We start from the raw sequence: 57,671 nt of genomic DNA, 5'->3' as shown, positions 1-57,671 counted from the left end.
GCCCACCTGCGGATCGCCCGCGCCTTCGGCGCCGCCCTTGTCGGCGGTCACATCCTCGCGCGGCAGCCACCCCAGTTTGTCCGCCTTCTCGCGCGGCACCAGCCGGTTGTAGTTGGGCATGTCGTTGTAGTTGGCAACGATCACGCCACGGCGCGGATCCACGGCCACGCTGCCCCAGTCCGAGCCCCCGTTGTAGCCGGGATACTCGATGGAATGACGGTCCGCGGTCGGCGGCGTGTAGAAACCTTCGTAACTGGCCTTGCGGAACTGGATGCGGCAGACCAGCTGGTCGATCGGGGTCATGCCCCACATGTCGCGCTCGGTGAGGTCCGGCTTGCGCAGCGTGTGATACAGCGAGAACAGCTGGGTGGGCGAGCGCTGTTCCGGCTCGACGCCGCCCGTGGGCACCTTGCGCTCTTCGGCTGGGGTCAGCAGCCTGCCGGTGCGACGGTCGAGGATGTACATGTCGCCCTGCTTGGTCGGCAGCAGCAGGGCCGGGACTTTGCCGGCGGCGGTCGGATAATCGATCAGGGTCGCCTGCGAGCCCATGTCGTAATCCCAGACGTCCTTGCGCACCGCCTGGAAGTGCCAGGCCGGCTTGCCGGTGTTGACGTCGATCGCCACCAGCGAGGTGGCGTAACGGTTTTCGTTTTTGGTGCGCGAGCCACTCCAGTAATCGCCGGCCGAGTTGCCCATCGGCAGGTAGACCAGCCCAAGTTCGTCGTCGCCGGTCGCAGTGGTCCACATGTTGGGGGTGCCGCGGGTATAGGTCTCACCCGGCGGCGGTGCGCCGTTGCGCTCCGGGCGGACCATGTCCCAGGCCCAGCGCAGTTTGCCGGTGACGGCATCGTAGGCCTGGATCACGCCGGACGGCGCGTCGCGGCGCTGACCGTCCAGCACCTGGTGGCCGGTCACGATCACGCCCTGCACGATCGCCGGCGGCGAGGTGATGGAGACATAGCCGGCCGGGCTGTCGCCCATGCCCACGGTGATGTCGACCTGGCCGTTGTTGCCGAAACCGGCGCACGGCTTGCCGGTGGCGGCATCGACCGCGATCAGGCGGCCATCCAGGGTGCCTTCGATGATGCGCGCCGCACAGGCGCCACGCGGCACCTGGGTCAGCACGGGCACGCCGCTGGGGACGGCGAGATCCGCTGCGACGTCATTGAATGCAGCATCCTGCGCGGTGGCCGGCACTTCGTAATAGGAGACCCCACGGCAGGCGGCGGTGTACGGGATCGACTTGTCCTTGATCTTCGGGTCGTAACGCCAGCGCTCGGTGCCATCGGCGGCGTTGAGCGCGACCAGTTGGTTGCGTGCGGTGCACAGGTAGAGGCTGTCGCCGACCTTCAGCGGCGTGGTTTCCGCACCCCAGCGCTTCTCCGGCAGGTCGCCAGTGCGGAACAGCCAGGCCTGCTCAAGCTTGGCCACGTTGTCCGGGGTGATCTGCTGCAGCGGCGAGAAACGCGTTGCCGCGTTGTTCCGACCATAGGCGGCCCAGTCGCCGTCCACCGGGCGGTCGGCCGGTTGCAGGGGCGCGTCGGCCGTGGGTGCCAGGCCGGTGCTGGTCATCGGTTCGGGGAAGGCGCCCTGTGCCTCGGTAACACCATGTGGCACGAAGGCCAGGGTGAAGGCCGCAACGAACACCAGCGCCAGCACGCCGGCGATGCCCCGCGAGACCTTGCGCGACACCGGACGATCCAACGTCGGCAGCAGCAGCGACAGCACGAAGCCGATCGCCACGATCAGGCCCAGGCGCGGCACCCAGCGCCAATAGTTGCTGCCCGACTCCCACCACGTCCACAGCAGCGTGCCGACGAACACCAGCGCGAACCACAGCGCGCCGCTGTAGCGGCCCCGCCACAGCTGCACGCCGGAGATCAGCAGGCCGACGCCGGCCAGGACGTAGTACCAGGAACCACCGAGGCTGGCGAGCCAGGCGCCGCCCGCGGTGAATACAACGCCCAGCAACAGAATGACAATTGCCAGCACAGCCACCAGCCAATGGCGGGGGCGGCGGGTCTGCGTCGTGGTGGACATCGGTTTCTCCTGAAGCGCGAAGATCGCCGACGTTGCCGCCGGCCCCGCGGCTCTTATCCCACCGGGGTCGTGAACGTTGCGCGTTCTTTGCTGCAGCCGCCAGCGTCGGCACAGCCGACGATGAAAGCGTGCAATCTCCCTGCCCCACAACGAAAAACGCCGGCATCTGCCGGCGTTTTCCGTGTCACTGCCGCAGGGGCTTACGCCTCCGGCGGTGCCACCACCGGGCTGGCCTCGACGGCCGCCGGTGCATCTTCTTCCACACCCTCATCCAGCGAGGCATCCATGCGTTCAACCGCCTGGAGCTTCTCTTCCTTGGACAGACGGATCAGGGTCACGCCCTGGGTGTTGCGGCCGACGCGCGAGATTTCCGAACCGCGGGTACGCACCAGGGTGCCACCATCGGAGATCAGCAGCACTTCGTCGCGCGGGCCCATCAGCACCGCACGCACCAGCTTGCCGTTGCGCTCGGTGGTCTGGATGCCGATCACACCCTGCGTGCCACGGCCCTTGCGCGGGTAATCCGGCAGCGGGGTGCGCTTGCCGTAGCCGTTCTCGGTCGCGGTCAGGATGTAGAGCGCGTTGTCATCGTCGGCGCCGTTCTCGATCACGGCATCGCCGCTGTCGATCACGGTCTCGTCGACCTGGCTCTCATCCTCGTTCTCGTCTTCGCTGCCGCCGGCACTCTCGGCCACGATCAGGCTGACCACTTCCTCACCCTTGGGCATCTTGATGCCGCGCACGCCGGTGGCGGTACGGCCCATCGAGCGGACCTTGTCCTCACCGAAGCGCACGGTCTTGCCATTGGAGGCGAACAGCAGGATGTCGCGCTCGCCATCGGTCAGGCCGACGCCGACCAGCGCATCGCCCTCATCGAGGTTGATCGCGATCTTGCCGCGCGCCAGGCGGAAGGCGAATTCGCTGAGAGGGGTCTTCTTGACCGTGCCGTTGCGGGTGGCGAAGAACACGAACTGGCCTTCGGCGTACTCGCGTACCGGCAGCACGGCCTGGACCCGCTCACCGGCTTCCAGCGGAATCCAGTTGATGATCGGGCGGCCACGGGCGTTGGAGCCGGCCTCCGGCAACTGGTGGACCGGCAGCCAGAACACCTTGCCCGCACTGGTGAAGGTCAGCAGCGTGTCATGCGTGTTGACCAGCCACAGCTGTTCGATGAAATCCTCTTCCTTGGTCGAGGCAGCGCTGCGGCCACGGCCACCGCGGCGCTGGGCCCGGTAGGCACTGACCGGCTGGCGCTTGGCATAGCCGGCGTGCGACAGGGTGACCACCACGTCTTCCGGGGCGATCAGGTCGAGGATGTCCAGGTCTTCTTCGCTGTGGCGGATCTCGGTGCGGCGCTCGTCGCCGAACTCCGTACGCACGTTGATCAGCTCTTCGCGGATGACCTGCAGCAGACGGTCCGGATCTTCCAGGATATGGATCAGCCCGGCGATCGTTTCCAGCAGCAGCTTGTACTCGTCGGTCAGGCGGTCCTGCTCCAGCCCGGTCAGGCGATGCAGGCGCATTTCCAGGATCTGGGTCGCCTGGATCTCGGTCAGCTGGTAGCCGCCCGCAAGCAGGCCCACACCCTTGGGCAGATCATCCGGACGCGAGGCTTCGGCACCGGCGGCGCCCAGCATCGAGCCGACCAGGCCCGGCTCCCACAGGCGGGCGAGCATGCGTTCGCGCGCCTCGGTGGGGTTCGGCGAGGTCTTGATCAGTTCGATCATCTCGTCGATGTTGGCCAGCGCGACGGTCAGGCCTTCCAGCACGTGCGCACGCGCACGCGCCTTGCGCAGTTCGAACACGGTGCGGCGGGTGACCACTTCGCGGCGGTGGCGCACGAAGGCCTCGAGCATCTGCTTGAGGTTCATCAACTGCGGGCGGCCATCGACCAGCGCCACCATGTTGATGCCGAACACCGACTCCATCTGGGTCTGCTGGTAGAGGTTGTTCAACACAACTTCCGCCGACTCGCCGCGCTTGATCTCGATGAAGATGCGCATGCCGTCCTTGTCGGACTCATCGCGCAGTTCGCTGATGCCTTCGAGCTTCTTTTCCTTGACCAGCTCGGCGATCTTCTCGATCAACCGGGCCTTGTTCACCTGGTACGGGATCTCGGTGACGATGATCGATTCGCGGCCGTTGTCAGCCACTTCGACCTCGGCCTTGGCGCGGATGCGCACACGGCCACGACCGGTCCGGTACCCGGCGACGATGCCGGCGGTGCCATTGATGATGCCCGCGGTCGGGAAGTCCGGGCCCGGGATGAACTCCATCAGGCCGTCGACGTCGATCTCGGGGTTGTCGATCAGCGCGATGCAGGCGTTGATCGATTCGGTCAGGTTGTGCGGCGGGATGTTGGTCGCCATGCCCACCGCGATACCGGCCGAACCGTTGACCAGCAGGTTCGGGAACCGGGTCGGCATGACCGTCGGCTCCAGTTCCTTTTCGTCGTAGTTGGGCTGGAAATCGACCGTTTCCTTGTCGATGTCGGCCATCAGCTCATGGGTGAGCCTGGACATGCGGGCTTCGGTGTATCGCATCGCCGCGGCGGAGTCGCCGTCGACCGAACCGAAGTTACCCTGGCCATCGACCAGCATGTAGCGCAGCGAGAACGGCTGTGCCAGACGCACCAGCGTGTCGTACACCGACTGATCGCCATGCGGGTGGTACTTACCGATGACGTCACCGACGATACGCGCCGACTTGAAGTAAGGCTTGTTGGCGTGCGCGTTGAGTTCACTCATCGCGAACAGCACGCGGCGATGCACCGGCTTGAGGCCATCGCGCGCATCCGGGAGTGCGCGCCCCACGATCACGCTCATCGCGTAATCGAGGTAACTCTTGCGCATCTCGTCTTCCAGGTTGACCTGGATGATTTCCTTGGCGGTTTCTGCCATTCGGGTTCCGTTGTCTGGTAGCGGTCCAGTCCGTCACGACCGCCCTTTCGGGGCGGTTGCGCCGGAATCTCGATTAACCGTTGGATTCTACCACAGCGGGCCATTTTCCGCCCGCTTTTACGGGGGTTTTACCGGCAAGAATCAGGAACTTACGGGGGCGTTGGCGGGCGCTTGGGCAGGCCACGACCGTCGGTCGTGGCACGCGCCGCAGCCGGCCTCAGCCGAACGCGGCCTGCATGTTGGCCATCGTCGGGTTCAGGATCACCCCGCGCTCGGTCACGATGGCGTCGATCAGGCTGCCCGGGGTGACGTCGAACACCGGGTTCCAGGCGGCGATGCCCTCGGCCACGGTGCGGGTGCCGCCCACGCCGTAGAGCTCGCCAGGATCGCGCTGCTCGATCTCGATCTGCTCGCCGTCGGCAGTGTCCATGTCCACCGTGGAGGACGGCGCCACCACCATGAACTTCACGCCGTGGTGGCGGGCGGCGATGGCCAGCTGGTAGGTGCCGATCTTGTTGGCGGTGTCGCCGTTGGCGCAGATGCGGTCCGCGCCCACGATCACCCACTGGACCGCACCAGTCTTCATCAGGTGCGAGGCGGCCGAATCGGCGATCAGGGTGGCATCGATGCCATCCTGCTGCAGCTCCCATACGGTCAGGCGAGCGCCCTGCAGCCACGGCCGGGTCTCGCCGGCGAACACGCGGGCGATGCGGTGCTGGGCCATGCCGGCGCGGATCACGCCCAGCGCGGTGCCGAAGCCGGCAGTGGCCAGCGAGCCGGTATTGCAGTGGGTGAGCACACCGCTGCCGGCCTCGATCAGGCCGGCGCCCAGCGCGCCCATGTGGCGGTTGGCGGCCAGATCTTCCTCGGCGATTGCCTGGGCTTCGGCGGCCAGCACCTGCTGCCAGTCGGCACCGGCCGGGGCCAGCGCGCGGCGCATGCGGGCCAGCGCCCAGGCCAGGTTCACGGCGGTCGGGCGCGAGGCGTTCAGGCGTTGCAGGGCCGGCTCCAGCTTCAACAGCGCTTGGGCGCCATCGTCGGCCTGGACCTCATTGGCCGCCAGTACCACGCCCCAGGCGGCGGCAATGCCGATCGCCGGTGCGCCGCGCACGGTCAGCGCATGGATGGCCTCGGCAACCGCGTCGCTGTCGCGGCACTCCACGTGCTCGACGATGAACGGCAGTTTGCGCTGGTCGAGCAGCTGCAGGCTCTCGCCGGTCCACAGGATCGGGCGGATATGGTCGTAACGGGCGTAGTCGATGTCGGTGGATGCGTTCATCGGGCCATTGTAGCGGCGTGCCGATGCAGGCGGAATCGCGCGCTCAGTTGACCGCGAACTCGGCGCGGCAGCCCTTGTCGACCCAGACCCCACGGCTGTCCCAGCCCCAGCTGCTGCCCTGCTCGCAGGGGGTGCCGGAGAGCTGCTTGTTGAGCGTGACACCGTGGGTGATCCCGGCGCCACAGAAGCGGCGCTGGCGCGACTTGGATTCGCAGACCAGGATGCGTGGCACGTTGAGGAACCCGCTGCCATCGGCGGCACCGACCTCGAACTCGCCCTGGCAACCGCGGGTCACCCAGATCTCATTGCGGCGATAGCCCCAGCTGTGGCCTTCGCGGCACGGCAGCGAGGTGAGCTGGCGCAGCAGACGCACCGGCGCGCCCTGCAGCACAACCGGGCAGCTCTGCGGGCGCCCGTTGGATTCGCAGCGCACCACCCGCCGCGTGCGGCGTTCGCCGTCGGCACGCGGCGCGGCAGCCGCGGTACGCGCGCGGAACTCGGCGCGACAGCCCAGGGTCACCCAGACGCCGGAACGGTCGGTGCCCCATTCCGAGCCTCGCACGCAGCTGTTGTCGGAGAGCTGGCGGATCAGATCGACACCGCCTTCGGTGGGGACATCGCAATGCACCCACCCCATGTCGCGCGATTCGCAACGCACCACCTGACCGGCATAGCCGCCGGCCTGCGCGAGCGCCGTTTCAGGCATCAGCGCAGTCCACAGCAACACCGGCCACAAGGGCATGCCCGCGCCTACCAACAGCTTCATCAACACGATCCCCGCCACGCCTGAACAATCACATGACCCACCTTCGGACATCCGGTGTGATCAGAGCATCATCATGCAGCCCGTGCAAGACGCGGATGCGTCAAAACGCCTCAGGCGTGGGCGAAATCGAAGGCCAGCACATCGGCGATGCGGCCGGTGCGGTTCATCGCCATCAGCAGCCGGTCCACGCCCACCGCCACCCCCGCGCAATCGGGCAGCGCCGGCAGGGCCGCCAAGAGGTGTTCATCCAGCGGGGGCAGCACGTCGCCGCGCGCGGTACGGATGGCATGGTCGCGCTCGAAACGCGCGCGCTGTTCAGCCGCGTCGTTCAGCTCGTGATAGCCGTTGGCCAGCTCCACGCTGCCCAGGTACAGCTCGAACCGTTCGGCCAGCGGCGGCGTGCCCGGCCGAATTCTCGCCAGTGCCGCCTGGGTGGCAGGCCAGTCATGCACCACCGTCATGGTGTCGTCACGGAAGTGCGGTTGGATGCAGTGGGTCATCAGCAGATCGAGCCAGTCATCCCGGGTCAATCCGTCCGCATCGATGCGGACCTCGGCCAGCGGTACCTGCAGGTCTTCCAGGCTGGCCTGGAACGGGTCCAGCCCGACGTGCTGCTGGTAAAGACCACGGTAATCGATGACCTCCAGCGTCGCCTCGCGCTGAACCAGTTGCAGCGCATCGCGCACGAGAGCGGCGGTCTCGTCGATCAGGCGACGGTGGTCCCAGCCGACCCGGTACCACTCCAGCATGGTGAACTCGGGATTGTGGCGGCCGCCGGCTTCGCCGTTGCGGAACACACGACCCAGTTCGTAGCAGTCCCCCACCCCTGCCGCGAGCAATCGCTTCAGCGGGAACTCCGGCGAGGTGCGCAGCCAGCGTTGCGCAGTGCCCGCATCCACGTGCCCGCTGAAGCGGGTATGGAAGCTGTCGATGTTCGGCTCGGTATTGCCCGCTGCGGACAGGATCGGCGTTTCGACCTCGAGCACGTCGCGTGCGGCGAAGAAGCGGCGGATCAGTGCGTTGAGCGCGGCACGCTGGCGCAGCGCGGCGATCACGCGCGCGCGTCCTTCAGGCGCTTCGCCAGCGGCAGGGTCAGCAGATCGCGGGTGTCATCGACGTAGCCGGTGGCCAGGTACAGGCGTCGCGCCAGTTCGTTGTGATGGTTCACTTCCAGGCGCATGCGCTCCACGCCACGTGCGTTGGCGCGCTGTTCGAGGATGGCCAGCGCCTGCTTGCCGCGGCCCCGCCCACGCGCGGCATGGCTCAGGTACAGCTCATCGAGCAACGCAAAGTGGCCGCCCTGCTCCAGGCTGAAGCCCATCGCCAGTGCTCCATAGCCCACCACCGCGCCGGCCTCGTCCAGCCACAGCAGCACTTCACCGTTGCGCGGATCTTCCAGCAACGCGGCCAGCGCGTTCCGCACACGGGTGTCTTCGAAGTCGAGGTTGTCTTCGGCGTAGAAATCACGCATCAGCCCGATCAGCAACTCGGTGTCGGCGACGGTGGCCAGGCGGAAATCGAGGGGAACGGTCTGCATGCGGTTTCTCTTGTTCAGTGCTGCGCGAGGAAGGCGATCAGCTGGTCTTCGTCCCAGACCGGCACGCCCAGCTCCTGCGCCTTGGTCAGCTTGGAACCGGCCTCGGCACCGGCAACCACGAAGGAGGTTTTTTTCGACACACTGCCAGCCACCTTGGCGCCGAGCGCTTCCAGCCGGGCTTTGGCCTCGTCGCGGTTCATCTGCGTCAGCGTTCCGGTCAGCACGGCGGTCTGGCCGTCCAACGGGCCGGCGACCTGGTCGGCCTGCTCCGGCGCCAGTGCCAGCAGCTTCTGGCGGTACTCCTCGGCCTTGAGCAGCATCGGGCCGTGGCCTTCGCTGTCGAGCCAGTCGGCCAGCCCGAGGGCTACCTCGTTCGGCAGGCCGGCGGCCACGAACCGCACCGGCTCGGCATCCAGCACCGAGGCCGCATCCGGCAGCATCGCCACCAGCTTCTCCGCGCGCAGCCGGGTGATGCCCGGAATCTCTGCTTCGACCAGCAGCTGCGCGAAATCCAGCCCCTCGCGCAACTTGGCGATCGGTGGATGCACATCGCTGATGCGCACCTGCCCGACCTGCAGCAGCGCGTCGATCGCCTCCTGGTTGCCGGCCTGTTCGAAGAAGTGGCCGAGCGATCGCGCCACTTCGCCGCCGATGTCGGGCACGCGCTTGAACAGCGGCCACGGCAGATGACGGATCAGTTCGAGATCGCCGAACCAGGTCGCCAGCGCCTTGGCGGTGCTCTCGCCGACATGCTCGATGCCCAGCGCGAACAACAGCCGCTCCAGCGTGGTGGTGCGGCTGGCGTCGATCGCGGCGATCAGGTTGTCGGCCCACTTGGTCGCGATCTTTTTCGTGTTCCAGGCGAACGTGGCCGGCATCGCCAGCGCCTGCGCGCGCCATGCCTCGTCGCTGCCATCGAGCTTGAGGATGGCCCTCAGGTAATCGCCGCTGCCTTCCGGCGGCAGGTGCAGGCCGATCTGGCTGGCCAGCGCCTCGGGCGATTCGGCATCCAGCACCAGCTTGAGCTGCAGCAGTTGATCGCGCTGCAGGCGGTACAGATCGGCCACGCCGCGCACGATACCGGCGTCGACCAGGGTCTCGATGTACTTGCTGCCCAGGCCGTCGATATCCATGGCACGGCGCGAGGCGAAGTGCGCGATGGCTTCCTTGCGCTGCGCCGGACAGCTCAGCTCACCCGAGCAGCGCCAGGCGGCCTCGCCCTCTTCGCGGACGATCTCCGAGCCGCACACCGGGCACTGCGAAGGCATCTGCCACGGCGTGGTGCCGGCGGGACGACGGTCGGCGATCACGCTGACCACTTCCGGGATCACATCACCGGCGCGGCGCACGATCACCGTATCGCCCACGCGCACATCCAGGCGCGCGATCTGGTCGGCATTGTGCAGCGTCGCGTTGGACACGATCACGCCGGCCACGGCGACCGGCGCCAGACGCGCGACCGGGGTCGCCGCACCCGTGCGGCCGATCTGGATCTCGATCGCCTCCACAGTGGTGGTCTGTTCCTGCGCCGGGAACTTGTGCGCGATCGCCCAGCGCGGTGCGCGCGCGACGAAGCCCATCTGTTCCTGGCCGGCGCGATCGTCGAGCTTGTAGACCACACCGTCGATATCGAAAGCCAGACCGTCGCGGCGTTCGCCGATGTCGCGGTAATAGGCGAGCAGCCCGTCGGCGCCCTCCACCACCTGGCACAGGTCACTCACCGGCAGCCCCCACGCGCGCAGCTGCGCCAGCGTGGCCGAATGCGTGGGCGGCAACTCGCCGCCTTCAACCTGGCCGGTGCCGTAAGCGTAGAAGCTCAGCTTGCGCCTTGCGCTCATCTTCGGATCGAGCTGGCGCAGCGAGCCGGCGGCGGCGTTGCGCGGATTGGCCAGCACTTTGCCGTCATGCAGGCGCGCATCGGCGTTGTAGGCCTCGAAGTCGGCACGGGCCATGTAGACCTCGCCGCGCACTTCCAGCACCGCTGGCCAGCCCTCACCCTTGAGCACCTGCGGGATCACACTGATCTGGCGGAGGTTCGCGCTGACATCCTCGCCGGTGGCGCCATCGCCACGGGTCGCCCCCTGCACGAAACGGCCCTCCTCGTAGCGCAGGCTGATCGCCAGGCCGTCAAGCTTCGGTTCGGCGGAAAAATACAGCGTGCTGCGACGCAGGCGCTCGCTGATGCGGCGCACGAAATCCTGGACTTCCTCATCATTGAAGGCATTGCCCAGCGACAGCATCGGCACCGCGTGACGGACCTCGGCGAAACGGGAGGACGCCTTGCCACCGACCTGCCGGGTCGGCGAATCGGCCGCGGCCAGCTCCGGGTGTGCCTGCTCGATCGCCTCCAGCTCGCGCACCAGCAGGTCGTACTCGACGTCGGGGATCAGCTGCTCGTCGCGCTCGTGGTATGCCTTGCCGGCATCCTCGATCTGGCGGCGCAGGACGTCGGCACGTGCGGCGGGGCTGGGGGTCATGCGGGAGGCGATCCTGGTGGGGCATTCAATTTTACCCCTCCCCCCGCTCCTGCGCGCAGTGAAGAACGCTTGCCGCCGATCCGCCGTGGCGCTAGCGTGCGCCGAACCCCTTGTTTCCGGTGCCCCGTGACGCCTGCCCCCACCACTTCCCGTCGCTCGTTCCTGCAGTTGGCCGGTGCCGGCCTGGCGTTATCCGGCCTGGGCGTGCTGCCTGCATCCGCCGCGCCGTCGCGTGCGCTCCCCGCCAGCACAGGACCGGTGCTGCTGAACTTCAACGAATGCCCGTATGGGCCATCACTGGCTGCGCAGGCGGCGGCGCGCGACATCATCGCCAGCAGCGGGCGGTATCTGTTTGCTCTGGCCGGCGAGCTGCGCGATCTGTTCGCCCAGCAGGAAGGCATCGACAAGGATCACGTGCGGCTGTATCCGGGCTCGAGCGAGCCACTGAACCGGGCGGCCGTGCTGTGGACCTCGCCTGGTGCGGGGCTGGTGGTCGCCGATCCCACCTTCGAGGCGCCGGGCGATCTTGCCGCGGCGCGTGGGGCCACGGTGGCCAGGGTGCCGCTGCGCGCCGACGGGGCACACGACGTGCATGCGATGGCGGCGGCTGCCGCGACGGTCAATGCCGGCCTGCTGTATCTGTGCAACCCCAACAATCCCACCGGTTCGATCACCCCGGCGGCCGACATTGCCTGGCTGCTGGCCAACAAGCCGGCCCAGACCCGCGTGCTGGTGGACGAGGCCTACCTGCAGTACAGCGAGCAGCGCTCGGTGATCGGCCAGGTGATGCAGCGCGACGATGTGATCGTGCTGCGCACCTTCTCCAAGCTCTACGGCATGGCCGGCCTGCGCCTGGGGGTGGCGGCCGCGCATCCGGACCGGCTGAAGGAACTGGCCAGCCTGGGCGACAACCCGCTGCCGGTCACCGCGATGGCGGCGGGACTGGCGAGCCTGCGTGATCCGGGATTGATCGCGCAGCGCAAGGCGGAGAATGCCCTGGTACGGCAGGAGACCATCGGCTGGCTCGGTAAGCGCGGCTTTAGCTGTGTGCCGTCGGAAGCAAACTGTTTCGTGGTCGATGTGCAGCGCGACGGCGCGGCGTTCTCTGCGGCGATGGCCGAACAGGGCGTGGTCATCGGGCGCAGCTGGCCGATCTGGCCGCAGCGGGTGCGCGTGACGGTGGGCACCGCGGCCGAAATGGCGCGGTTCCGTGCGGCCTTCGACACGGTGGTCAGCCAGAACAGGTAGAGCCGACCGTTGGTCGGCTCTACGGCAATCACCAGCGCGGGGCCTTGGTCAGCGGCGGGGCCTGGTGCTGGCGGTCGTAGGCGCGCAGCTCATCACGGATGTGCGCGATGCGCTGGCGACCCAGGGCATTGCGGCTGTCATCGAGCACGACGCCATCGAGCAGCTCGCCCATGCGCTGCACGGTCGGCAGCATCTTTTCCCAGGCGTCCAGCGCGGTCAGCGGCGCCGGCAGGGTCAGGAAGAAGGCGATCGCCGGGGTTTCCATCTCGCGGATGTTGGCCATGTCGAAACTGCCCGGCTTCATGATGCTGGCCATCGAGAAGATCGGGCCGCGCTCGGGGTGGCCTTCGACCAGGCGGTGGAAGACATTCATGTGGCCGAACACCAGGCCGGTCTTTTCCGCAGCAACGACGATGTCCTCGCCACGCAGCTGCTCGCCCGCGCGCGCAGCGACGAACAGCGAGACGATCTTGTCGAAATCCTGCGTCGCACGCTTGCCCAGGTCGCTGGCCGGCGCGGCGTCCACGTCCGGCAGGCCCAGCTCGGGCTGGGTGACGCCGTCTTCGCCGACAACGGGAGCAGCGCCCTCGGCCGGGCTCTCGCCCTCGCCCAGCACGGGCTCACGGCGCTGGCCGCTGGTGCTCTCGGCACCTTCGACGCGACGGCCCTGCACTTTCTTTTTCGGACGGCCAAACAGGAAGATCGCAGCGATCAACAGCAGGCCGGCGGCCAGGATGCCGATGCGGAGCAGTGCCATGTCGGACATTCGGGGGGGTCTCCGGCTAAATCATTCAGGTACTTAAGGATGGCACGTCAAGCCGCGCCCGCCAATCGTGCGGCTTCCTCCAGGTCGACACTGACCAGTCGGCTGACGCCCGGTTCGCGCATGGTCACGCCGGAGAGCTGGTGTGCAGCTTCCATCGTGGCCTTGTTGTGGCTCACAAACAGGAACTGAACCTTCTCGCTCATTTCCTTGACCATGTTGGCCAGGCGACCGACGTTGGCTTCGTCCAACGGCGCGTCCACCTCGTCCAGCAGGCAGAACGGTGCCGGGTTGAGCTGGAAGATCGCAAACACCAGCGCCACCGCGGTCATCGCCTTCTCGCCACCGGAAAGCAGCGAGATGCTCGACACCCGCTTGCCCGGCGGCCGCGCCATGATCGCAACACCGGTGTCGAGCAGGTCTTCACCTGTCAGCTCGAGGTAGGCGTGGCCACCACCGAACAGGCGCGGATACAGCTGCTGCACACCGGCGTTGACGCGGTCGAAGGTGTCCTTGAAGCGGCCGCGGGTCTCGCGGTCGATCTTGCGGATCGCGTCCTCCAGGGTTTCCAGCGCGGTGGTGAGGTCGGTGTTCTGCGCATCCAGGTACTCCGAACGCTGCGACGCCTCGCCGTATTCCTGGATGGCGGCCAGGTTGACCGGCTCCAGCCGGCGCATGCGGCCATCGATCTGGTGCACGGCCTGCTCCCAGTCGGTGACCCGCGCATCCTCGGGCAGGCTGTTGATCACATCCTGCAGCACGAAGCCGGCCTTCTCCACCGAGGCCGACAGCTGGTCGGCACTGAGCACCAGTGCCTGCTGGTCGAGCTTGCGCTGGGAAATGCGCTCGCGCTGCGCCAGCGCCTGTTCGTCGCGCTGGTGGCGGGTCTGCTCGAACGTGCGCAGTTCGGCATCGATGCCATCGAGCAACGTACGGGCTTCGCCCAGCACGCGGTCGGCACGCACGCGCTCGCCCAAGGCGTTCTGGTGTTCGGCTTCGAGCGCCTTGACCGGCGAATCACCTTCGTCCAGCTGCGAATGCAGTTCACCCAATCGCGTATCCAGCTGCCCACGCTGGGTACTCATGCGCTCCAGCGCCTGGCTCAGCGAGGCGATCTGCGCGCGCTGCGATTCCAGCGTCAAGGCGAGCGAGTGCGCCGCCTCGCGCACGTTGCGGGCCTGGTCGCGGGCCTGGTCGCGGGCATCGGTAAGCTGGCGACGCTCGCCTTCCAGCGCGGCGCGGACCGATTCCAGGTCGCCCATGCTGGTGACCGCATCGTCCAGCCGCGAACGTGCTTCGCGCACCTGCTCGCGACCGGCATCCAGCGTCTCCAGCAATTGCACCAGCTCGCCTTCGATGCGGTCGATGCGGGTGCGTGCGGCCTCCACCTTGCCCTGCTGGCTCTGCAGCTGGCCACCGAGCTCGGAAACGCTGCGATGGGCCAGGTACAGCTGGCGCTGCGCGTCTTCGCGTTGCTGCTCACCGGCCAGCAACTGGTCACGGAAGCCGGCCAGCTGCTCTTCCAAGGCCGCTTCGCGGTCCTGCAGTGTTTCAATCTGCTCGCGCAGGGTGACTATCTCGCGTTCGCGCAGCAGCGCGCCCTGCTTGGCCGCGCCGGAGCGCGACACGCGCACCCAGCCCTCGCCCAGCCGCTCGCCACCGCGGGTGATGACCGAGTCGCCCTCGCCCAGCGTCGCCTGCAGCGCACGGGCGGACGCGAGATCCTCGGCGGCATGCAGGCGTGCCAGCAGCCGACGGATCGCAGTGGGGCCCTGCACTTTCGCCGCCAGCGAGGTTGGCGCGACATCCAGCGCGTCCTGCTCGGCCGAGACCAGCGCGATACGGCCTTCGCCCAGTTCGCCCAGCGCGTCCACCAACGATGCCGGGGAATCGACCAGCACGCCCTCGATCAGCTGGCCGAGCGCGCTTTCCACGGCGTTTTCCCAGCCGCTCTCCACGGTCAGGCGTTCGCCGACACGCGCGCCCGAATCCAGCCCGCGTGCCTTCAGCCAGGCCACCGCGGCGCCCTGCTCCTGGCCTAGTGCGGCCTGCTGCAGGGTCTCCAGTGACGACAACCGGCCGCGGGCGGCCTGGGCCTGCTTGCGGATCTCGGCCAGCTCGGTCTGCCCGGCGCGCTGGCGGTCCTGCAGCCCGGCCACGGCATGCTTGCGTTCTTCCACCTGCTCGTTGAGCGTGTCCAGCGAGGCCTTCTGGGTCTCGTGCTGGAGGTGCAGTTCTTCGAACACCTCGGCCAGGGCGTCCAGATCCAGCCCGGCGCGCTCGGCCTGCAGCGACTCGCGGCGGCGATCGGCTTCCAGCACCTGGCGATCCAGATAATCCACGCGGGTGCGCTCGACTTCGCCGGCGCGCGAGGCTTCGGAGGTGCTGCGGGTATGGCTCTCCCAGCGCTGCTGCCAATCGGCCAGCCGGGCCTCGGCATCACGCAGGGCTTCCTGCTTGATCTCATTCTCTTCCTGCAACTGCTCCAGGCGCGGCTCGGCATCGTCCACTGCCTCGCGCAGCACCATCAGCTTGGCCTCATCGCCACTGATGTGCTGGCCCAGATCGGCCAGTGCCTGCTGCGCTTCATCGCGCGCCTTGTTCAGTCGCTGCGACATCTCGCGCTGATGCTGGATCTGCTGCTCCAGGCGGGCCAGCGTGCTGCCGACCTGGTAGACCTCGGCCTGCGCGGTGTTGAGCGCATCGGAGGCCTCTTCGCGGCGCAGGCGGCTGGTTTCGATGCGGGCTTCGGCATCGCGCTGCTCGGCGATCAGCTGCTGCAGGCGGGTCTCCTCGCGCGAGAGTGCTTCGCGCAGGCCGCCCAGGCGGCCATCCAGCCCACGGTATTCCAGCGCCTTCCACTCGGCGTCCTTGACCTTGCGCTCTTCCTGCAGCGCCTGGTACTGCTCGGCCTGGCGCGCCTGGCGCTTGAGGTGCTCGAGCTGTTTGCCGATCTCCTCGCGCAGGTCGTTGAGGCGGTCCAGATTCTCGCGGGTATGCCGGATGCGGGTCTCGGTTTCCTTGCGGCGCTCCTTGTACTTGGAGATGCCGGCAGCTTCTTCCAGGTAGACCCGCAGATCTTCAGGCCGCGCCTCGATGATCTTGCTGATCATGCCCTGCTCGATGATCGAGTAGCTGCGCGGCCCAAGGCCGGTGCCGAGGAACAGGTCGGTGATGTCGCGGCGGCGGCACTTGGTGCCGTTGAGGTAGTAGTTGCTGCTGCCGTCACGGCTGACGGTGCGCTTGACCGAGATCTCGTTGAACGAGGCGTACTCACCGGTGATGGTGTGGTCGGTGTTGTCGAAGATCAGCTCGACGGCGGCCTGCGAGACGGGCTTGCGGGCGGAGGAGCCGGAGAAGATGACGTCGGTCAGCGAGTCGCCACGCAGGCGGCTGGCGGAGCTTTCGCCCATGACCCAGCGCACGGCGTCGATGATGTTCGATTTGCCACAGCCGTTTGGGCCCACCACGCCGGTCATGTTGGTCGGCAGGTGCAGCGTGGTCGGATCGACGAAGGATTTGAATCCGGACAGCTTGATCGTGGACAGACGCATGGCGTGATTGGGTTCCGGGCGAAGGCCTGAAGCGACCCCCACCATGGTGGATTACGGAGCGGATTTACCCCTCAAGCCATTGATATTGCAGGACTTCAATGACCCCGGGGGCGACGCGATAGCCTGAGTATAACGGGGCCGGTGTTCAGCGCGCTGCGGGGGCGGCTCCAGCCCGCATTTCCAGCGTGGGGCCAGGCGGGACGGCACGGGCGGGGGTTCAGGGCGCGTCCCGGCCCGGGCTACCCGGCGCCCTCCCCCCTCTATCGTCACGGCGCCAAGCCGTTGCGGTTGCCGTTGCCACAAACAAAAAACGGGCACCCTCGCGGGTACCCGTTTCAGTGACGCCCGCCTTTCGGCAGGAATCAGGCCTTTTCGGCTTCCACAACCACCTTGACGGTGGTTTCCACGTCGGCGTGCAGGTGAACAGTCACCTCGTACTCGCCCACGTTGCGGAAGGCGCCTTCGCCCAGGATCACTTCGCTCTTTTCCAGCGGCAGGCCGGCAGCGGTGAAGGCTTCGGCGATATCGCGCGGGCCGACCGAACCGTACAGCTTGCCTTCCGTCGAAGCGTTGGCAGCGATGGTCACGCTCTTGCCTTCCAGCTGCGCCTTGCGGGCTTCGGCATCAGCGTGGATCGACTGGGCCTTGGCTTCGTAATCAGCGCGCTTGGCTTCGAACTCGGCCACGTTGGTCGCGGTGGCCGGAACGGCCTTGCCGGTCGGGACGAGGAAGTTGCGGCCGTAGCCCGGCTTGACGTCGACCAGATCGCCCAGACCGCCGAGGTTGGTGACCTTCTGAAGAAGAATCAGCTTCATGGTGTAGCTCCAAATATGTATTCGTTAGCGAGGCCCAGGCCCCGCAGCGATGGCTGTCCGAATATCCGAACGGCAGATCCTTCACACCGCCCGACGCTTCACAGCGCGGGCGGCGGGATCTGCGAAAGCGGCGACCAACAGGCCGCCCGCCTTCATCAGACGTCGTGGTTGTCGGTGTACGGAATCAGGGCCAGGAAACGGGCGCGCTTGACGGCCGTTGCCAGCTGGCGCTGGTACTTCGACTTGGTACCGGTCACGCGGCTCGGCACGATCTTGCCGTTCTCGGTGAGGTACTGGCGCAGGGTGTTGAGATCCTTGTAATCGATCTCCTTCACACCTTCGGCCGTGAACTTGCAGAACTTGCGACGACGGAAGAACTTGGACATGTCAGTGCTCCTTAAGCGGCCGAAGCGGCGTCTTCGCCGGCATCGGTGTCAGCGGCGGCGGGGGTGGTTTCACCTTCTTCGTCATCACGACGACGACGCTCGCCACGCTCGGGCTTGTCACCCTTCTCGTCCTTGCTCTTCATGATCAGCGACTGCTCGGTGTCAGCTTCGTCACGCTTGATGACGAGGTTGCGCAGCACGGCGTCGTTGAAGCGGAAGCTTTCCACCAGCTCGCTCAGCACGGCCTGGTCGCACTCGATGTTGAGCATGACGTAGTGGGCCTTCACCAGGTTCTGGATCGGGTAAGCCAGCTGACGACGGCCCCAATCTTCCAGACGGTGGATGGTGCCGTTGCCGTTCTCGACCAGCGCCTTGTAGCGCTCGATCATGGCCGGGACCTGTTCGCTCTGGTCCGGATGGACCAGGAACACGACTTCGTAATGACGACTCATGTGTTTTTACCTTTCGGATGTGGCCCTTTGAGGGCCGGACAGCCCCCCGCAGGTGAACGCGGTGGGGCAAGGGTCCTGCCCGGAATCAGGCAGGAAGCCGCGCATTGTGGCAGCAGAAGGGGTCACAAGGCAAGCCGGGCGGGCTGAACAGGCCCGGCGCACGGGCGATCAGGCCTTGTCGGCCTCGGTCGTGAAGCTCTCGCCGCAGCCGCATTCAGCGGTGGCGTTCGGGTTCCTGAACGTGAAGGTCTCGCTCAGCCCGTGCTTGCCGAAGTCGATTTCGGTGCCGTCCACCAGCTCGAGGCTGGTGGCATCCACATAGATGCGGACCCCATCCTGCTCGAAGACGGTGTCGCCCTCGCGCTCATCGCGGGCCAGATCGGTGATGTGGCCCCAGCCGGAACAACCGGTGCGGGTCACGCCGAAACGCAGGCCCAGCGCGCCGGGCGTCTGCTCGACGAACTTCTGCACACGGGCAAAGGCAACAGGGGTAAGGCTTACGGCCATGACAGGCAACTCCAGCGGATCGTGATCATTATATGCGCCCCGGACCGCAAGAAATGCCTCGCAAGCCGAACACCGCACCCGTTAAACTCCGTGTTCAGAGATCGAGTCGATCAACAGAGGATTCAAGTCATGACGGTGGTCAGCGTTGAACATGCGCTTGCCGGGAAGATCCCGGAAGGCGGCGAGGCAACAGTACGCGGATGGGTCCGCACGGTGCGCGGCTCTGCGGCGCTTGCCTTCGTCAATGTCACCGATGGCTCCTGCTTCGCCCCCATCCAGGTGGTGGCCAATGACACCCTGGCCAACTTCGACGACATCAAGAGCCTGACCCCGGGCTGCTCGGTGATCGCCCGCGGCACCCTGGTCAAATCCCAGGGCAAGGGCCAGTCCTTCGAGATCCAGGCCAGCGACATCGAGATCGTCGGCCTGGTCGAAGACCCGCTGACCTACCCGATCCAGCCCAAGCCGATGAGCCCGGAGTTCCTGCGCGAAGTGGCGCACCTGCGCCCGCGCACGAACCTGTTCGGTGCGGTCACCCGCATCCGCAACTGCCTGGCCCAGGCCGTGCACCGGTTCTTCCACCAGAACGGCTTCAACTGGATCAGCACCCCGATCGTGACCACGTCCGATGCCGAGGGCGCCGGCCAGATGTTCCGGGTCTCGACGCTGGACATGGCCAACCTGCCGCGCAACGAAAAGGGCGAGGTGGATTTCAGCCGCGATTTCTTCGGCAAGGAAACCTTCCTGACCGTGTCCGGCCAGCTGAACGTCGAGGCGTACTGCCTGGCGCTGAGCAAGGTCTACACGTTCGGCCCGACCTTCCGCGCCGAGAACTCCAACACCACCCGCCATCTGGCGGAGTTCTGGATGATCGAGCCGGAAATCGCCTTCGCCGATCTGGCCGAAGATGCGCGCCTGGCCGAGCAGTTCCTGAAGTACCTGTTCCGCGCGGTGCTCGATGAGCGTGGCGACGACCTGGCCTTCCTGGCCGAGCGCGTGGACAAGAACGCGATCACCAAGCTGGAAGGCTTCATCAATGCTCCGTTCGAGCAGATCGACTACACCGAAGCGGTGAAGCTGCTGCAGAACTCGGGCAAGAAGTTCGACTTCCCGGTCGAATGGGGCCTGGACCTGCAGACCGAGCACGAGCGCTGGCTGACCGAAGAACATATCGGCCGCCCGGTGGTGGTGACCAACTACCCCGAGCACATCAAGGCGTTCTACATGCGCCTGAACGACGACGGCAAGACCGTTGCGGCCATGGATGTGCTGGCCCCGGGCATCGGCGAGATCATCGGCGGCAGCCAGCGCGAAGAGCGCCTGGATGTGCTCGATGCACGCATGGCCCAGTTCGGCCTGGACCCGGCACACTACGGCTGGTACCGCGACTTCCGCCGCTACGGTTCGGTGCCGCACGCCGGCTTCGGCCTCGGCTTCGAGCGCCTGGTGGTCTACGTCTGCGGCCTGAGCAACATCCGCGACGCGATCCCCTACCCGCGCGCACCGGGCAGCGCCGAATTCTGATCGACCTACGGAGGCACTGAACCATGACCCTGTTCTTCGCGCTGTGTTTCGTCGGCGTGGCGATCGCCGGGTTCAGTGCCTTCGTGATCTTCTGGCCGCTGACCCTGGTCCACATCCGCGACCGCCACCCGGCGCTGGCCAATCGCTTCGGCGCGGGTGCCTTCCTGCGCCCGGACGCGCTGCGCTGGCTGCTCGGCCGCGACTATCGGCAGAGCAGCGACCGCTCGCTGACCGGCCTGGCCACGCCGGCCTGGCTCTCGCTGCTCACCCTTCTTGCCGGACTGGGCATGGCTGCCCTGCTCTGGCTGCTTTCGATGGTACTGACATGAACGACGCTACTTCCCACCACGACGAGTGGTTCCTGGCCAGCCTGGGCAACACCCTGATCTGGGCGCGCCTGCGCGTGCGCCCGGCCGGTACCGCCGAGGTGCTGGACAGCGACGGCAACACGCTGAGCTACGACAGCGAAGACACGGCTCGCTCGCAGCTGTTCGACGCCGAGTTCGTCGCCTACGACGGCCTGGATGAAGAGGACGCGCTGGTGCGCGGCTTCTCGCTGCATGAAGTGCAGCCGCCGCAGGCCGACAGCGACGATGCCCTGCACGGTCGCATGATCCAGAGCCTGGGCGCCCGCGCGTAACCGACGATGTTCATCCCGTCCGCCTTCGTCGAGACCGACCTGATCTGGCTGGACCGGCTGCTGGCGCGCGATGCGTTCGTCACCCTGGTGACCAACGGCGCCGACGGCTACCCGCAGGCCACGCGCCTGCCGGTGGTGTACACGCGTGATGCTGGCGGCATCCTGATCGAAGGGCACTGGGCCAAGCCCAACCCGCAGGCGGGCCATGCCGGCCCCGCGTTGATGCTGGTGCACGGCCCGCATGCGTATGTGTCGCCGGGCTGGTATCCGGACAAGGACGCGCAGGCACGCGTGCCGACCTGGAATTACGCCGCCGCCGAACTGCGTGGCGTACTGGAACCGGTCACCGATGATGAGGCACTGATCGCGATGCTGGACGGCCTCAGCGCGCACTATGAGGCTGGCGTCGGCGGCGACTGGGACCTGCTGCCGATCGAGCCGCGCCAACAGCGCATGCTTGGCGGCATCGTCGGCTTCCGTTTCCGCCCGGCGCAGGTGCAGATCAAACTCAAGCTCAGCCAGAACCATCCCGAGGCCAACCAGACCAGCGTGATCGACGCGCTGTCGGCACTGGACGCCCCGGCATCACGCGAGCTGGCGCAGTGGATGCGCTGGCGCCGCGAGGGCGGCCCAGCCGCCGACTGACCCTCCCCACTCCTGCGACGACGCGGCCACCCTGGCCGCGCCTTGCCCCCACCCGACGTCAGGGACCCCGCACGATGAAAGACATCCACAAGCTGCTGCAGAACAACCGCGAATGGGCGGACCGGATCGAGAAAGAGGATCCGGAGTTCTTCCATCAACTGGCCAAGCAGCAGCACCCGGAATACCTGTGGATCGGCTGTTCCGATTCGCGCGTGCCCGCCAACCAGATCATCGGCATGGCGCCAGGCGAAGTGTTCGTGCACCGCAACGTGGCCAACGTGGTGGTGCACACCGACCTGAACTGCCTGAGCGTGATCCAGTACGCCGTGGATCAGCTGAAGGTGAAGCACATCCTGATCGTGGGCCATTACGGCTGCGGTGGCGTACACGCCAGCTTGAACAACACGCGCGTGGGCCTGGCCGACAACTGGCTGCGGCACGTGGGCGATGTGGCGCAGAAGCATGCGGCGATCATGGATGCGATCGAAGAGCCCGAACTGAAGCATGCGCGCCTGTGCGAGTTGAACGTGATCGAGCAGGTGGTCAACGCCTGCCGCTCGACGATCGTGCAGGACGCCTGGGCGCGTGGCCAGAAGCTGATGGTGCACGGCTGGGTGTACAGCCTGAAGGACGGCCGGGTGCGCGAGATGGGCATCGACGTGGGCGCACCGGAAGAGCTGCAGGCCGCATACGAAAAGGCCCTGTCCTATGTTCCGCGCCACGGTCGGCGCGACTGATTCTTCCTCTTTCGGACAGCGCCCATGCTTGCCTCCCCCATCAATCTGCTTGCCTGGATCGAAGAGCACCGGCATCTGCTCAAGCCGCCGGTCGGCAACAAGATGATCGAGAACGGCGACTTCATCGTGATGGTGGTCGGCGGCCCGAACAGCCGCACGGATTTCCATTACGACGAAGGCCCGGAGTGGTTCTATCAGCTCGAGGGCGAGATGACGCTGAAGGTGCAGGAGGATGGCGCGGTGCGTGACATTCCGATCCGCGCGGGCGAGATTTTCCTGTTGCCGGGCGGCGTGCCGCATTCGCCGCGCCGCCCGCCGGGCGGTGTGGGCCTGGTGGTGGAGCGCAAGCGGTTGGCGCATGAGCGCGATGGGTTGATGTGGTTCTGCGAGCAATGCAATCACAAGCTGTACGAGGAGTTTTTCGCGCTGGAGAACATCGAGACGGATCTGCCGAAGGTGTTCGATCGCTATCACTCTTCGCTGGAGCTGCGTACGTGCGATGCGTGCGGGCATGTCGATCCGCTGCCTGAGAAGGTGGCTGTTGAGGGGTGATGGTTCGCTCGCTTCAAGGCGTCAGAGCTTGAGAGCTTGAGAGCCGGCGGTTGAGGTGACTGCGAGTGCATGTAGCAACTGTGTTGCTGGAGGGAGTTCGGCCCTTCCAGCAGACCCACCCACATCGGCCCGTCCACTGGAACGTCACTGCATACGCTTTGGCTTTGGCTTTGGCTTGGCTTTGGCTTTGGCCCCGGCCTCCAGCTTGAGCGCCAGCAGGCAGCTGGCAGCCCACGCCAAAGCAGCACAGCAAGCCTGATTCAGCCCACACCCCCACCACCCGGATAAACTGTCGGCTCACTGACACCGCCGGTTGCACCATGTCCGAGATCCTCAGCCGCACCCATGCCGTTGCCCTGGACGCCGCCGATCCGCTGCGCAGCCTGCGCAACGAATTCGTCTTTCCCCAGCACAACCACCGCGACCAGACCTACTTCGTCGGCAACTCGCTGGGCCTGCAGCCGCGCGGGGCACGTGCGGCCGTCCAGGAAGTCATGGACAAATGGGCCTCGCTGGCCGTCGAAGGCCACTTCACCGGCGACACCCAGTGGCTGCACTACCACCGCCTGGTGAGCGAACAGCTTGCCCGCGTCGTGGGCGCCCTGCCCAGCGAAGTCGTGGCGATGAACACCCTCAGCGTCAACCTGCACCTGATGATGGTCAGCTTCTACCGGCCCACGGCCGAACGCCCCGCCATCCTGATGGAGGCCGGCGCCTTCCCGACCGATCGGCACGCAGTGGAATCGCAGCTCCGCTTCCATGGCTTCAGCCCGGAGACCGATCTGATCGAAGTGCAGCCCGATGAGCCGAACGGCACCATTTCGCTGCAGGCGATCGAGCGCGCCATCACCGAACACGGCCCACGCCTGGCGCTGGTGCTGTGGCCCGGCGTGCAGTACCGCAGTGGCCAGGTCTTCGATCTGGAGGCCATCACCCGCATGGCGCGCCTGCAGGGCGCCCGGGTCGGCTTCGATCTGGCCCACTCGATCGGCAACGTGCCGCTGCAGCTGCACGACATCGCACCGGATTTCGCTGTGTGGTGCCATTACAAGTATCTCAACGCGGGCCCGGGCGCCGTCGCCGGTTGCTTCGTGCATGAGCGCCACCACCGCGACGCCACCCTGCCGCGTTTCGCGGGCTGGTGGGGCCATGAAGAAGCCACGCGCTTCAAGATGGCTCCACAGTTCGTGCCCGCCGTCGGCGCCGAAGGCTGGCAGCTCAGCAACCCGCCGGTGCTCGGCCTGGCCCCGCTGCGCGCCGCGCTGGACCTGGTCGACAAGGCCGGCGGCATCGACGCGCTGCGGGTCAAATCGTTGCGCCTGACCGGCATGCTGGATGCGCTGGTGCGCGCGCGCCTGTCCGGCGTGCTCGAGGTGCTGACCCCGTCCGAACCGGAACGCCGCGGCTGCCAGCTCTCGCTGCGCGTGGCCGGTGGCCGCGAGCGCGGCCGCAGCCTGTTCGAGTACCTGCAGACCGTGGGCGTGCTCGGCGACTGGCGCGAGCCCGATGTGATCCGCATTTCGCCGACCCCGCTCTACAACCGCTACCTCGACCTGCACCACTTCGTCGAGGAAGTGGAAGCCTGGGCTGGCCTCTAAGCCGCCCTCCCCGCCCCCACGGACATTGACTTGATCGCTACCCCCTCCCGCTCGCTGAGCATCATCGGCGCAGGTCTGGCCGGTTCGCTGCTTGCCATCCTGCTGTCCCGCCAGGGCTGGCAGATCACCTTGTATGAGCGCCGCGGCGATCCGCGCGTGAGCGATTACGAGTCCGGTCGCTCGATCAACCTGGCGCTCGCCGAGCGTGGCCGCCATGCGCTGCGCCAGGCCGGTGTCGAAGACGCGGTCATGGCCAAGGCGGTGATGATGCGCGGGCGCATGATCCACCCGCGCGAGGGCGAGCCGCAGCTGCAGCGCTACGGTCGCGATGACAGCGAAGTGATCTGGTCGATCCACCGCAAGGACCTCAATACCACGCTGCTGCAGCTGGCCGAGGATGCGGGCGCCACCGTGCATTTCCACCGCCGCCTGCACACCGTGGATTTCGATGCCGGCTACGCGCGCTTCATCGATGACCGCGACGACCAGCCACACGATATCCGCTTCGATACCCTGATCGGCGCCGACGGTGCCGGCTCGGCGCTGCGCGCGGCGATGAACCGCAAGCAGCCGCTGGACGAACGCATCGCCTTTCTGGATCACTCCTACAAGGAACTGGAGATCCCGCCGACGGCTGACGGTGGTTTCCGGATCGAGGCCAATGCGCTGCACATCTGGCCGCGCGGGCACTACATGTGCATTGCGCTGCCCAACGACGAAGGCACGTTCACGGTCACGCTGTTCCTGCCCAACGAGGGCGACCCGAGCTTTGCCACCACCAACAGCGGCGCCGAGGCCGAGGCGCTGTTCGCGCGCGACTTCCCCGATGCACTGGCGCTGATCCCGAACCTGCGCCGCGATTGGGAGCAGCACCCGCCGGGCCTGCTCGGCACGCTGCACCTCAAGCATTGGCACATGAAGGGCCGCGCGGTGCTAATCGGCGATGCCGCGCACGCGATGGTCCCGTTCCACGGCCAGGGCATGAACTGCGCCTTCGAAGACTGCATCGCACTGGCCGCGCACCTGCTCGAGCAGGACTCGCTGGCCGAGGCGTTCGCGGCCTTCGAAACCGACCGCAAGCCGAACGCCGAGGCGATCCAGCAGATGGCGCTGGAGAATTATCTGGAAATGCGCGACCGCGTGGCCGATCCGCAGTTCCTGCTGCAGCGCGAACTGGAACAGGCGCTGCAGGCGCGATGGCCGACCCGCTTCGTGCCGCATTACACGATGGTCACCTTCCTGCGCACCCCGTATGCCGTAGCGCTGGCCCGCACCGAGCTGCAGCGGCGCATGCTGGAGGATGCCACCGCCGGGCACGACAGCCTGGCACATATCGACTGGGCCGCCCTGGAGCGCCTGGTCCACGAACAACTGCCAGTCCTGGAGGGCGCGCACTGATGGCCGACAGCTTCCTGTTCTATGACCTGGAAACCTTCGGCCAGGACCCGCGCCGCACGCGCATCGCGCAGTTCGCCGGCATCCGCACCGATGCTGATCTGAACATCATCGACGAGCCGGTCAGCTTCTACGTCAAACCGGCCGACGACCTGTTGCCCTCGCCGGTCGCCACGCTGATCACCGGCATCACCCCGCAGCATGCCCTCAGCGCCGGCGTCACCGAGGCCGAGGCGTTCGCGCGCATCAACGACCTGATGTCGCGGCCGGGGACCTGCACGCTGGGCTACAACACCCTGCGCTTCGACGATGAGTTCGTCCGCCACGGTCTGTTCCGCAACTTCTACGACCCCTACGAGCGCGAATGGCGCAACGGCAACTCGCGCTGGGACCTGCTGGACATGATGCGGCTGCTGCACGCGCTGCGCCCGGACGGCATTGCCTGGCCGCAACGCGAGGATGGCGCGACCTCCTTCAAGCTGGAACATCTGGCCGTGGCCAACAACGTCCGCCAGGGCGATGCGCACGAAGCATTGTCCGATGTGTACGCGACGATCGGGCTGGCGAAGCTGTTCAAGCAGGCGCAGCCGCGGCTGTGGGACTACGCGCTGAAGCTGCGCGACAAGCGTTTCGTCGGCGGCCTGCTGGATGTGGACGCGATGCAGCCGGTGCTGCACATCTCGATGCGCTATCCGGCCCAGCGCATGTGCGCCGCGCCGGTGCTGCCACTGGCGCGCCATCCCTTCATCAACAACCGCATCATCGCGCTCGACCTGGACGGTGATATCGAACCGTTGCTCGAGCTGCCGCCGGAAACCATCGCCGCGCGCCTGTACACCCGCGCGGCCGACATGGCCGAGGGCGAGCAGCGCGTGCCGCTCAAGGAAGTGCACCTCAACAAGGTGCCGGCGCTGGTCGCATGGAACCATCTGCGCCCGGCCGACCATGCACGCCTGGGGATCGACCCGGCCGCGATCGAGGCCAAAGCCGAGCGGCTGCGCCAGATCGGACCGGCGCTGGCCGAGAAGGTCCGCCAGGTGTATTCGGGCGAGCGCAGCCTGGCGCCCAGCGATGTCGATGCCTCGCTGTACGACGGCTTCCTGGCCGACGGCGACAAATCCCTGATGTCGCGGATCCGCACCAGCCCGCCGGCCGAGCTGGCCAGCTTCGCCGAGCGCCTGCGTGACCCGCGCATGCCCGAACTGCTGTTCCGGTACCGCGCCCGCAACCATCTGGACACCCTGGACACCACCGAGCGCTCACGCTGGAACGATTATCGTCGCCAGCGCCTGCTCGGCGATGCGTCGCTGGGCGAACAGACCCTGCCGCAGTTCACCGCGCAGCTGGATGCACTGGCCGCAGAGCATGCCGACGATGCCGGCAAGCTCGCCCTGCTGCAGCAGCTGCGCGACTGGGGCACCCACCTGCAGAGCAGCCTATGAGCACGTATTTCAGCCCGGCCACGTTCACGTTCCTGCGTGGCCTGGCCCGCAACAACGACAAGACCTGGTTCAACGAACACAAGCCGAAGTACGAAGAACATGTCCGCCAGCCGTTCCTGGGCCTGATCACCGATCTGCAGCCGGACCTGGCCGCGGTCAGCGAGCACTTCCGCGCCGACCCGCGCACCGTGGGTGGGTCGTTGTTCCGCATCTACCGCGATGCGCGCTTCTCCAACGATAAATCGCCCTACAAGAGCTGGCAGGGCGCGCGCCTGTTCCATGAGCGGCGCAAGCAGGTGCCGGCCCCGTCGTTCTACATCCACCTGCAGCCAGGCGAGAGCTTCGTCGGCGCGGGGCTGTGGCATCCCGAGCCGGCCACCCAGCGCAAGGTGCGCCACTTCATCGTCGACAATCCCGGCAGCTGGAAGGCGGCCGCGCATTCCCCGGTGCTGCGTAAAAAGTTCGATTTCGAGGAAAGCGAGAAGCTGGTCCGTGCCCCGCGGGGTTTCGAGCCGGATTTCGAGTTCATCGATGATCTCAAGCACCGCAACTGGGTGTTCTGGCGTTCGCTGGACGATGCCACGATGACCGGCCCGCGGCTGCGCCAGACCATCGCGGCCGACCTGGTCACGCTGGCGCCATTTGTGGACTACCTGTGCGCGGCGCTGGACCTGGAATTCTGAGCTTCACGTGTGCTGACGTCCGCTGCGGCAAGCTGGGCACCATGACGACAAGGCAGACCCGATGAAGAAACTGCTCTGGTTGCTGGTCACCGTGCTGCTGGTGCTGGCCGGCATTGTGTTCAGCGGGCCCTACGTGACCGTGCACGGCCTCAGCCGCGCGATCGAACAGCGTGATACCGCCAGGCTCGACCGTTACGTGGATTTCCCGATGCTGCGCGCCAACCTGCGCGCCCAGCTCAGCGACTACGTGGTCCGTCGCGCCGGTCCGGACATGCAGTCCAGCCTGTTTGGCGCGTTGCTGCTCTCGGCCGGCGATCGGCTCAGCGCGACCGCCGTGGATGCGCTGGTGACGCCGACCGGCATCGGCGCGCTGCTGGAGGGCCATACCCTGTGGAAGCGGGCCAGCAATGACCTGGACAGTCCGAGCAACGATGCCTACGCGGCGCCACGGCCGGCGCGCCCGCTGAAGGGGGCGACCCACCATTTCGACTCGCTGTCGCGCTTTACCGCCACCACCTACACGCCGCAGGGCGCACCGGTGGTGTTCATCCTGCAGCGTTCGGGCCTGCGCTGGCGGCTGGTGGACATCCGCCTGCCGCTGAATCCGGACACCACCGCGCCGTCGGTCCTGCCGATCCGGTAGGTACCCACCGTTGGTGGGTACATCGGCGCCATCGTTGGCGGATACCTGGGCCCCACGTGCATCCGGGCGCTGCATCAACCGCCGTTGGCGACGCCATGCGGCACATGCCCAGCCGCCACGCTCTGGTGCTGCAGCGCGCTGTCGATGTTGTGCTGGGAATCATCGAAGAAGATGTCCGCGCCGAACGCTTCCAGGAACGGCCCCTTGTGGCGGCCGCCAAGGAACAGCGCTTCGTCCAGACGCACGCCCCACTCGCGCAGGGTGCGGATCACGCGCTCGTGCGCCGGCGCCGAGCGCGCCGTCACCAGGGCGGTGCGGATCGGGGCATCCTCGCCCGAGGGAAACACGGCCTGCAGCGTATGCAGGGCCGAGAGGAAATTGCGGAACGGGCCACCACTGAGCGGCTCGCGGGCGTTTTCCCGCTCGTGGCGACCGAACGCTTCCACGCCCTGCTCGCGCGAAATGCGCTCGCTTTCATCGCCGAAGATCACCGCATCGCCATCGAAGGCGATGCGCAGCTGGCCCAGCGGACGGCCCAGATCGACCTGCTCGGCCGCGGCAATCGTCTCGCCCGGCGGCTTGGGCAGGATGGTGGCCGCGGCGATCCCGTGCAGCAATGCGCGGCGCACCGATTCCGGGTTGGCCGACAGGAACAGATCGGTGCCGAACGGCTTCACGTACGGCCAGGTCGGCTCACCTGCGGTGAAGGTCGCGCGGATGATGCCCAGGTCGTAGTGCTGGATCGAATTGAAGATGCGCAGGCCGGTGTCGGCCGAGTTGCGCGAGAGCAGGATCACTTCCACCCGCGGCTGTTCCGGCGACTGGCCCTGGTTGAGCGCCAGAAGCTTGCGCACCACCGGGAAGGCCACGCCGGGGCGCAGCACGTCGTCTTCGTGCTTGCGCTGATACTCGGCATAGGCATCGACGCCTTCGGCCTCGAACAGCGCATGGCCCTCTTCCAGATCGAACAGGGCCCGCGAGGTCACGGCAACGGTCAGCAAACGGGGGGTGTTGTCGCCCATGGCAATCAGCAATCCAATGCGGCCGCAGCGGCCGGCCATCCATTCTCCCACAGAGCATGGCCGCCACGGCCAAGCGCCCTCAGAACATGAACTGCTCGCTCAGGATCCGGTCTTCCAGATTGTGCTCCGGGTCGAACAGCATGGTGACGCGGCGCTCGCGCGATTCGCGGATGGTGACTTCCACCACATCGCGGGTTTCGTGCGAATCGGCGGTGACGCTGACCGGGCGCTTGTACGGGTCGAGCACGCGGAACCGCACTTCCGTGTCGGCCTTGAGGATCGCACCGCGCCAGCGGCGTGGGCGGTACGGGGCCAGTGGGGTCAGTGCGATGGTGTGCGAGCCCAGCGGCAGGATCGGGCCGTGCGCGGAATAGTTGTAGGCGGTGCTGCCGGCCGGGGTGGCCACCAGCACGCCGTCGCCGATCAGCTCGGCCACGCGTTCCTGGCCATTGAGGTCGATGCCGATGTGCGCGGCCTGGCGGGTCTGGCGCAGCAGCGAGACGTCGTTGTAGGCCAGCGAGCCGGTGGTGGTGCCGGACTCGGTCAGCGCCAGCATCTCCAGCGGGCGCAGGTTGGCCGGCTCGGCCGCAGCCAAGCGTGCCGGCAGGTCGTCATCACGGAACTGGTTCATCAGGAACCCGACCGTGCCCAGCTTCATGCCGAACACCGGTTTGCCCAGCGCGCCATAGCGATGCAGGGTCTGCAGCAGGAAGCCATCACCGCCCAGCGGGCACAGCACCTCGGCCTGCTCGGGCGCGAAGTCGCCATAACGCGCCCGCATCTGTGCCAGCGCAAGCTGCGCCGCTTCGGTGGAGCTGGCCAGGAAGGCGATACGAGGGGAAGCGCTCATCAAACATCCGGTGGGGCGGGTTCGCCAGAGCATACCCGCCACGTCCCCGGTAGGCCACGACCGTTGGTCGTGGCGTAGTGTTGCGGTCATGTCGACGTCCGCACCGACCAACGGTCGGTGCCTGCCGGATGCCGGCCACCGACATAAAAGAACGGCCCCGCGTGAGCGGGGCCGTTGATCAGTCATGCACCTGCCAGATCCAGAAACACACCTCTGGAGCAGAGCCCCCCTGAGTCAGGGGGGCGCGCCGAAGGCGCGGGGGTCTGGACGCAGGGTTTGCATGGGGCCCACGGTTTGCAGGGCAAACCGTGGGGCGTCAGCGCGAATGCGCTTACGCACCATGCTTACGCACCATGCGAAGCCAGCTGGCCCAGGCGCTGCACCGCGACCGAAACGGTCGGGTAGTCCAGGGTCTTCTGCTCGGCCAGTTCGGCCAGCATCGCCAGGGTGAAGCGCAGGCTGCTGTCATCGCGGCCCATCCAGGCGGCGACCTTGGCTTCGGCGCTGTTGCCCTTCATCGACAGGACCTGGGCAGCCAGGTTGCGATGGTGGGCGGCCAGCTCGTCGCGCAGTACGCCACGGGCCACGGCGTGCCAGCGGCCATTGACCTCCAGCGCGTCGATCTGCTCGAACAGCCACGGCAGCTGCAGGGCATCGCCCAGGCGGAAGTGGACCTTGGAGACGTCCACCGGCTTGAGCTTGCGGGTGCGGGCCAGCTCGATGATGTCGAACGCCGGCTCCAGGAACTGCAGTTCCGAGAGCTGCTGCGACAACGCCGGCGGCAGACCCTTGTCCTTCCACTCCTGCACGCTCGCCTCGTAGGCCGGGCGCTGCGAATCCGGCAGCACGCCCGAGGCGTCGCGGATGTCGTTGAACGCGGCCTGGTAGCGGTTGACGGCTTCGGTGATGCCCGGCATGGCGCCCGGACGCGACAGCAGCCAACGCACGAACGAGCGCTGCAGCTTCCAGATCACTTCCAGTGCGTCGATCTGCACCGACTCCGGCAGCGTGCCGTCGAGGGCGTCGATCTGTGCCCACAGGGCGCGTGCGTCCAGCGTTTCACGGCTGATCGTGTACGCCTTGGCGACCTCGGCCACGGTGCGGCCGGTGTCTTCCTGCATGCGCATCAGGAAGGTGGCGCCCATGCGGTTGATGGTCTGGTTGGTCACGGCCGTGGCGATGATTTCGCGCTTCAGGCGGTGACGCTCCATCGCGTCGGCGTACTTCTTCTGCAGGGGCGTGGGGAAGTAACGCTGCAGTTCCTTGGACAGGTACGGATCTTCCGGGATGTCCGACTCGAGCAGCTGCTGGAAGGCCACCAGCTTGGAGTAGGACAACAGCACCGACAGCTCCGGACGGGTCAGGCCCTGGCCACGCGCCTTGCGCGCGGACAGCTCCGCATCCGAGGGCAGGTACTCGATCTGGCGATCCAGCAGGCCCTGCTGTTCCAGCGTGCGGATGAAGTGCTGCTTGGAGCCCAGGCGCTTGACCGCCATGCGTTCCATCAGGCTCAGCGCCTGGTTCTGACGGTAGTTGTCCATCAGCACCAGCGCGGCCACTTCGTCGGTCATCGAGGCCAGCAGCTTGTTGCGCTGCTCGACGGTCAACTTCTTGGCCCGCACCACATCATTGAGCAGGATCTTGATGTTGACTTCGTGGTCGGAGGTGTCCACACCGGCCGAGTTGTCGATGAAGTCGGTGTTGAGCAGCACGCCGGCCTGGGCAGCTTCGATGCGGCCCAGCTGGGTCATGCCCAGGTTGCCGCCCTCGCCCACCACCTTGCAGCGCAGCTCGCCGCCATTGACGCGCAGCGCGTTGTTGGCACGGTCGCCGACGTCGCTGTGCTGCTCGCTGGCCGCCTTGACGTAGGTACCGATGCCGCCGTTCCACAGCAGATCGACCGGCGCCTTCAGGATCGCGCTCATCAGATCGTTCGGGGCCATCGACTTGATGCCCTCGTCCAGGCCCAGCACTTCACGGACCTGCGGGGTGATCTCGATCGACTTCAGCGTACGCGGGTACACGCCGCCGCCCTTGCTGATCAGCTTGGCATCGTAATCGGCCCAGCTGGAACGCGGCACGGTGAACAGACGCTCGCGCTCGACGAAGGTCGTGGCCGCATCCGGGTTCGGGTCCAGGAAAATGTGGCGGTGATCGAACGCGGCGACCAGGCGGATGTGGCGCGACAGCAGCATGCCGTTGCCGAACACGTCGCCGGACATGTCGCCCACGCCGACCGCGGTGAAATCCTGGCTCTGGCTGTCACGGCCCAGCGCACGGAAGTGGCGCTTGACCGACTCCCACGCACCGCGCGCGGTGATGCCCATGCCCTTGTGGTCGTAACCGACCGAGCCACCGGAGGCGAAGGCATCGCCCATCCAGAAGCCATGCGCCACGGCCAGGCCGTTGGCGATGTCGGAGAAGGTCGCAGTGCCCTTGTCGGCGGCCACCACCAGGTACGGGTCGTCCATGTCATGGCGCACGACATCCACCGGCGGCACGATCTTGTTGTTGACGATGTTGTCGGTGATGTCCAGCAGGCCCTGGATGAACAGCTTGTAGCAGGCCACGCCGTTGGCGAAGATCGCATCGCGGTCGCCGTTCACCGGCGGGGTCTTGGCGAAGAAGCCACCCTTCGCACCGACCGGCACGATCACGGTGTTCTTGACCATCTGCGCCTTGACCAGGCCCAGCACCTCGGTACGGAAGTCTTCGCGACGGTCCGACCAGCGCAGGCCACCACGGGCCACCGCACCGAAGCGCAGGTGGGTACCTTCCACGCGCGGGCCGTACACGAAGATTTCGCGGTACGGGCGCGGCTTGGGCAGGTCCGGCACCAGCGCCGAATCGAACTTGAAGCTGATGACGTGGCCCGGGCGGCCCTCGGCATCGGTCTGGTAGTAGCTGGTGCGCAGGGTCGCATCGATCACGCCCATGAAGCTGCGCAGGATGCGGTCTTCATCCAGGCTGGAGACACGGTCCATCAGCTTCAGCAGCGCATCGCGCGCGGCATCCATCTGCACGGTGCGGTCGCCCTTGCGTGCATCGACCACGGTCTTGAGCACTTTCAGGGTGGCTTCGTCACCACCGGCAAGCACGGTCAGGTGTGCGCGCAGCTGGGCCTGGCCCTCGGCGATCGCATCCTTGCTCTCGTTGCCGGTGGCCGGGTCGAAGCGGGCTTCGAACAGCTCCACCAGCAGGCGGGCCAGCAGCGGGTAACGGGTGAAGGTGCCTTCCACGTAGGCCTGCGAGAACGGCACGCCGGTCTGCAGCAGGTACTTGCAGTAGCCGCGCAGCATCGCCACCTGGCGCCAGTGCAGGCCGGCAGCGAGCACGAGGCGGTTGAAGCCGTCGTTCTCGGCATCGCCATGCCACACGCGGGCGAAGGTCTCGCCAAAGGCTTCATCGACGCTCGGTGCATCGATCGCACCGGCCACCGATTCGACTTCGAAGTCCTGCACGTACACCGGCGCGTTGTCGACCGTCAGGCGGTACGGACGCTCGGCAATCACGCGCAGGCCCATGTTTTCCATCATCGGCAGCGCGTCGGACAGCGGGATGTCATCCAGCTGGCGATACAGCTTCAGGCGCAGGCCTTCACCACCTTCGCGCTGCACGGCCTGCAGGCTCAGGCGCAGATCGTCCGGGCCGGTCAGCGCATCCAGCTGGCTGACGTCGTTGGCGGCGATTTCGGTGCTGGAGTCTTCGATGTAACCGGCCGGCAGCGCCTTGCCGATACGCGCGGCGATGCGCAGGCCTTCGCTTTCACCATGACGGGCGACCAGCGCTTCGCGCAGATCGTCCTGCCAGTTGCGCAGCACCTGGGCAAGCTTCTGCTCCAGTTCGCTGGTGTCCACTTCCAGGGACTGGCCAGCCTTCGGGCGCACGATCAGATGCACCTGGGCCAGCGGCGATTCGCCGAGCACCACGGAGCTGTCCACGTACTCACCCTGCAGGGCGTCCTTGAGCATGGCTTCGATGCGCAGGCGCACATCGGTGTTGAAGCGTTCGCGCGGCAGGTACACCAGCGCGGAGATGAAACGGCTGTACTTGTCACGGCGCAGGAACAGGCGGCTGCGCACGCGCTCCTGCAGGCCCAGCACGCCCATGGCGGTGCGGAACAGTTCGTCCTCGCTGGACTGGAACAGTTCTTCGCGCGGCAGGGTTTCCAGGATGTGGCGCAGGGCCTTGCCGCTGTGGCTGCTCGGCGCCAGGCCGGACTTGCTCATCACGTATTCGTGGCGCTGGCGCACCAGCGGGATTTCCCACGGGCGGCGGTTGTAGGCGCTGGAGGTGAACAGGCCCAGGAAGCGCTGTTCGCCGATGATCTTGCCCTTGGCGTCGAACTCCAGCACGCCGATGTAATCCATGTAACCGGAGCGATGCACGCGCGAACGGGCATTGGTCTTGGTCAGGATCAGTGCGTCCTTCAAACCGGAGGTGGCATTGAGCCCCTGCGCGGCGAGGGTCTTGACCGGGCGCGCGGCGGACTTGTCCTGCCCGCGCATCAGGCCAAGGCCGGTGTCGTTCAACGGCGCCAGCACATCTTCCTTGCCCTGCTTCTCGACGCGGTACTCGCGGTAACCGAAGAAGGTGAAGTGATTGTCGGCGGCCCAGCGCAGGAATTCCTGTGCTTCGGCGCGCGAGGCGGCATCAACCGGCAGCTGGCGGCTGCCGAGATCGTCGGCCAGGCTCTGCGCCTTGGCACGCATCGCGTCCCAATCGCGGACGATGGCACGCACCTCGTCCAGCGCCTTGATGATCGCCTTCTCGACGTCGGCCATGGCTTCGGCCGGCTGACGGTCGATTTCCAGCAGCATCACCGATTCGGCGGTGCCGTCGCTGACCGTGGTCAGCTTGCCGGCCTTGTCACGCGCGAAGCGGATCACCGGGTGACCCAGCACGTGCACGCCAACGCCGTGTTCGGCCAGCGACATCGTGACGGTGTCGACCAGGAACGGCATGTCGTCATTGACGATCTGCAGCACCGTATGCGGCGACTCCCACCCGTTGCCCTTCAGCGTCGGGTTGAACACGCGGACGTTGGCCTTGCCGGGCTTGCGCACACGCGCGAATTCCAGCGTGTCCGCTGCCAGTGCGGCCCACTCCTCGGCGCTGTGGTGCGGGAACTCGTCCGCCTCCATGCGCTTGTAGAAGTCGGCGGCAAAAGCCACTGCCTCGGCCTGCCCGGCCGACGGGTAGCGCTTGCGCAAGGCCGTGTACACCGGCTCCAGCGAGAAGCCCACTGGCGAAACAGTCTGCGTATCGGCTGGTTTGGATTTGTTTTTCACGGTCTTGGCTGCTGGTTTTTGCGGTTTCATGACGGAGCGGTGCGTGTTGCTCAGTTGGGAAAATGAAATTGTAGGCCTACCGCACAGAAATACCTTGCTGCAGGACGGAATAAGGTGATTCGGGTTGGGTCCCGTTTACATCGGCGATGTCAATTCGGCGACGTACGGATCAGCGCATGGCGCTCCCTCCGTCGCAGCATCGGCCGCTTCGGTTGCAACTTGACGTTGGTCATCAAAACGCACCGAAAGACAAGGCTTCTACAATTCTGAACTGGACGGTATAGTCCACCGCGTGACTCCCCCACACCCCGCCGCCAGCACGATGGACGCGCGCGATCATCGCGTGTTCGATGCTGTGCGCGAGTTGCTGGCCAGCCAGGGGATGCAGCTGAGCATGGACGCGGTGGCCCAGCATGCCGGCTGCTCCAAGCAGACCCTCTACAGCCGCTATGGAAGCAAGCAGGAACTCCTGCGCCGGGTGATGCAGCGGCATGTGTGCCGCGCGACCGCCGGGCTGCGCTCACTGGACGGTGATGACCTGCGTGGCAGCCTGCTGCAGTTCGCCAACGATTACCTGGATCACTTCAATCAGCCTCACGTGGTCCAGGCCCGGAGGCTGATCGCGACAGAATCCAGCCAGTTCCCCCAGGAAGCCCGCACCCTTTACCAGGACGGCGCCGGGGCACTGGCGCTTCATGTTTCTGAATGGATGGCAACCCGGTCCGCGCAAGGCCAATTGAGGCATGACGACCCGCACTTCATGGCTGAACTGCTATTGAGCATGATCGCCGGCTTGGATTTCGAAAAACAGCGCTTCCACATCCCCCATCGCGCTGACGCCACCGTGCGGCGCCGCTGGGCAGAATTCTCCGTCGACAGCTTCCTGCGCGCGTTCGCTGCGCCCGAAGCCGCCACGGCTTCGCATTCAAACCAACACCGGAGCTTCTCCTGATGATCGCCCCACTCCGCACCCTTGCCCTGACGTGCGCAGTCGCCCTTGCGTTGACCGCCTGCAAGAAGGAAGAGCAGCAGGCCCCGCCGCCGCCGGAAGTGGGCGTGATCGAGGCCAAGCCCCAGACCCTGCCCCTGCAGCGTGAGCTGGTCGGCCGTCTGTCGCCGTACCGCAGTGCCGATGTCCGGGCCCGTGTGCCGGGCGTGCTGCTCAAGCGCGTCTACCAGGAAGGTTCGGATGTGAAGGAAGGCCAGGTGCTGTTCCTGATCGATCCGGCACCGCTGCGCGCTGCGCTCAACGCCGCGCAGGCCGAGCTGACCTCGGCCCAGGCCACCGCCGCGAACGCCAAGGCCGCGGCCAACCGCGCCCGCTCGCTGGCCCCGCAGGCCTATGTCTCCAAGTCCGATCTGGACGCGGCCGAAGCGACCGAGCGTACCGCCGCCGCGGCGGTGCAGCAGGCCCAGGCCTCGCTGGCCAGCGCGAAGATCAACCTCGGCTATGCCGAAGTGCGTTCGCCGATCAGCGGCCGCGCCGGCAAGCAGCAGGTCACCGAAGGCGCACTGGTCGGCCAGGGCGATGTCACCCTGCTGACCACCGTGGACCAGCTCGACCCGCTGTACGTGAACTTCTCCATGAGCGTGGATGAGCTGACCCAGATGCGCGCGGCCCAGGCCAAGGGCGCACTGGCCCTGAGCGGGGACGGCAAGTCCACCGTGCAGGTGAAGCTGGCCGACGGCACCGTCTACGACCAGCCGGGCACGCTGGACTTCTCCTCGACCACGGTCGACCCGGCCACCGGCGCGGTCTCGCTGCGCGCGGTGCTGCCCAACCCGCAGCAGATCCTGCTGCCGGGCGCCTTCGTCAGCTTCCAGGCGACTCTGGGTGAGCGCAACAACGCCTACCTGGTGCCGCTGCAGGCGCTGCAGCGCGACACCACCGGCGGCTACGTGCTGGTGGTCGGCAAGGATGGCAAGGTCATCCGCAAGAACGTGAAGAGCGAAGGCCAGCAGGGCAGCAACTGGCTGGTCAGCGGTGGCCTGGATGCCGGCGACCAGGTGATCGTGGCCGGCGTGCAGAAGGTCAAGGAAGGCGCCCCGGCCAAGGCCGCCCCGTGGAACCCGGCCGCCGGCAACGGCAATGGCCAGGCTCCGGCGGGTGCTGCTCCGGCAGGCGCCGCTCCGGCCGATGCCGCCCAGCCTGACGCCGCTGCCGCCCCGGCCGATGCCGCCGCCACGAAGTCCGACGCCGCTCCGGCTGCCGAACCGAACAAGCAATAACGGGAATCCTCCGTCATGCCTAAATTTTTCATTGAACACCCGGTATTCGCCTGGGTGGTCGCGATCCTGATCTCGCTTGCGGGCGTGATCTCGATCCTGGGTCTGGGCGTGGAGTCCTACCCGAGCATCGCACCGCCCCAGGTGACGGTGAGCGCCACCTACCCCGGCGCCAGCGCCGACACCGCCGAAAAGTCGGTCACCCAGGTGATCGAGCAGCAGCTGACCGGCATCGATCACCTGCTGTACTTCAGCTCCTCCTCGGCCTCCAACGGCCGCGTCACCATCACCTTGACCTTCGAAACCGGCACCGATGCCGATATCGCCCAGGTCCAGGTGCAGAACAAGGTGTCGCTGGCGACCCCTCGCCTGCCGACCGAGGTGACCCAGCAGGGCGTGGTGGTGGCCAAGGCCAACGCCGGCTTCCTGATGGTGGTGGCCCTGCAGTCCGACAGCGCCTCGATCGACCGCGATGCCTTGAACGACATCGTCGGTTCGCGCGTGCTCGACCAGATCTCACGTATCCCCGGCGTGGGCAGCACCCAGCAGTTCGGTTCCGAGTACGCCATGAACATCTGGCTCAACCCGGAAAAGATGCAGGGTTACGGCCTGTCGGCCACCCAGGTGCTGGCCGCGATCAAGGACCAGAACGTGCAGTTCGCAGCCGGTTCGCTGGGCTCGGACCCCTCGCCTGAAGGCCACTACTTCACCGCGACGGTCTCGGCCGAAGGCCGCTTCAGCTCGCCGGAAGAGTTCGAGAACATCATCCTGCGCGCCAACACCGATGGCTCGCGCGTGCTGCTCAAGGACATCGCCCGGATCGCCTTCGGTGCGAACAACTACGGCTTTGATACCCAGTACAACGGCAAGCCGACCGGTGCCTTCGCGATCCAGCTGCTGCCGGGCGCCAACGCACTGAACGTGGCCAACGCGGTCACCGCCAAGATGGACGAACTGGCCCCGAGCTTCCCGGCCGGTGTCAGCTGGTTCTCGCCGTACGACAGCACCACCTTCGTGAAGATCTCGATCGAGGAAGTGGTCAAGACCCTGATCGAAGCGGTCGCGCTGGTCTTCCTGGTGATGCTGATCTTCCTGCAGAACTTCCGCGCCACGCTGATCCCGACCCTGGTCATCCCGGTCGCGCTGCTGGGCACGTTCCTGGGCATGAGCATCATCGGCTTCACCATCAACCAGCTGACGCTGTTTGCGATGGTGCTGGCGATCGGCATCGTGGTCGATGACGCGATCGTGGTGATCGAGAACGTCGAACGCATCATGACCGAGGAGAAGCTGCCGCCCAAGGCCGCCACCCAGAAGGCCATGACCCAGATCACCGGTGCGGTGGTCGCCATTACCGTGGTGCTGGCGGCGGTGTTCATTCCGTCGGCCCTGCAGGGCGGCGCCGCCGGTGAGATCTACAAGCAGTTCGCGCTGACGATCGCCATCGCGATGGCCTTCTCGGCGTTCCTGGCGCTGGGCTTCACCCCGGCACTGTGCGCGACGTTCCTCAAGCCGACGCACAACGACAACCCGAACATCGTCTACCGCACCTTCAACAAGTACTACGACAAGGTCAGCAACACCTACGTGGGCCACATCACCTCGGCGGTGAAGCATGCCCCGCGCTGGATGATCCTGTTCGTGGTGCTGACCGTGCTGTGCGGCTTCCTGTTCACGCGCATGCCGGGCAGCTTCCTGCCCGAAGAAGACCAGGGCTATGCGCTGGCGATCGTGCAGCTGCCGCCGGGCTCGACCAAGTCGCAGACCAACCACGCCTTCGCCCAGATGCGCGGCATCCTGGAAAAGCAGGATGGCTTCGAAGGCATGCTGCAGGTGGCCGGTTTCAGCTTCGTCGGTTCCGGTGAAAACGTGGGCATGGGCTTCATCCGCCTCAAGCCCTGGGCGGACCGCGACATCACCGTGCCCGAGTTCATCAACAACATGAACGGCGCGTTCTTCGGCATCAAGGAAGCGCAGATCTTCGTGGTCAACCTGCCGACCGTGCAGGGCCTGGGCCAGTTCGGCGGCTTCGACATGTGGCTGCAGGACCGTGGCGGCGTGGGCTATGAGCAGTTGACGCAGGCCCGCAACATCCTGCTCGGCAAGGCGGCGCAGGAAAGCGACCTGCTGACCGGCGTGCGCCCGAACGGCCTGGAAAACGCCCCGCAGCTGCAGTTGCACGTGGACCGCGTGCAGGCGCAGACCATGGGGCTGTCGGTGTCGGACGTGTACAGCACCATCCAGCTGATGCTGGCCCCGGTGTACGTCAACGACTTCTTCTATGAAGGCCGCATCAAGCGCGTGACCCTGCAGGCCGATGGTCCGTACCGCACCGGTGCGGAGTCGTTGAACAGCTTCTACACGCCCAGCACGCTGCAGACCAACGCCGACGGTACGCAGGCGATGATTCCGCTGAGCACCGTGGTGAAGTCCGAGTGGGTGTCCGCCCCGCCGTCGCTGAGCCGCTACAACGGTTACTCGGCGGTCAACATCGTCGGCTCGCAGGCGGAAGGCCGCAGCTCGGGCGAGGCGATGCAGGCGATGGAACGGATCGTCAACGACGACCTGCCGGCCGGCTTCGGTTACGACTGGTCGGGCATGTCCTACCAGGAAATCCTGGCCGGCAACGCCGCGACCCTGCTGCTGGTGCTGTCCATCGTGGTGGTGTTCCTCTGCCTGGCCGCGCTGTATGAAAGCTGGTCGATCCCGGTGGCGGTGCTGCTGGTGGTGCCGCTGGGTGTCCTGGGCGCGCTGGCCTTCTCGCTCGCACGTGGCCTGCCGAACGATCTGTACTTCAAGATCGGCCTGATCACCGTGATCGGCCTGGCCGCGAAGAATGCGATCCTGATCGTGGAGTTCGCGGTGGAGCAGCGGGCCGCAGGCAAGAACCTGCGCGAAGCGACCATCGAAGCCTCCCGCCTGCGTTTCCGCCCGATCCTGATGACCTCCTTCGCCTTCATCATGGGCGTGGTGCCGATGGCCATCTCCACCGGTGCCGGCGCCAACGCACGTCACGCGATCGGTACCGGCGTGATCGGCGGCATGGTGTTCGCCACCTTCCTGGGTCTGCTGATGATCCCGGTGTTCTTCGTGGTGGTCCGCCGCATGCTGGGCGACAAGCTGGACGAACCGTCCAAGGAGTTCCTGGAACGCCAGGGCGAAGCCAACACGGCGCACCGTCCGGATCGTTAAGGGACAGGGGCAGCCCCGGTTGCCCCACCGCAGGTGACCACCGTGGGTGGTCACGCTGAAACGAAAAAGCCCCGGCGCGAGCCGGGGCTTTTTTGTGTGTCATGCATGCCGGGTCACACCATGTGTGGCTGACCGGAAGCGATCCCGGTAGTGCCGGCCGCTGGCCGGCTCCTCCGGTTGCTCGGGAAGGGCCGCCTGGTTGCCGGCCAGCGGCCGGCACTACCTGGCGAGCAGCTGCCGGCGATCAATTCACGCGGATGGCGCCCCATACCGCGCAGACGACCACGATCGCCAGCGACGGCCACTGCATCGGCATGTAGAAGAAATGGTGACGGGCAGGCTCGCCGGGCGCGCGCGCACCGTGATTGAGAAATGTCCCCAGCAGCACATTGATGAACGCCCCGGTGGCGAAACCGAACAACAGCTGCCGCAGCGACGTATTGCCGTGGTCGACGCTCGGATCCGGCCACAGCCACATCAACAGCAGCAGGGCCGCGATGGGCGTGAGCAGCGTCAGGAACCCTGCGCCTCGATAGATCACCATGGAATCTCCTGCAGAACGGAACCGCATATTCTGCACTACGCGTGCCGACCAACGGTCGGCACCTACCTGGCTGGCGGTCGCGAGGCGACGGCCGTCGCCAGCAGGCCACGACCGTGGGTCGTGGCCGTCGAACCTCAGCGCAGACCCGTCTCGTTGCGCGCGATTACCAACCGCTGGATCTCCGAGGTGCCCTCGTAGATCTCGGTGATCTTGGCATCACGGAAGTAACGCTCCAGCGGCATTTCCTTGGAGTAGCCCATGCCGCCGTGGATCTGCACCGCCTGGTGGGTGATCCACATGGCCGCTTCGGAGGCGGTCAGCTTGGCGATCGCCGCTTCATTGCTGAAACGCTTGCCCTGGCCCTTCACCCATGCCGCGCGCAGGGTCAGCAGCAGGGCTGCGTCCAGCTTGCATTTCATGTCGGCGATCTTGGCCTGGGTCATCTGGAAGGTGCCGATCGCCGCGCCGAAGGCCTTGCGGTCCTTCACGTATTCGATCGTCGCCTCATACGCGGCACGCGCAATGCCGATCGCCTGCGAGGCGATCCCGATGCGGCCGGCGTCTAGCACGCCCATGGCGATCTTGAAGCCCTCGCCTTCCTTGCCGACGACATCCTCGGCGGCCGCCACGTAATCCTGGAACTCGATTTCGCAGGTGGCCGAGGCACGGATGCCCAGCTTCGGCTCGGTCTTGCCGCGGTGGAAGCCGGCCTTGTCGGTGTCGATCATGAACGCGGTGATGCCACGCGCGCCCTGGTCCGGATCGGTCATCGCAAACAGCACGATGTACTTGGCGACCGGGCCGGAGGTGATCCAGCTTTTCTTGCCGTTGATCACGTAAGTGCCATCGGCCTGCTTGACCGCCCGGCAGCGCATCGCCGTCGCATCCGACCCGGACTGCGGCTCGGTCAGCGCGAACGCGCCGATGGCCTCGCCCTCGGCGATGGCGCGCACGTACTTCTGCTTCTGCGCTTCACTGCCATGGGTCAGGATGCCGTTGCAGAACAGCGAATTGTTGACCGACATGATCGTCGAATGCGCAGCGTCTCCGGCGGCGACCTCCACCATCGCCAGGACGTAGGCGATCGGGTCCATGCCCGCGCCGCCGTATTCTTCAGGCACTTCGATGCCCATCAGACCGTTCTCGCCCAGCAGGCGGATGTTCTCCAGCGGGAACTCGCCGGTACGATCGTGGTGTTCGGCGCTGGGCGCGATTTTTTCCTGCGCGATACGGCGCGCAACGTCCTGCAGCATCAACTGCTCTTCGGTAAAGCTGAAATCCACAACACCCTCCCGGGTACAGAGTGAAAGGGGCCGCAGTGCGCGCGGCCCGGTCGGGCGATTGTACGGGGGGCGGGGAGAGGACGCCTGACTTGACCGCACCGCCGCCAAAGGACGAAAATATCTCTATATCGCGATAGGTAGATATTTATGGATCTCGAGGACTGGTCCGTCCGGCTGAAAGTGTTCGCCGACGCCACCCGGGTGCGCCTGCTGGCGCTGCTGGAACAGGAAGAACTCACCGTGGCCGAGCTGTCGGCCATCACCACGCTGGCCCAGCCGCGGGTGTCCACCCATCTGGCCCGGCTCAAGGAAGCCGGCCTGGTCCGCGACCGTCGCTCGGGCGTCTCGGCGTATTACCGCTTCGATGACGCCGCGCTGGATCCGGCGCAGCGCGCATTGTGGCATGCCCTGAGCACCGGCAGCGACGATCCGCTGCTGCGCAAGGATGCTGAACGCGTGGCCGCGGTGATGGCCAGCCGCGCCGCCGACCAGAACTGGGCCGACAGCGTCGCCGGCGACATGGAACGCCATTACTCCCCCGGCCGCACCTGGGAGGCGCTGGCGCGCACCGCGCTGCCGCTGCTGGAAACCGGTGACGTGCTTGATATCGCCTCCGGTGACGGCGTATTGGCCGAACTGGTCGCCCCGCATGCCAAGCGCTATGTCTGCATCGACACCAGCGCGCGCGTGGTCGCCGCCGCCAGCGAGCGCCTGCGCCGGCTGGCCAACGTGGAAGTGCGCGAAGGCGACATGCACGCCCTGCCCTTCCCCGACCAGAGCTTCGATCTGGTGGTGCTGATGCACGCACTGACCTACGCGGCCAAGCCGGCCCAGGCCGTCGCCGAGGGCGCGCGCGTGCTGCGCCCGGGCGGTCGCCTGCTGCTGTGCAGCCTGGCCCGTCACGAACACCGTGCGGCCGTGGACGCGTATGGCCACGTCAACCTTGGTTTCAGCGACAAGGAACTGCGCAAGTTCGTGGAGAAGGCCGGCCTGGTCGTCTCCAGCCTGGAAACCGTGACCCGCGAGAAGCGCCCGCCGCATTTCGAAGTCATTTCGCTGATTGCCAGCAAGCCCTGAGGTCTGCCCATGCCATCCCTGCCCTGGCTCCACCCCGACCGCGTGCATGCGCTGGAAACGGCGCTGGCCCAGCGCATCCTGATCATCGATGGCGCCATGGGCACGATGATCCAGCGGCACGGGCTGGAGGAGGACGATTACCGCGGCGAGCGTTTCGCCGGGGGGTACGACCATCACCACGGTCCCGGCTGCGACCATGCCGCATCCGGCGAGGCGCCGCAGGGCCATGACCTCAAGGGCAACAACGACCTGTTGCTGTTGACCCGCCCGGAGGTCATCGGCGGCATCCACACCGCCTATCTGGAGGCCGGTGCCGATCTGGTCGAGACCAACACCTTCAACGCGACCTCGGTCAGCCAGGCCGACTACCACCTTGAGCACCTGGTCTACGAGCTCAACAAAGCCGGTGCCGCCGTGGCGCGGGCCTGCTGCGATGCGGTCGCGGCGACCACGCCGGGCAAGCCCCGCTTCGTGATCGGGGTGCTCGGCCCGACCAGCCGCACCGCCTCGATCAGCCCGGACGTGAACGATCCGGGTTTCCGCAATACCAGCTTCGATGCGCTGCGCGAGACCTATCGCGAGGCCATCGATGGGCTGATCGACGGCGGTGCCGACACCCTGATGGTGGAAACCATCTTCGACACGCTCAACGCCAAAGCCGCGCTGTTCGCCATCGAAGAAGTGTTCGATGCCCGCGGCGGGCGGCTGCCGGTGATGATCTCCGGCACCATCACCGATGCGTCCGGGCGCACGTTGTCCGGGCAGACGGCAGAGGCGTTCTACGCCTCGGTCGCGCACGGTCGGCCGCTGTCGATCGGGCTGAACTGCGCGCTCGGTGCCAGCGACATGCGGCCCCACGTGGAGACGCTGTCGACCGTGGCGGAGTGCCTGGTCAGCGCACACCCGAATGCGGGCCTGCCCAATGCATTCGGCGAGTACGACGAAACCCCGGAAGAAATGGCGACCACGCTGCGCGAGTTCGCCAGCGCCGGCCTGCTCAACCTGGTGGGCGGCTGCTGCGGCACTACCCCGGCGCACATCCGCGCGATCGCCGAGGCGGTGGCCGATCTGCCGCCGCGCCGCCTGCCGGCGCCACCGCTGGAAGATGCGGCATGACCGCACCTGCTCCCCGTTCCCGTTGTCGTTGACCTTCCTCCGCCAGCCCGTGCCAGCCTGCCCATGACGTCTTCCCGCCACACCCGCCTGTCCGGTCTCGAGCCGCTGGTCATCACCCCGGACCTGCTGTTCGTCAACATCGGCGAGCGCACCAACGTCACCGGCAGTGCGCAGTTCCGCAAGCTGGTGAAGGAAGAGCGTTACGAGGAGGCGGTGGAAGTGGCGCGCCAGCAGGTCGCCAATGGCGCGCAGATCCTCGATGTGAACATGGACGAGGGCCTGATCGATTCCGAAAAGGCGATGACGCGCTATCTGAATCTGATCATGTCCGAGCCGGACATCGCGCGCATTCCGGTGATGGTCGATTCGTCCAAGTGGAGCGTGATCGAGGCCGGGCTGAAGTGCCTGCAGGGCAAGAGCGTGGTCAACTCGATCTCGCTCAAGGAAGGCGAAGCGCAGTTCATCGAGCAGGCGCGCAAGGTACTGCGCTACGGCGCGGCCGCGGTGGTGATGGCCTTCGATGAGGACGGCCAGGCCGATACCTGCGCGCGCAAGGTCGAGATCTGCACCCGCGCCTACCGGATCCTGACCGAACAGGTCGGCTTCCCGCCGCAGGACATCATCTTCGACCCGAACATCTTCGCCGTCGCCACCGGTATCGAGGAACACGACAACTACGCGGTCGACTTCATCGAAGCCACCCGCATCATCAAGCGCACCCTGCCGCACTGCCATGTCTCCGGCGGTGTCTCCAATGTGTCCTTCTCCTTCCGCGGCAATGAAACCGTACGCCAGGCGATCCACTCCGTGTTCCTGTTCCATGCCATTGGCGCGGGCATGGACATGGGCATCGTCAATGCCGGCGCGATGCCGATCTACGATGACCTGGACCCGGAACTGCGCGAGCGCGTGGAGGATGTGATCCTCAACCGCCGCAGCGACGGCACCGAGCGCTTGCTGGAGATCGCCGAGCGTTACAAGGGCAAGAAAGGCGAAGTGCGCGGCGAAGATCTGGCCTGGCGCGAGAAGCCGGTCAACGACCGCCTTGCGCATGCGCTCGTACACGGCATGGACGCCTGGGTCGAGCAGGACACCGAAGAAGCGCGTGCGCGCTCGACGCGGCCGCTGGATGTGATCGAGGGGCCGCTGATGGACGGCATGAACATCGTCGGTGACCTGTTCGGCGCCGGCAAGATGTTCCTGCCGCAGGTGGTCAAGTCCGCACGCGTGATGAAAAAGGCGGTGGCCTACCTGCTGCCCTACATCGAGGCCGAGAAGGCACGCAGTGGCGACACCGCCAAGAGCAACGGCAAGATCATCATGGCCACGGTCAAGGGCGACGTGCACGACATCGGCAAGAACATCGTCGGCGTGGTCCTGGCCTGCAACAACTTCGATGTGGTCGATCTGGGCGTGATGGTGCCGGCGCAGAAGATCCTCGACGCCGCGCGTGCTGAAAACGCGGACATCATCGGCCTGTCCGGGCTGATCACCCCCTCGCTGGAAGAGATGAGCCACGTCGCCCGCGAGATGGAGCGGCAGGGCTTCACGATGCCGCTGATGATCGGCGGCGCCACCACCTCGCGTGCGCACACGGCGCTGAAGATCGACCCGCATTACAAGGCGCCCACGGTGTGGGTGAAGGATGCCTCGCGCGCGGTCGGCGTCGCGCAGTCGCTGATCTCGCGCGAGCTGCGCGATGCCTTCGTGGCCGCCAATGAGGCCGACTACGCCGACATCCGCCAGCGCCACCGCAACCGTGGCGATGCCAAGCGCCTGGTGCCCCTGGCCAAGGCACGCGCCCAGCGCTTCGTGGGCGACTGGGCGAACTACACGCCGCCGACGCCGCGCAGGCCGGGCCTGCATGTGCTCGACGATTACCCGTTGGCCGACCTGGTCGAGGTGATCGATTGGACCCCGTTCTTCCAAGCCTGGGAACTGGCCGGCAAGTTCCCGGCGATCCTGACCGACGAGATCGTCGGGCCCCAGGCGACGGATCTGTACCAGGATGCCCGCGCGATGCTCTCCCGCATCGTCGAGGAGAAGTGGCTGACTGCCAAGGCGGTGTTCGGGCTGTGGCCGGCCAACAGCGTCGGCGATGACGTGCACCTGCGCACCGACAACGGCCCGGCCGTGCTGCACTTCCTGCGCCAGCAGGTCGACAAGCCGGTCGAGCGCCCGGACTTCTGCCTGGCCGATTTCATTGCCCCGGCCGACACGGGCAAGCAGGACTGGATCGGCGCGTTCGCCGTGACCGCCGGCATCGGCATCGACCCGCACGTGGCCCGTTTCGAGGCCGACCATGACGACTACAACGCGATCCTGCTCAAGGCACTGGCCGACCGCCTGGCCGAAGCCCTGGCCGAGCGCCTGCACCAGCACGTACGCATGGATTACTGGGGCTACCAGCCCGATGAGCAGCTGGACAATGAGTCGCTGATCGCCGAGAAGTACACCGGCATCCGCCCTGCCCCGGGCTATCCGGCCTGCCCGGAGCACAGCGAGAAGGCCACGCTGTTCCACTTGCTCGACGCCGAGCGCACTGCGGACATGCAGCTGACCGAGAGCTTTGCGATGCTGCCCACCGCGGCGGTATCGGGTTACTACTTCAGCCACCCGCAGAGCCAGTATTTCGTGGTCGGCCGGGTCTCGCGCGAGCAGGTGGTGGACTATGCCAAGCGCAAGGGCGTGGACCGCGTGCAGGCCGAACGCTGGCTGGCCTCCAACCTGGATTACGATCCGGAATGACCGCGTCACCCGACCCACGGTCGGGTGCTACCGGCATAATGCACGGGTAGGCACCCACTGTTGGCGGGTGCGCGCCCTCCGAGACCCTGCATGACCGCCCTCCCCCGCGACGCCGTCCCGGCCGTCCGCCTCTCGTCGTTCTACCTGGTCTACTACGCCGCCCTCGGCGCGTTCACGCCCTACTGGTCGCTGTTCCTGACCTCGCGCGGCATGAGCGTCACCGCGATCAGCGTGATGATGGGGCTGTGGTATGCCACCCGTATCGTCGCGCCGACCACGTGGACCTCCATTGCCGCCGCCTCGCCGCGCCCGATCTTCTGGCTGCGGCTGGGCTGTGTGCTCACGCTGCTGACGTTCTGCGCCTTCCTGCTGCCGTTGCCGCAGCCCTGGCTGTGCCCGGCGATGATCGCGTTCTGCTTCTTCTACAACGCAGTGATGCCGCAGTTCGAATCGATCACGCTGACCCACCTGGGCAGCGACAGCCATCGCTACGGACTTATCCGGGTGTGGGGCTCGCTGGGTTTCATCGTGGTGGTGATGCTGTTTGGCTGGATCATCGAAGGTGACGGCGGCGCCGGCAATGCACACCTGCTGCCGTGGCTGATGCTGCCGCTGTTCGGCCTGCTTACGGCCTCGGGCTTCGCCAACCGCTATGCGCGCAACCTGCAGCGCAGCGACGGCGATGTCACTGGTTTCTGGCAGATCGTGCGCAAGCCGCAGGTACTGGCGTTCTTCCTGGCCGCCTTCATGGAGCAGCTGTCGTTCGGCCCGTACTACACGTTCTTCTCGGTCTACATGGACCACCACGGCTACGCGACTTCCACGCTGGGCGTGTTGTGGACGGTCGGGGTGGTGTTCGAAGTCGGCGTGTTCTTCACCATCGGCCGCTTCTTCCGCCGCTATGACGCCAGCTGGATGCTGCTGATCGCCCTGCTCAGCTCCACCGTGCGCTGGGCGATCACCGCACTGTTCCCGCAGAACCTGCCGGTGATGCTGGTCGCCCAGACCGCGCATGCACTGGGCTTTGCGGCCTTCTTCGCCGCTGCGATGCAGATGCTGGCCACCTACTTCCCCGGCCGCCTCAATGGGCACGGCCAGGGCGTGTTGTACGGCTTCTCCTCGGGTGTGGGCGGTGTGCTCGGTGCGTTGATCGCGGGCCAGCTGTGGCCGATCGATCAGGGCCGCACCGCATTCCTGGCGGCCAGCGGATTCGCGCTGGCCGGCGCCCTGCTGTGCTTCTTCGCGATCAGCCTGCCGCTGTTGCGGGCCGCCAGCCGGAAGCCCGGGGCCGTGTAGCGCCACGCCGTGCGTGGCCCTGCCGTCACGTTGGTGCCGGTACGCTCGGGATTCCCCAACCCCGGAGTCCCCATGCGAAGTTCCCTTCGCCTGCCGACCCTGTTCACCGCCCTCGTGGCGGCCTGTGCCACCGCGAACGCAGCCCCCCCGATCATTCTCGACAACGCCCGCGTGTTCGACGGCGAACGCGACCTGGGCATCACCACGCTGACGCTGCGCGATGAGCGCATCGCACACATCGGCCCACCGCCGCCCGCACTGGCCAAGGGTGCCAAGCGCATCGACTACCAGGGCAAGATGATCCTGCCCGGCCTGGTCAGCAACCACATCCACGTCGGCAATACCGACGGGCTGGAGCATGGCGACCGCTTCTACACCCGTGATCACGTGCTCCGCGACCTGCAGCAGTTCCAGCGCTACGGCATCACCACGGTGACCGCGCTGGGCATGAACGGCGCTGCGTTCACCACGATCCGCGCCGAAGTCCGTGACCAACCCACGCTCGGTGCGCAGCTGTACGGCGCCGGTGGCGGCATCGGCGCGGCCGCAGGCGCCCCGCCGGCCAAAACGATGGGGCTCGAGCACGACCCCGTGGCACGCCCGACCACGCCCGACCAGGCCCGCGCCGCGGTCCGCGCGCAGCAGCAGGCCGGGGTGGACGTGATCAAGCTGTGGGTGGACGACCTCGGTGGCCGCTTCCCGATGATGGCGCCACCGATCTACCGCGCGGCGATCGATGAGGCGCACCAGCACCAGCTCAAGGTGGCCGCGCACATCCACGACCAGGCGCCGGCAGCGGATCTGGTCGAGGCCGGCGTGGACATCATCGCGCACGGCATCCGCGATACGCCGGTCGCCCCGGCGCTGGTCAGCGCGATGCGCGACAAGGGCGTGTGGTACATCCCGACGGTCAACATCGACGAGGCGAATTATCTGTACGCAGAGAACCCGCAGTGGCTGCAGCAGCCGTTCGTGGCCAACGCCCTGCCGGCAGCCGTGCGTGAGCGCTGGCAGCAACCACAGTGGCAGAAGGCGCAGCTGGCGGGCGATGGCATCCCCAAGGCACGCGCAGCGGTGGCCATGAACCTGCGTAATCTGAAAACGCTGCACGAGGCCGGTGTGAACATCGGCTTCGGTACCGATGCCGGCGCGATGCCGCAGCGCGTGATCGGCGTCGCCGAGCATCGCGAGCTGGAGCTGATGACCCAGGCCGGTTTCACCCCGGCGCAGGCGTTGCAGGTAGCCACCGCCGACGCCGCACGCCTGCTTGGCCTGGACGATCGCGGTCGGATCGCGGTCGGTCGCCGTGCGGATCTGCTGGTTCTGGGGGCCAACCCGCTTCAGGACATCCGCAACAGCCGCCGGATCGATGCGGTCTGGCAGGCGGGCCAGCAGGTCGCCGGCCCGATCGAGGCCGAAGCAGGCACGGCTGCCCGCGACTGATCGCGGGCGATGGGATTCAGGGGGCGGCGGCCGGCGCCGTCGCCTCCAGGCGCTTCAGCCGGGCCTGGAAATCAGGCAGCAGCAGTCGATTGCCATAGCCGCTGAGATGATCGCCATCGAAGAACAGCGGCTTGCCCTCGCGGGTCGGCAGGCACTGCTCGCCGGGGCACAGCAGCGGCATCGGATCCCAGATCGACGCCCCCGGCAGCGCATCCGCCACCTGCTGCAGGCCGGTCAGCACCGGCGCACGCAGCTGCTCGATCTCGCTGCGCGGCACAGTCATGCCATTGACGCAGATCGGGTTGTGCCGGTTGAACACATCCGAGCAGCGGTACGGCGGCGCGGGCAGTACCGGCTTGGGCGCTTCCAGCACGATGTGCACGCCGCGCTCGGCCAGCGGGGTGAGCTGAGCAATCCAGGACGCGACCTCGGCCCGGCGACCGGCATCGGCCGCCTCGCTCAGATGTTCGGCACGTACCTGCGCGATATCGAACACGGTGTACTGCTCGGACAGACGCGGCAGCCGCAGCCCGGCCAGCAACACCACATCGCCCGGCTGCGCACGGGCCTGGATATCCTCCAGCACGTTGCGCACATACGCATCACACGCCGGATTGGGGCCCTGCCAGGCACGCAACCCGACCAGCGCACAGCCCCCGCTGCCGTACAGCCGGATCGTTGCGCCATCCAGCACGGCCAGGCGCTGCAACATCTCGTGGTAGGCCAGCGCATGCGAATCACCGGCCACGAACAGCTGGCGCGTGGAGGCGGCGCGTCCCGGGCACTGGCCGCGCTCGTACAGGCGTGCCTGCCCGCCCTGCACCGGCACGTTGCTGACCCGCACGCGGCAGTCCGGGATTTCCTTCTTGAGCCCCTTGGCATAGGGATACCAGTCCAGCGGGGCGCGGCTGACCACGCTGAGCGAGGTGTACTGCTGGGTCTTGACCAACGCCGTCTGCAGCCCGGCGCCAAGCACCAGCGCGGCCACCCCGACCGCGACCCAGCGTGCGTTGCTGATGCGCCAGCGTCCGCCATGCCGCAGGGGCTGTTCCACCCAGCGCCAGGACAGCCAGGACAGCAGCGCCACGCACAGCAGTGCGGCCGCGCCGGTGGCCACCGTCTCAAGGCCCACCGTCCAGCGGAACAGCACGAAAACCGGCCAGTGCCACAGGTACAGCGAATAGGACAGGCGGCCGATCGTCACCATCGGCGTGGTCGCCAGCGCGCGGCCGATCCAGCCCCCTGGCGCGCGCTGCAGCAGACCAAGCAGGCCCAGCGTGCCCAGCACCGGCCAAAGCCCGTCGATCCAGGGCGAATGACCCGGACGCGCGGACCACAGCCCATAGCCCAGTGCGCCAACGCTGAGCAGCAACAGCGGCGAGCGCCAGCTGATGCCGCGCGGCGATGCCGTCAGCGGCGTGAACCGGCCGCTGAGCGACAACACCTGGAACAGCAGCACGCCAGCGCCCAGCTGCCAGAACCGCGTGGTGGTCAGATAGAACGCATCGATCTCATGGCCGCCCTGGCGCGCACGGAACACCGCATACCCCAGCGATGCCGCGACCGCCACGCCGAACAGCCCCAGCGATACCCAGCGCCCGCGCGGGCCTTTGGCCCAGGCCAGGAACAACAGGGGGAACAGCAGGTAGAACTGCTCTTCCACGCCCAACGACCAGGTGTGCGTGTACGGGTTGAATTCGGTGCGCGGTGAGAAGTAATCGTTGCCGGTACTGGCCAGCACCCAGTTGCTCAGCCCGACGAAGGCCATGCGCCCGGTCTTGTCGCTGGTTTCGCTGAGCCACGATTCGGGAATCAGCAGCGCGCTGAGCATTGCCGTGAACAGCAGGCAGACCACCAGCGCCGGGGCGATGCGGCGCATGCGGCGCGCATAGAAACGGGCCAGCCCGGCCCAGCCGCTCACCGCCGGCAGGCGATCCACCGAGGCACTGACCACGAAGCCGGAGATGACGAAAAACACGTCCACGCCGGTGAAGCCGCCGGGCAACCAGCTGGCCTTGAGGTGGTAGAGGATGACCGCCAGCACTGCGATCGCACGCAGGCCATCGATGTGCGGGAAATACCCGGGACTGCGTTCCTGCATGGCCCTGCTCCTGACATGCAACGGGCGCCTGCCGGCGCCCAGTGCATTCAACAATGGTGGCGTCGGCTTACCAGACCAGGTCGTCCGGCACCTGGTACTGCGGATCGGCGTACGGATCTTCGCCAGCCGGTGCATCCGGATCGACCTTCAGCGCCACCGACGGTGCGAACACCGCTTCGGCCTCGGCCAGCACGGCGGCAGTGACCAGCACGTACCGGCCGTTCTGCTGCAGCACACCAAGCTCACCGGCATTGAGCGCCTTGAGCTGATCGGCGGTGACGTAGATACGCTTGATCTTGCCGCCGTACGGGAAGTGGCGCGCGATGTCGGCTGCTTCAGCATTGAGAGACTTGCCTTCCAGCAGGACCTCCAGCTTGGCCTTGGCCTCGCGGCGGATACGCGCCTCTTCCTGCTTCAGGCGCTCGGCCTCGATGCGGTCGTCCTTTTCCTTCTGCGCACGGATCGCATACGCCTTGGCGAGATCGATATCCTCGCGCGAGCGCGGCTTGCCAGGCGCGCCCTGCGGCGGGCGGGCGCCGGCAGGACGGCCCTTGCCCGGTGGACGGCGATCACCGTCACGCGCGGGCCGCTGGCCCTCGCCGGGCTTGCCGGCCGGGCGTGCGCCCTGCGGCTTGCCGGCCGGTCGGCCATCGCGGCGCGCATCGGGCCGACGGTCCGGCTTGCGGTCGTTGGTTCGTTCGGGTTTGGGCGCGGCTTTGAAGCCAAGGCCCAGCAGCTGGTCGCGGAGAGTATCGCTCATGACGTCAGATCAGTAATGCGGAGGCGGCGGCTCTTCGGCCGAATCGGAATACAGCGCAGTGCGGACCTTGCCGAGGTCTTCAAGCAGGATGCGGGTCAGGTCGGCATTGCGATTGCCTTCCATGCGTGCATCGGCCAAGGCCTCGCTCAGTTCGGCCAGCGCCTGCTCCTGGAAGGAGACGCGCATTTCCAGCTCGATCAGGCGTGCTTCCAGTGCCTGTTCGCGCTCGGAGGGTGTGGACTCATGCATTCAACGAACGTCCCCGGCCAATGCCGTAGTAAGCCAGGCCCGCGGCTTCGATTTCCTGCGGGTCGTACAGATTGCGGCCGTCGAACACGACCGCATCGCTGAGCATCTCACGCAGGCGGATGAAATCCGGGCTGCGGAACTGCTTCCATTCGGTGACCACGACCAGCGCATCGGCGCCGTCGAGGGCGTCATAGGCATCATCGCAGAACACCAGGTCATCGCGCTCACCGAAGATGCGGCGCGCTTCGTCGGTCGCTTCCGGATCGTAGGCGCGCACCCGGGCACCGGCTTCCCACAGCTGCGCCAGCAGGCGGCGGCTGGAGGCTTCGCGCATGTCATCGGTGTTCGGCTTGAAAGCCAGGCCCCACACCGCGAAGGTCTTGCCGCGCACGCCTTCATCCTCGCCACGGTCGTAGTGGCGCTGGATCAGCGCGTACAGATGGCCCTTCTGATGTTCGTTGACGGCTTCCACCGCGTTCAACAGCTTGGGCTCATGGCCGTACTGCTGGGCGGTCCGGGCCAGGGCCTGCACATCCTTGGGGAAGCACGAGCCGCCGTAACCGGCGCCGGGATAGATGAAGTGCCAGCCGATGCGCGGATCCGAGCCGATGCCCTGTCGGACCTGCTCGATGTCGGCACCGACCTTCTCGGCGATGTTGGCGATTTCGTTCATGAACGAAATCTTGGTCGCCAGCATCGCATTGGCCGCGTACTTGGTGAGCTCGGCCGAGCGCACGTCCATCTCCACCACGCGGTCGTGGTTGCGGTTGAACGGCGCATACAGGCGGCGCATCAGCGCGACCGAGTCGGGATTGGACGCGCCTACCACGATGCGGTCCGGCCGCATGCAGTCGGCGACCGCGTCACCTTCCTTGAGGAATTCGGGATTGGAGACCACGTCGAACGCGATCTCCACGCCGCGCTCGGCCAGCGCCTGGGCGATGGCCTCACGGACGTTGTCGGCCGTGCCTACCGGCACGGTCGATTTGTTCACCACCACCACCGGCGCGGTGATGTGCCGGCCGATGGTGCGGGCCACGGCCAGCACGTACTGCAGGTCGGCACTGCCGTCCTCGTCCGGTGGCGTGCCCACGGCAATGAAGATCACCTGGCCATGCGCGATCGCGGTGGCGGCGTCGGAGGTGAAGACCAACCGCGACGCAGCGTGGTTGGCCTTGACCATCGGCTCCAGGCCGGGCTCATAGATCGGGATGATCCCGTTGTTGAGCCCGTCGACCTTGGCCTGGTCGATGTCGACACAGATCACCTGATGGCCAACCTCGGCCAGGCAGGTACCCGTGACAAGACCGACATAGCCGGTACCGAAAATCGCAACGCGCATGGGCGGTGGGGCTCCAGATCCGTTACGGCAGAACGTTCAGCAGCTCGACGTCGAACGTCAGCGTCGCGTTCGGACCGATCGGACCACCCGGGGTGCCCTGCTCGCCATAGGCCAGCTCGCCCGGAATCCAGAAGCGGTACTTGGAGCCGGTCGGCATCAGCGACACGCCTTCGGACCAGCCCTTGATCACCTGGTCCAGGCCGAACTCGATCGGCTGGCCGCGCTGGTAGCTGCTGTCGAACACGGTGCCGTCGAGCAGCTTGCCTTCGTAGTTCACGCGCACCTTGCTGGTCGGCATCGGACGCTCGCCCGAACCCGGACGCAGCACCTGGTACTGCAGACCCGAGGCGGTGGTCACCACGCCCGGCACGGTCTTGTTCTTGGCCAGGAAGTTGTTGCCTTCCACGCGGTTGGTACCGGCCTGGGCGGCGGACTTGGCGTCCATCTCGGCCTGCTTGCCCTTCATGAAGCCTTCCAGCGTGGCCTTGGCCTGCTCGGCGGTCATCTTCGGGGTGCCGTTGTTGAAGGTGGTGCTGACCGCATCGAACAGCGCGTCCAGGTCCAGATCGTCCTTCAGCGGCGCCAGCGACGGGCCCACGGCGAAGCTGCCCAGCATCAGGCCGACCTTCTCGCGGTCCACCTTCGGCGGCGCGGTGCCCGGGGCAACGCCCGGAACCGGCTGGCCGCTCTTGGCCATCACGGCCTGGCGCAGGGCGGCGTCGGTCTTCTGCGCCTCTTCCTGGCTGATCAGCGGCTGCTTGCCTTCAAAGGCATTCGTCACGCCGCGGCGCAGGGCGGCCAGGTCGATCTCGCTGGAGATCGGACCGAACGAATTGGCGACATCGATACCGATGGCGTAGCCAAGCTTTTCGCGTTGGGTATTCAAAGTGGAAGTCTCCTTGACAGCCGCGCGGGCGGCTGGTTGTTGCGACATCGCGGTACCGGTGGCACCCATCGCCAGAATCAGAACCGACGCCGCGGCGCCGCGCATTCCCATCTTCATTCGCTGCATTCCTGGAAGTGACTGGACGCCGACGTCGGCGCGAAAGCAACCATTGTCGCACGCGCGTCCGAGATGTCGATATCGTCAGTGCTTGTTGGCCGTGACAGACAGTTCACGTTCGATCGCCGCGACCAGTTTCGGATCGTCCGGCGTGACCTTGCTCGGGAACTGCGCCACCACCCGGCCATCGCGGCTGATCAGATACTTGTGGAAGTTCCAGCCGGGCGACACGGCCGTGGCCGTGGCCAGGCTGCGATACAACGGCGTCGCCTCCGGCCCGGTGACGACCACCTTCTGGAACATCGGGAACTTGACGCCATAGGTCAGCGTGCAGAACTCCTGGATCTGGGCTTCGTCACCCGGCTCCTGGCCCTTGAAGTCATTGGACGGGAAGCCCAGCACCGAGAAACCACGCGCGGCGTACTTTCGCTGCAGCGCTTCCAGGCCTTCGTACTGCGGGGTGAATCCGCACTTGCTGGCGGTGTTGACCACCAGCAGCACCTTGCCGCCGTACTGCCTGGCCAGATTGACCTCGCCCTTGCCGGCCAGCGGGCGATAGCTCACATCCAGCAGATCGGCCGCCTGGGCAGAGGCGCCCACCAGCAGGCCGGCCGCCAGCAACAGCACGGACCACCGCGCCCGGCGCGGAATGCGGCCGCAGCGGATGGGCGACAACAAAGACACGTGATGCATCGCGACACTCCAGAGTGGGGAAGAACGAAGGCCTGAATGCGCCCGGCGAGGGCGGCCAGGACGGCGGCGGGCACTATATCACCGGTGTTTTTGCCGCCGGACGCCGTTGGTCCGCCGGCAGGACGCCTCGCCGCAATGCGCCGTGGCCGGGCACGGCCCCGTCGATGCTGCCCGCCGCATTCAGCGCCGTTTTGCCGCGTCTGGCGGTGTGGACCGACAGGCCAACCTCACCGATTCGATCACCTGAATACGGCGCCCACTTGCCATACCATTGACATCAATGAATGTGCGCTGGCCCGCATCGGCAGCTCACGTGCAGATATATGTCTTTATATTCAATAACTTGGGAAACCATGGAGGCTGTCACACGCCCCCTGCCATCAGTTGGGTTGCTCGCCCTGTTGATCTTCGGCGTGCCGGTGTTATAGTTGCATACAACACCAGTCACCTAGACAGGGGAAGCCCATGAACCGCATGCGCCACCACCACGCCGCCAAAGCCGTCACCGCCGCCTCGGCGTTGCTGCTGCTGGGCTGGTTCGGCATCCCTTCCGGTGACGCTGGCAGCCCTGCCAGCGCCAATGTGTTTGAAGGCCCGCAGGACGCAGGCGTCATCGAGGCAGGGACCGCCGACGGCGCCCCCACGCCCCCCCGCCGGCTGCACAGCTCCCTGTCCATGCCTTACTTCTCATTCGCGCAGTCGCTGAACCCACGGAGCTGACCATGAGCGATATTCAATGGAGCGATGGTGCTCCGATCTACCGCCAGCTGAAAGAGCGCGTGATCGCCATGATGCTTGACGGCATCATCAAGCCGGGCGACGCCCTGCCTTCGGTCCGGCAGGTTGCCGCCG

45 protein-coding genes and 1 pseudogene (2 of these 46 cut by a window edge) are annotated in these 57,671 nt (G+C 66.7%); 22 read left to right on the top strand and 24 right to left on the bottom strand.

Annotation, left to right across the window (positions count from 1 at the left end; all coding sequences use genetic code 11):
• The 7 genes from POS15_RS04625 to ligA all read right to left on the bottom strand — a co-directional run.
• Window positions 1–2,040 carry the 5' portion of a membrane-bound PQQ-dependent dehydrogenase, glucose/quinate/shikimate family gene (locus tag POS15_RS04625; protein ID WP_284129072.1) on the bottom strand. 453 nt of this gene lie to the left of the window's left edge, so the window shows 2,040 of its 2,493 coding nt (coding positions 1–2,040); its start codon is at window positions 2,038–2,040; its stop codon lies off the left edge, out of view.
• A gap of 200 nt (window positions 2,041–2,240) precedes the next feature.
• Window positions 2,241–4,940 carry a DNA gyrase subunit A gene (gyrA, locus tag POS15_RS04620; protein ID WP_019184337.1) on the bottom strand — a complete coding sequence of 900 codons (2,700 nt, stop codon included), beginning with the start codon at window positions 4,938–4,940 and terminating at the stop codon, window positions 2,241–2,243.
• Between the two features lie 217 nt (window positions 4,941–5,157).
• A complete protein-coding gene (gene mtnA, locus POS15_RS04615) occupies window positions 5,158–6,219 on the bottom strand; it encodes an S-methyl-5-thioribose-1-phosphate isomerase (protein ID WP_284129071.1) in 1,062 nt (353 codons plus the stop codon).
• Between the two features lie 43 nt (window positions 6,220–6,262).
• Window positions 6,263–6,985, bottom strand: coding sequence for a DUF3011 domain-containing protein (locus POS15_RS04610; protein WP_019184339.1), 723 nt, complete (start codon window positions 6,983–6,985; stop codon window positions 6,263–6,265).
• A gap of 110 nt (window positions 6,986–7,095) precedes the next feature.
• Window positions 7,096–8,040: an EF-P lysine aminoacylase EpmA gene (epmA, locus tag POS15_RS04605; RefSeq protein ID WP_284129070.1), complete on the bottom strand. Its 945-nt coding sequence runs from the start codon at window positions 8,038–8,040 to the stop codon at window positions 7,096–7,098.
• Complete coding sequence (locus tag POS15_RS04600; RefSeq protein WP_284129069.1) at window positions 8,037–8,522, bottom strand: GNAT family N-acetyltransferase; 486 nt, start codon at window positions 8,520–8,522, stop codon at window positions 8,037–8,039. The genes epmA and POS15_RS04600 overlap by 4 nt, the downstream gene beginning before the upstream one ends.
• Window positions 8,523–8,536: 14 nt before the next feature.
• The gene (gene ligA / locus POS15_RS04595) at window positions 8,537–10,999 is read right to left on the bottom strand and encodes an NAD-dependent DNA ligase LigA (RefSeq protein ID WP_284129068.1); all 2,463 of its coding nucleotides are present in this window, start codon (window positions 10,997–10,999) and stop codon (window positions 8,537–8,539) included.
• A 126-nt stretch (window positions 11,000–11,125) separates the two neighbouring features.
• Here ligA and POS15_RS04590 point away from each other — a divergent pair, with 126 nt between their 5' ends.
• Window positions 11,126–12,247 carry a pyridoxal phosphate-dependent aminotransferase gene (locus tag POS15_RS04590; protein ID WP_284129067.1) on the top strand — a complete coding sequence of 374 codons (1,122 nt, stop codon included), beginning with the start codon at window positions 11,126–11,128 and terminating at the stop codon, window positions 12,245–12,247.
• A 28-nt stretch (window positions 12,248–12,275) separates the two neighbouring features.
• On the opposite strand, the gene zipA is transcribed toward POS15_RS04590, so the two are convergent.
• The 6 genes from zipA to POS15_RS04560 all read right to left on the bottom strand — a co-directional run bounded on the left by zipA (window position 12,276) and on the right by POS15_RS04560 (window position 18,724).
• Complete coding sequence (zipA, locus tag POS15_RS04585) at window positions 12,276–13,013, bottom strand: cell division protein ZipA (RefSeq protein WP_019184344.1); 738 nt, start codon at window positions 13,011–13,013, stop codon at window positions 12,276–12,278.
• Between the two features lie 47 nt (window positions 13,014–13,060).
• Window positions 13,061–16,564, bottom strand: a complete 3,504-nt coding sequence (gene smc, locus POS15_RS04580; RefSeq protein ID WP_046273333.1) for a chromosome segregation protein SMC — start codon at window positions 16,562–16,564, stop codon at window positions 13,061–13,063.
• A gap of 362 nt (window positions 16,565–16,926) precedes the next feature.
• A complete protein-coding gene (gene rplI, locus POS15_RS04575) occupies window positions 16,927–17,379 on the bottom strand; it encodes a 50S ribosomal protein L9 (protein ID WP_019184347.1) in 453 nt (150 codons plus the stop codon).
• A gap of 155 nt (window positions 17,380–17,534) precedes the next feature.
• On the bottom strand, window positions 17,535–17,765 hold the full coding sequence (gene rpsR / locus POS15_RS04570; protein WP_002804494.1) for a 30S ribosomal protein S18: 231 nt from the start codon (window positions 17,763–17,765) through the stop codon (window positions 17,535–17,537).
• A gap of 11 nt (window positions 17,766–17,776) precedes the next feature.
• Window positions 17,777–18,217: a 30S ribosomal protein S6 gene (gene rpsF, locus POS15_RS04565; protein ID WP_019184348.1), complete on the bottom strand. Its 441-nt coding sequence runs from the start codon at window positions 18,215–18,217 to the stop codon at window positions 17,777–17,779.
• A gap of 168 nt (window positions 18,218–18,385) precedes the next feature.
• A complete protein-coding gene (locus tag POS15_RS04560; RefSeq protein ID WP_019184349.1) occupies window positions 18,386–18,724 on the bottom strand; it encodes an iron-sulfur cluster assembly accessory protein in 339 nt (112 codons plus the stop codon).
• A 129-nt stretch (window positions 18,725–18,853) separates the two neighbouring features.
• Here POS15_RS04560 and asnS point away from each other — a divergent pair, with 129 nt between their 5' ends.
• The 11 genes from asnS (at window position 18,854) to POS15_RS04505 (ending at window position 28,583) form a co-directional block, all read left to right on the top strand.
• On the top strand, window positions 18,854–20,248 hold the full coding sequence (gene asnS / locus POS15_RS04555) for an asparagine--tRNA ligase (RefSeq protein ID WP_019184350.1): 1,395 nt from the start codon (window positions 18,854–18,856) through the stop codon (window positions 20,246–20,248).
• 23 nt (window positions 20,249–20,271) lie between these two features.
• Window positions 20,272–20,577 (top strand): hypothetical protein, encoded by a 306-nt coding sequence (locus POS15_RS04550; RefSeq protein ID WP_019184351.1) that lies wholly within the window; start codon window positions 20,272–20,274, stop codon window positions 20,575–20,577.
• Window positions 20,574–20,888 carry a hypothetical protein gene (locus POS15_RS04545; protein ID WP_070425461.1) on the top strand — a complete coding sequence of 105 codons (315 nt, stop codon included), beginning with the start codon at window positions 20,574–20,576 and terminating at the stop codon, window positions 20,886–20,888. The genes POS15_RS04550 and POS15_RS04545 overlap by 4 nt, the downstream gene beginning before the upstream one ends.
• A 6-nt stretch (window positions 20,889–20,894) precedes the next feature.
• The gene (locus POS15_RS04540; protein ID WP_284129066.1) at window positions 20,895–21,533 is read left to right on the top strand and encodes an FMN-binding negative transcriptional regulator; all 639 of its coding nucleotides are present in this window, start codon (window positions 20,895–20,897) and stop codon (window positions 21,531–21,533) included.
• 74 nt (window positions 21,534–21,607) lie between these two features.
• Entirely contained in the window at window positions 21,608–22,270 is a 663-nt protein-coding gene (can, locus tag POS15_RS04535; protein WP_019184354.1) for a carbonate dehydratase, read from the top strand.
• A 24-nt stretch (window positions 22,271–22,294) separates the two neighbouring features.
• On the top strand, window positions 22,295–22,822 hold the full coding sequence (locus POS15_RS04530; protein WP_046273329.1) for a 3-hydroxyanthranilate 3,4-dioxygenase: 528 nt from the start codon (window positions 22,295–22,297) through the stop codon (window positions 22,820–22,822).
• Window positions 22,823–23,142: 320 nt separating this feature from the next.
• Complete coding sequence (kynU, locus tag POS15_RS04525; RefSeq protein WP_284129065.1) at window positions 23,143–24,420, top strand: kynureninase; 1,278 nt, start codon at window positions 23,143–23,145, stop codon at window positions 24,418–24,420.
• Window positions 24,421–24,450: 30 nt separating this feature from the next.
• Entirely contained in the window at window positions 24,451–25,818 is a 1,368-nt protein-coding gene (locus POS15_RS04520; RefSeq protein ID WP_019184357.1) for an NAD(P)/FAD-dependent oxidoreductase, read from the top strand.
• Window positions 25,818–27,257, top strand: a complete 1,440-nt coding sequence (gene sbcB / locus POS15_RS04515; RefSeq protein ID WP_019184358.1) for an exodeoxyribonuclease I — start codon at window positions 25,818–25,820, stop codon at window positions 27,255–27,257. The genes POS15_RS04520 and sbcB overlap by 1 nt, the downstream gene beginning before the upstream one ends.
• Window positions 27,254–27,940, top strand: a complete 687-nt coding sequence (locus POS15_RS04510) for a DUF2461 domain-containing protein (protein WP_284129064.1) — start codon at window positions 27,254–27,256, stop codon at window positions 27,938–27,940. Before sbcB ends, POS15_RS04510 begins: the two co-directional genes overlap by 4 nt.
• 61 nt (window positions 27,941–28,001) lie before the next feature.
• Window positions 28,002–28,583, top strand: coding sequence for a DUF2939 domain-containing protein (locus POS15_RS04505; RefSeq protein WP_019184360.1), 582 nt, complete (start codon window positions 28,002–28,004; stop codon window positions 28,581–28,583).
• A gap of 74 nt (window positions 28,584–28,657) precedes the next feature.
• On the opposite strand, the gene POS15_RS04500 is transcribed toward POS15_RS04505, so the two are convergent.
• The 3 genes and pseudogenes from POS15_RS04500 to POS15_RS04490 form a co-directional block, all read right to left on the bottom strand.
• Window positions 28,658–29,605 (bottom strand): 5'-nucleotidase, encoded by a 948-nt coding sequence (locus POS15_RS04500; RefSeq protein ID WP_026069966.1) that lies wholly within the window; start codon window positions 29,603–29,605, stop codon window positions 28,658–28,660.
• A 79-nt stretch (window positions 29,606–29,684) separates the two neighbouring features.
• Window positions 29,685–30,455: an NAD kinase gene (locus tag POS15_RS04495; RefSeq protein WP_046273326.1), complete on the bottom strand. Its 771-nt coding sequence runs from the start codon at window positions 30,453–30,455 to the stop codon at window positions 29,685–29,687.
• Window positions 30,456–30,799: 344 nt separating this feature from the next.
• Window positions 30,800–35,692: pseudogene (locus tag POS15_RS04490) on the bottom strand (NAD-glutamate dehydrogenase domain-containing protein); the annotation flags it as partial.
• 376 nt (window positions 35,693–36,068) lie between these two features.
• Between POS15_RS04490 and POS15_RS04485 the strand changes: the two are divergent.
• Genes POS15_RS04485 through POS15_RS04475 form a run of 3 tightly spaced genes read left to right on the top strand, consistent with a single transcriptional unit; the run spans window position 36,069 to window position 41,164 of the window.
• A complete protein-coding gene (locus POS15_RS04485) occupies window positions 36,069–36,698 on the top strand; it encodes a TetR/AcrR family transcriptional regulator (RefSeq protein ID WP_019184364.1) in 630 nt (209 codons plus the stop codon).
• Complete coding sequence (locus tag POS15_RS04480) at window positions 36,698–37,975, top strand: efflux RND transporter periplasmic adaptor subunit (protein WP_019184365.1); 1,278 nt, start codon at window positions 36,698–36,700, stop codon at window positions 37,973–37,975. Before POS15_RS04485 ends, POS15_RS04480 begins: the two co-directional genes overlap by 1 nt.
• Window positions 37,976–37,990: 15 nt before the next feature.
• Window positions 37,991–41,164 (top strand): multidrug efflux RND transporter permease subunit, encoded by a 3,174-nt coding sequence (locus POS15_RS04475; RefSeq protein ID WP_046274306.1) that lies wholly within the window; start codon window positions 37,991–37,993, stop codon window positions 41,162–41,164.
• Between the two features lie 244 nt (window positions 41,165–41,408).
• Here the strand turns inward: POS15_RS04475 and POS15_RS04470 are convergent, their stop codons facing one another.
• Together POS15_RS04470 and POS15_RS04465 are read right to left on the bottom strand one after the other, a co-directional pair.
• Window positions 41,409–41,708: a hypothetical protein gene (locus POS15_RS04470; RefSeq protein WP_284129062.1), complete on the bottom strand. Its 300-nt coding sequence runs from the start codon at window positions 41,706–41,708 to the stop codon at window positions 41,409–41,411.
• Between the two features lie 134 nt (window positions 41,709–41,842).
• Window positions 41,843–42,991: an acyl-CoA dehydrogenase family protein gene (locus tag POS15_RS04465; RefSeq protein WP_070425471.1), complete on the bottom strand. Its 1,149-nt coding sequence runs from the start codon at window positions 42,989–42,991 to the stop codon at window positions 41,843–41,845.
• 147 nt (window positions 42,992–43,138) lie between these two features.
• Between POS15_RS04465 and POS15_RS04460 the strand changes: the two genes are divergently transcribed.
• The 5 genes from POS15_RS04460 to POS15_RS04440 all read left to right on the top strand — a co-directional run bounded on the left by POS15_RS04460 (window position 43,139) and on the right by POS15_RS04440 (window position 50,671).
• Window positions 43,139–44,068 (top strand): metalloregulator ArsR/SmtB family transcription factor, encoded by a 930-nt coding sequence (locus POS15_RS04460; RefSeq protein WP_284129061.1) that lies wholly within the window; start codon window positions 43,139–43,141, stop codon window positions 44,066–44,068.
• Between the two features lie 9 nt (window positions 44,069–44,077).
• A complete protein-coding gene (locus POS15_RS04455; protein WP_284129060.1) occupies window positions 44,078–45,184 on the top strand; it encodes a homocysteine S-methyltransferase family protein in 1,107 nt (368 codons plus the stop codon).
• A gap of 6 nt (window positions 45,185–45,190) precedes the next feature.
• Entirely contained in the window at window positions 45,191–47,932 is a 2,742-nt protein-coding gene (gene metH / locus POS15_RS04450; RefSeq protein ID WP_265183210.1) for a methionine synthase, read from the top strand.
• Between the two features lie 90 nt (window positions 47,933–48,022).
• Entirely contained in the window at window positions 48,023–49,228 is a 1,206-nt protein-coding gene (locus POS15_RS04445) for an MFS transporter (RefSeq protein ID WP_284129059.1), read from the top strand.
• 72 nt (window positions 49,229–49,300) lie between these two features.
• The gene (locus tag POS15_RS04440) at window positions 49,301–50,671 is read left to right on the top strand and encodes an amidohydrolase family protein (protein ID WP_284129058.1); all 1,371 of its coding nucleotides are present in this window, start codon (window positions 49,301–49,303) and stop codon (window positions 50,669–50,671) included.
• Between the two features lie 16 nt (window positions 50,672–50,687).
• Here the strand turns inward: POS15_RS04440 and POS15_RS04435 are convergent, their stop codons facing one another.
• The 6 genes from POS15_RS04435 to POS15_RS04410 form a co-directional block, all read right to left on the bottom strand.
• Window positions 50,688–52,772, bottom strand: a complete 2,085-nt coding sequence (locus POS15_RS04435) for an acyltransferase family protein (protein WP_284129057.1) — start codon at window positions 52,770–52,772, stop codon at window positions 50,688–50,690.
• A gap of 67 nt (window positions 52,773–52,839) precedes the next feature.
• Window positions 52,840–53,532, bottom strand: coding sequence for a DUF2058 family protein (locus POS15_RS04430; protein ID WP_019185949.1), 693 nt, complete (start codon window positions 53,530–53,532; stop codon window positions 52,840–52,842).
• Between the two features lie 9 nt (window positions 53,533–53,541).
• On the bottom strand, window positions 53,542–53,781 hold the full coding sequence (locus tag POS15_RS04425; RefSeq protein WP_019185948.1) for a SlyX family protein: 240 nt from the start codon (window positions 53,779–53,781) through the stop codon (window positions 53,542–53,544).
• On the bottom strand, window positions 53,774–55,123 hold the full coding sequence (locus POS15_RS04420; RefSeq protein WP_070425477.1) for a UDP-glucose/GDP-mannose dehydrogenase family protein: 1,350 nt from the start codon (window positions 55,121–55,123) through the stop codon (window positions 53,774–53,776). The genes POS15_RS04425 and POS15_RS04420 overlap by 8 nt, the downstream gene beginning before the upstream one ends.
• 22 nt (window positions 55,124–55,145) lie before the next feature.
• Entirely contained in the window at window positions 55,146–56,126 is a 981-nt protein-coding gene (locus tag POS15_RS04415) for an FKBP-type peptidyl-prolyl cis-trans isomerase (RefSeq protein ID WP_019185946.1), read from the bottom strand.
• An 84-nt stretch (window positions 56,127–56,210) separates the two neighbouring features.
• Window positions 56,211–56,819, bottom strand: coding sequence for a glutathione peroxidase (locus POS15_RS04410; protein WP_284129056.1), 609 nt, complete (start codon window positions 56,817–56,819; stop codon window positions 56,211–56,213).
• 465 nt (window positions 56,820–57,284) lie between these two features.
• On the opposite strand from POS15_RS04410, the gene POS15_RS04405 reads away from it, so the two are divergent.
• Window positions 57,285–57,539, top strand: coding sequence for a hypothetical protein (locus POS15_RS04405; RefSeq protein WP_026070209.1), 255 nt, complete (start codon window positions 57,285–57,287; stop codon window positions 57,537–57,539).
• Between the two features lie 2 nt (window positions 57,540–57,541).
• Window positions 57,542–57,671: the 5' portion of a GntR family transcriptional regulator gene (locus tag POS15_RS04400; RefSeq protein ID WP_019185943.1), read on the top strand. The gene runs 233 nt beyond the window's last position; 130 of the gene's 363 nt are visible here — the first part of the coding sequence; its start codon is at window positions 57,542–57,544; the stop codon falls past the right edge of the window.

It is taken from the genome of Stenotrophomonas sp. BIO128-Bstrain (genome assembly GCF_030128875.1).
GTDB lineage: Bacteria > Pseudomonadota > Gammaproteobacteria > Xanthomonadales > Xanthomonadaceae > Stenotrophomonas > Stenotrophomonas bentonitica_A.
Note: the sequence above shows the minus strand (reverse complement) of the source record. Positions and strands in the feature narration are given on the sequence as shown.

Bases quoted from the DNA above. Each gene is read 5' to 3' on its own strand.
- gyrA (WP_019184337.1), bottom strand. From the start codon at position 4,940: ATGGCAGAAACCGCCAAGGAAATCATCCAGGTCAACCTGGAAGACGAG.
- mtnA (WP_284129071.1), bottom strand. From the start codon at position 6,219: ATGAACGCATCCACCGACATCGACTACGCCCGTTACGACCATATCCGC.
- POS15_RS04610 (WP_019184339.1), bottom strand. From the start codon at position 6,985: ATGAAGCTGTTGGTAGGCGCGGGCATGCCCTTGTGGCCGGTGTTGCTG.
- POS15_RS04600 (WP_284129069.1), bottom strand. From the start codon at position 8,522: ATGCAGACCGTTCCCCTCGATTTCCGCCTGGCCACCGTCGCCGACACC.
- ligA (WP_284129068.1), bottom strand. From the start codon at position 10,999: ATGACCCCCAGCCCCGCCGCACGTGCCGACGTCCTGCGCCGCCAGATC.
- zipA (WP_019184344.1), bottom strand. From the start codon at position 13,013: ATGTCCGACATGGCACTGCTCCGCATCGGCATCCTGGCCGCCGGCCTG.
- smc (WP_046273333.1), bottom strand. From the start codon at position 16,564: ATGCGTCTGTCCACGATCAAGCTGTCCGGATTCAAATCCTTCGTCGAT.
- rplI (WP_019184347.1), bottom strand. From the start codon at position 17,379: ATGAAGCTGATTCTTCTTCAGAAGGTCACCAACCTCGGCGGTCTGGGC.
- rpsR (WP_002804494.1), bottom strand. From the start codon at position 17,765: ATGTCCAAGTTCTTCCGTCGTCGCAAGTTCTGCAAGTTCACGGCCGAA.
- rpsF (WP_019184348.1), bottom strand. From the start codon at position 18,217: ATGAGTCGTCATTACGAAGTCGTGTTCCTGGTCCATCCGGACCAGAGC.
- POS15_RS04560 (WP_019184349.1), bottom strand. From the start codon at position 18,724: ATGGCCGTAAGCCTTACCCCTGTTGCCTTTGCCCGTGTGCAGAAGTTC.
- asnS (WP_019184350.1), top strand. From the start codon at position 18,854: ATGACGGTGGTCAGCGTTGAACATGCGCTTGCCGGGAAGATCCCGGAA.
- POS15_RS04550 (WP_019184351.1), top strand. From the start codon at position 20,272: ATGACCCTGTTCTTCGCGCTGTGTTTCGTCGGCGTGGCGATCGCCGGG.
- POS15_RS04545 (WP_070425461.1), top strand. From the start codon at position 20,574: ATGAACGACGCTACTTCCCACCACGACGAGTGGTTCCTGGCCAGCCTG.
- POS15_RS04540 (WP_284129066.1), top strand. From the start codon at position 20,895: ATGTTCATCCCGTCCGCCTTCGTCGAGACCGACCTGATCTGGCTGGAC.
- can (WP_019184354.1), top strand. From the start codon at position 21,608: ATGAAAGACATCCACAAGCTGCTGCAGAACAACCGCGAATGGGCGGAC.
- POS15_RS04530 (WP_046273329.1), top strand. From the start codon at position 22,295: ATGCTTGCCTCCCCCATCAATCTGCTTGCCTGGATCGAAGAGCACCGG.
- kynU (WP_284129065.1), top strand. From the start codon at position 23,143: ATGTCCGAGATCCTCAGCCGCACCCATGCCGTTGCCCTGGACGCCGCC.
- sbcB (WP_019184358.1), top strand. From the start codon at position 25,818: ATGGCCGACAGCTTCCTGTTCTATGACCTGGAAACCTTCGGCCAGGAC.
- POS15_RS04510 (WP_284129064.1), top strand. From the start codon at position 27,254: ATGAGCACGTATTTCAGCCCGGCCACGTTCACGTTCCTGCGTGGCCTG.
- POS15_RS04505 (WP_019184360.1), top strand. From the start codon at position 28,002: ATGAAGAAACTGCTCTGGTTGCTGGTCACCGTGCTGCTGGTGCTGGCC.
- POS15_RS04500 (WP_026069966.1), bottom strand. From the start codon at position 29,605: ATGGGCGACAACACCCCCCGTTTGCTGACCGTTGCCGTGACCTCGCGG.
- POS15_RS04495 (WP_046273326.1), bottom strand. From the start codon at position 30,455: ATGAGCGCTTCCCCTCGTATCGCCTTCCTGGCCAGCTCCACCGAAGCG.
- POS15_RS04485 (WP_019184364.1), top strand. From the start codon at position 36,069: ATGGACGCGCGCGATCATCGCGTGTTCGATGCTGTGCGCGAGTTGCTG.
- POS15_RS04480 (WP_019184365.1), top strand. From the start codon at position 36,698: ATGATCGCCCCACTCCGCACCCTTGCCCTGACGTGCGCAGTCGCCCTT.
- POS15_RS04475 (WP_046274306.1), top strand. From the start codon at position 37,991: ATGCCTAAATTTTTCATTGAACACCCGGTATTCGCCTGGGTGGTCGCG.
- POS15_RS04470 (WP_284129062.1), bottom strand. From the start codon at position 41,708: ATGGTGATCTATCGAGGCGCAGGGTTCCTGACGCTGCTCACGCCCATC.
- POS15_RS04460 (WP_284129061.1), top strand. From the start codon at position 43,139: ATGGATCTCGAGGACTGGTCCGTCCGGCTGAAAGTGTTCGCCGACGCC.
- POS15_RS04455 (WP_284129060.1), top strand. From the start codon at position 44,078: ATGCCATCCCTGCCCTGGCTCCACCCCGACCGCGTGCATGCGCTGGAA.
- POS15_RS04445 (WP_284129059.1), top strand. From the start codon at position 48,023: ATGACCGCCCTCCCCCGCGACGCCGTCCCGGCCGTCCGCCTCTCGTCG.
- POS15_RS04440 (WP_284129058.1), top strand. From the start codon at position 49,301: ATGCGAAGTTCCCTTCGCCTGCCGACCCTGTTCACCGCCCTCGTGGCG.
- POS15_RS04435 (WP_284129057.1), bottom strand. From the start codon at position 52,772: ATGCAGGAACGCAGTCCCGGGTATTTCCCGCACATCGATGGCCTGCGT.
- POS15_RS04430 (WP_019185949.1), bottom strand. From the start codon at position 53,532: ATGAGCGATACTCTCCGCGACCAGCTGCTGGGCCTTGGCTTCAAAGCC.
- POS15_RS04425 (WP_019185948.1), bottom strand. From the start codon at position 53,781: ATGCATGAGTCCACACCCTCCGAGCGCGAACAGGCACTGGAAGCACGC.
- POS15_RS04420 (WP_070425477.1), bottom strand. From the start codon at position 55,123: ATGCGCGTTGCGATTTTCGGTACCGGCTATGTCGGTCTTGTCACGGGT.
- POS15_RS04415 (WP_019185946.1), bottom strand. From the start codon at position 56,126: ATGAAGATGGGAATGCGCGGCGCCGCGGCGTCGGTTCTGATTCTGGCG.
- POS15_RS04410 (WP_284129056.1), bottom strand. From the start codon at position 56,819: ATGCATCACGTGTCTTTGTTGTCGCCCATCCGCTGCGGCCGCATTCCG.
- POS15_RS04405 (WP_026070209.1), top strand. From the start codon at position 57,285: ATGAACCGCATGCGCCACCACCACGCCGCCAAAGCCGTCACCGCCGCC.